Source organism: Vibrio gigantis, from assembly GCF_024347515.1.
Lineage (GTDB): Bacteria > Pseudomonadota > Gammaproteobacteria > Enterobacterales > Vibrionaceae > Vibrio > Vibrio gigantis.
The window spans coordinates 865,069-922,739 of record NZ_AP025493.1 but is presented as its reverse complement, the minus strand read 5'-3'; the positions used below and the strand labels follow the sequence as shown (position 1 = coordinate 922,739).

The 57,671-nt window shown below is 44.4% G+C and carries 52 protein-coding genes (2 of these 52 only partly in view); 32 read left to right on the top strand and 20 right to left on the bottom strand.

Annotation, left to right across the window (positions count from 1 at the left end; all coding sequences use genetic code 11):
• Positions 1–1,162, bottom strand: the 5' portion of a protein-coding gene (locus OCV56_RS20215; protein ID WP_086712471.1) for a sulfatase-like hydrolase/transferase. It extends 251 nt beyond the left edge of the window; 1,162 of the gene's 1,413 nt are visible here — the first part of the coding sequence; the start codon lies at positions 1,160–1,162; its stop codon lies beyond the left edge, outside the window.
• 70 nt (positions 1,163–1,232) lie between these two features.
• On the opposite strand from OCV56_RS20215, the gene OCV56_RS20210 reads away from it, so the two are divergent.
• Entirely contained in the window at positions 1,233–2,087 is an 855-nt protein-coding gene (locus OCV56_RS20210) for a glycerophosphodiester phosphodiesterase family protein (protein ID WP_086712472.1), read from the top strand.
• A gap of 84 nt (positions 2,088–2,171) precedes the next feature.
• Here OCV56_RS20210 and OCV56_RS20205 read toward each other — a convergent pair whose 3' ends face one another.
• From OCV56_RS20205 to OCV56_RS20190, 4 genes are all read right to left on the bottom strand, one after another.
• Positions 2,172–3,494 carry a CoA-disulfide reductase gene (locus tag OCV56_RS20205; protein WP_086712473.1) on the bottom strand — a complete coding sequence of 441 codons (1,323 nt, stop codon included), beginning with the start codon at positions 3,492–3,494 and terminating at the stop codon, positions 2,172–2,174.
• Positions 3,495–3,570: 76 nt separating this feature from the next.
• Positions 3,571–4,977, bottom strand: coding sequence for a cation:dicarboxylate symporter family transporter (locus OCV56_RS20200; protein ID WP_086712474.1), 1,407 nt, complete (start codon positions 4,975–4,977; stop codon positions 3,571–3,573).
• Positions 4,978–5,014: 37 nt separating this feature from the next.
• Positions 5,015–5,398: a RidA family protein gene (locus OCV56_RS20195; protein WP_086712475.1), complete on the bottom strand. Its 384-nt coding sequence runs from the start codon at positions 5,396–5,398 to the stop codon at positions 5,015–5,017.
• 24 nt (positions 5,399–5,422) lie between these two features.
• Complete coding sequence (locus OCV56_RS20190; protein WP_017111553.1) at positions 5,423–6,088, bottom strand: helix-turn-helix transcriptional regulator; 666 nt, start codon at positions 6,086–6,088, stop codon at positions 5,423–5,425.
• 597 nt (positions 6,089–6,685) lie between these two features.
• On the opposite strand from OCV56_RS20190, the gene phnC reads away from it, so the two are divergent.
• From phnC to OCV56_RS20120, 14 genes are all read left to right on the top strand, one after another.
• On the top strand, positions 6,686–7,498 hold the full coding sequence (gene phnC / locus OCV56_RS20185; protein ID WP_086712476.1) for a phosphonate ABC transporter ATP-binding protein: 813 nt from the start codon (positions 6,686–6,688) through the stop codon (positions 7,496–7,498).
• Between the two features lie 16 nt (positions 7,499–7,514).
• Positions 7,515–8,516, top strand: a complete 1,002-nt coding sequence (gene phnD, locus OCV56_RS20180) for a phosphonate ABC transporter substrate-binding protein (RefSeq protein ID WP_086712477.1) — start codon at positions 7,515–7,517, stop codon at positions 8,514–8,516.
• A 50-nt stretch (positions 8,517–8,566) separates the two neighbouring features.
• The gene (phnE, locus tag OCV56_RS20175) at positions 8,567–9,355 is read left to right on the top strand and encodes a phosphonate ABC transporter, permease protein PhnE (protein ID WP_086712478.1); all 789 of its coding nucleotides are present in this window, start codon (positions 8,567–8,569) and stop codon (positions 9,353–9,355) included.
• A 68-nt stretch (positions 9,356–9,423) separates the two neighbouring features.
• A complete protein-coding gene (phnF, locus tag OCV56_RS20170) occupies positions 9,424–10,119 on the top strand; it encodes a phosphonate metabolism transcriptional regulator PhnF (protein WP_086712479.1) in 696 nt (231 codons plus the stop codon).
• The gene (gene phnG, locus OCV56_RS20165) at positions 10,120–10,566 is read left to right on the top strand and encodes a phosphonate C-P lyase system protein PhnG (RefSeq protein WP_086712480.1); all 447 of its coding nucleotides are present in this window, start codon (positions 10,120–10,122) and stop codon (positions 10,564–10,566) included.
• Between the two features lie 143 nt (positions 10,567–10,709).
• Entirely contained in the window at positions 10,710–11,330 is a 621-nt protein-coding gene (phnH, locus tag OCV56_RS20160) for a phosphonate C-P lyase system protein PhnH (RefSeq protein WP_086712481.1), read from the top strand.
• Positions 11,315–12,436, top strand: a complete 1,122-nt coding sequence (locus tag OCV56_RS20155; RefSeq protein WP_086712482.1) for a carbon-phosphorus lyase complex subunit PhnI — start codon at positions 11,315–11,317, stop codon at positions 12,434–12,436. The genes phnH and OCV56_RS20155 overlap by 16 nt, the downstream gene beginning before the upstream one ends.
• Positions 12,433–13,353, top strand: a complete 921-nt coding sequence (locus OCV56_RS20150; RefSeq protein WP_086712483.1) for an alpha-D-ribose 1-methylphosphonate 5-phosphate C-P-lyase PhnJ — start codon at positions 12,433–12,435, stop codon at positions 13,351–13,353. Before OCV56_RS20155 ends, OCV56_RS20150 begins: the two co-directional genes overlap by 4 nt.
• On the top strand, positions 13,350–14,177 hold the full coding sequence (gene phnK / locus OCV56_RS20145; protein WP_167373151.1) for a phosphonate C-P lyase system protein PhnK: 828 nt from the start codon (positions 13,350–13,352) through the stop codon (positions 14,175–14,177). The genes OCV56_RS20150 and phnK overlap by 4 nt, the downstream gene beginning before the upstream one ends.
• 10 nt (positions 14,178–14,187) lie before the next feature.
• On the top strand, positions 14,188–14,913 hold the full coding sequence (gene phnL, locus OCV56_RS20140; protein WP_086712484.1) for a phosphonate C-P lyase system protein PhnL: 726 nt from the start codon (positions 14,188–14,190) through the stop codon (positions 14,911–14,913).
• A 15-nt stretch (positions 14,914–14,928) separates the two neighbouring features.
• On the top strand, positions 14,929–16,062 hold the full coding sequence (gene phnM / locus OCV56_RS20135; RefSeq protein ID WP_086712485.1) for an alpha-D-ribose 1-methylphosphonate 5-triphosphate diphosphatase: 1,134 nt from the start codon (positions 14,929–14,931) through the stop codon (positions 16,060–16,062).
• A 3-nt stretch (positions 16,063–16,065) separates the two neighbouring features.
• A complete protein-coding gene (phnN, locus tag OCV56_RS20130; protein WP_086712486.1) occupies positions 16,066–16,713 on the top strand; it encodes a ribose 1,5-bisphosphokinase in 648 nt (215 codons plus the stop codon).
• Positions 16,710–17,477 (top strand): phosphonate metabolism protein PhnP, encoded by a 768-nt coding sequence (phnP, locus tag OCV56_RS20125; RefSeq protein WP_086712487.1) that lies wholly within the window; start codon positions 16,710–16,712, stop codon positions 17,475–17,477. The genes phnN and phnP overlap by 4 nt, the downstream gene beginning before the upstream one ends.
• Positions 17,474–18,115, top strand: coding sequence for an LbetaH domain-containing protein (locus OCV56_RS20120; protein ID WP_086712488.1), 642 nt, complete (start codon positions 17,474–17,476; stop codon positions 18,113–18,115). Before phnP ends, OCV56_RS20120 begins: the two co-directional genes overlap by 4 nt.
• Before the next feature lie 111 nt (positions 18,116–18,226).
• Here the strand turns inward: OCV56_RS20120 and OCV56_RS20115 are convergent, their stop codons facing one another.
• Positions 18,227–19,114, bottom strand: a complete 888-nt coding sequence (locus OCV56_RS20115) for a LysR family transcriptional regulator (RefSeq protein WP_086712489.1) — start codon at positions 19,112–19,114, stop codon at positions 18,227–18,229.
• Positions 19,115–19,181: 67 nt separating this feature from the next.
• A complete protein-coding gene (locus OCV56_RS20110; RefSeq protein WP_086712490.1) occupies positions 19,182–20,624 on the bottom strand; it encodes a sugar porter family MFS transporter in 1,443 nt (480 codons plus the stop codon).
• 559 nt (positions 20,625–21,183) lie between these two features.
• Between OCV56_RS20110 and iolE the strand changes: the two genes are divergently transcribed.
• From iolE to OCV56_RS20075, 7 genes are all read left to right on the top strand, one after another.
• Positions 21,184–22,077 (top strand): myo-inosose-2 dehydratase, encoded by an 894-nt coding sequence (gene iolE, locus OCV56_RS20105; RefSeq protein ID WP_086712491.1) that lies wholly within the window; start codon positions 21,184–21,186, stop codon positions 22,075–22,077.
• Positions 22,078–22,192: 115 nt separating this feature from the next.
• A complete protein-coding gene (gene iolD, locus OCV56_RS20100) occupies positions 22,193–24,064 on the top strand; it encodes a 3D-(3,5/4)-trihydroxycyclohexane-1,2-dione acylhydrolase (decyclizing) (protein ID WP_086712492.1) in 1,872 nt (623 codons plus the stop codon).
• Positions 24,065–24,140: 76 nt separating this feature from the next.
• Entirely contained in the window at positions 24,141–25,316 is a 1,176-nt protein-coding gene (locus tag OCV56_RS20095; protein ID WP_086712493.1) for a Gfo/Idh/MocA family protein, read from the top strand.
• A gap of 13 nt (positions 25,317–25,329) precedes the next feature.
• Positions 25,330–26,316, top strand: a complete 987-nt coding sequence (iolC, locus tag OCV56_RS20090) for a 5-dehydro-2-deoxygluconokinase (RefSeq protein WP_086712494.1) — start codon at positions 25,330–25,332, stop codon at positions 26,314–26,316.
• A gap of 180 nt (positions 26,317–26,496) precedes the next feature.
• On the top strand, positions 26,497–27,369 hold the full coding sequence (locus OCV56_RS20085; protein ID WP_086712495.1) for a 5-deoxy-glucuronate isomerase: 873 nt from the start codon (positions 26,497–26,499) through the stop codon (positions 27,367–27,369).
• Between the two features lie 11 nt (positions 27,370–27,380).
• A complete protein-coding gene (locus tag OCV56_RS20080) occupies positions 27,381–28,208 on the top strand; it encodes a class II fructose-bisphosphate aldolase (RefSeq protein WP_061019696.1) in 828 nt (275 codons plus the stop codon).
• 75 nt (positions 28,209–28,283) lie between these two features.
• Positions 28,284–29,129 (top strand): MurR/RpiR family transcriptional regulator, encoded by an 846-nt coding sequence (locus tag OCV56_RS20075; RefSeq protein WP_086712496.1) that lies wholly within the window; start codon positions 28,284–28,286, stop codon positions 29,127–29,129.
• A 152-nt stretch (positions 29,130–29,281) separates the two neighbouring features.
• Here the strand turns inward: OCV56_RS20075 and OCV56_RS20070 are convergent, their stop codons facing one another.
• On the bottom strand, positions 29,282–30,109 hold the full coding sequence (locus tag OCV56_RS20070; RefSeq protein ID WP_086712497.1) for a sugar phosphate isomerase/epimerase family protein: 828 nt from the start codon (positions 30,107–30,109) through the stop codon (positions 29,282–29,284).
• Positions 30,110–30,477: 368 nt separating this feature from the next.
• On the opposite strand from OCV56_RS20070, the gene iolG reads away from it, so the two are divergent.
• Complete coding sequence (iolG, locus tag OCV56_RS20065) at positions 30,478–31,464, top strand: inositol 2-dehydrogenase (RefSeq protein ID WP_086712498.1); 987 nt, start codon at positions 30,478–30,480, stop codon at positions 31,462–31,464.
• Between the two features lie 65 nt (positions 31,465–31,529).
• Here the strand turns inward: iolG and OCV56_RS20060 are convergent, their stop codons facing one another.
• The 4 genes from OCV56_RS20060 to OCV56_RS20045 all read right to left on the bottom strand — a co-directional run bounded on the left by OCV56_RS20060 (position 31,530) and on the right by OCV56_RS20045 (position 36,352).
• A complete protein-coding gene (locus OCV56_RS20060) occupies positions 31,530–32,363 on the bottom strand; it encodes a MurR/RpiR family transcriptional regulator (RefSeq protein ID WP_086712499.1) in 834 nt (277 codons plus the stop codon).
• Positions 32,364–32,708: 345 nt separating this feature from the next.
• Positions 32,709–33,725, bottom strand: coding sequence for an ABC transporter permease (locus OCV56_RS20055; protein WP_061038539.1), 1,017 nt, complete (start codon positions 33,723–33,725; stop codon positions 32,709–32,711).
• A gap of 38 nt (positions 33,726–33,763) precedes the next feature.
• Positions 33,764–35,257, bottom strand: a complete 1,494-nt coding sequence (locus OCV56_RS20050) for a sugar ABC transporter ATP-binding protein (RefSeq protein ID WP_086712500.1) — start codon at positions 35,255–35,257, stop codon at positions 33,764–33,766.
• A gap of 81 nt (positions 35,258–35,338) precedes the next feature.
• Complete coding sequence (locus tag OCV56_RS20045) at positions 35,339–36,352, bottom strand: sugar ABC transporter substrate-binding protein (protein ID WP_061019689.1); 1,014 nt, start codon at positions 36,350–36,352, stop codon at positions 35,339–35,341.
• A 657-nt stretch (positions 36,353–37,009) separates the two neighbouring features.
• Here OCV56_RS20045 and OCV56_RS20040 point away from each other — a divergent pair.
• Both OCV56_RS20040 and OCV56_RS20035 read left to right on the top strand, forming a co-directional pair.
• Complete coding sequence (locus OCV56_RS20040; RefSeq protein WP_086712501.1) at positions 37,010–38,989, top strand: bifunctional 5-dehydro-2-deoxygluconokinase/5-dehydro-2-deoxyphosphogluconate aldolase; 1,980 nt, start codon at positions 37,010–37,012, stop codon at positions 38,987–38,989.
• 11 nt (positions 38,990–39,000) lie between these two features.
• Complete coding sequence (locus OCV56_RS20035) at positions 39,001–40,509, top strand: CoA-acylating methylmalonate-semialdehyde dehydrogenase (RefSeq protein WP_086712502.1); 1,509 nt, start codon at positions 39,001–39,003, stop codon at positions 40,507–40,509.
• A gap of 259 nt (positions 40,510–40,768) precedes the next feature.
• Here the strand turns inward: OCV56_RS20035 and OCV56_RS20030 are convergent, their stop codons facing one another.
• From OCV56_RS20030 to OCV56_RS20020, 3 genes are all read right to left on the bottom strand, one after another.
• On the bottom strand, positions 40,769–41,491 hold the full coding sequence (locus OCV56_RS20030) for a 3-oxoacid CoA-transferase subunit B (RefSeq protein WP_373960680.1): 723 nt from the start codon (positions 41,489–41,491) through the stop codon (positions 40,769–40,771).
• An 8-nt stretch (positions 41,492–41,499) separates the two neighbouring features.
• Positions 41,500–42,156, bottom strand: a complete 657-nt coding sequence (locus OCV56_RS20025) for a CoA transferase subunit A (protein WP_086712503.1) — start codon at positions 42,154–42,156, stop codon at positions 41,500–41,502.
• 135 nt (positions 42,157–42,291) lie between these two features.
• Positions 42,292–43,500 (bottom strand): acetyl-CoA C-acetyltransferase, encoded by a 1,209-nt coding sequence (locus OCV56_RS20020; RefSeq protein ID WP_086712504.1) that lies wholly within the window; start codon positions 43,498–43,500, stop codon positions 42,292–42,294.
• A gap of 250 nt (positions 43,501–43,750) precedes the next feature.
• Between OCV56_RS20020 and OCV56_RS20015 the strand changes: the two genes are divergently transcribed.
• Positions 43,751–44,641, top strand: coding sequence for a TIM barrel protein (locus OCV56_RS20015; RefSeq protein ID WP_086712505.1), 891 nt, complete (start codon positions 43,751–43,753; stop codon positions 44,639–44,641).
• 52 nt (positions 44,642–44,693) lie between these two features.
• On the top strand, positions 44,694–45,443 hold the full coding sequence (locus OCV56_RS20010) for a sulfite exporter TauE/SafE family protein (protein WP_086712756.1): 750 nt from the start codon (positions 44,694–44,696) through the stop codon (positions 45,441–45,443).
• Between the two features lie 88 nt (positions 45,444–45,531).
• Here the strand turns inward: OCV56_RS20010 and OCV56_RS20005 are convergent, their stop codons facing one another.
• Entirely contained in the window at positions 45,532–46,866 is a 1,335-nt protein-coding gene (locus OCV56_RS20005; protein WP_086712506.1) for an MATE family efflux transporter, read from the bottom strand.
• A 319-nt stretch (positions 46,867–47,185) separates the two neighbouring features.
• Between OCV56_RS20005 and OCV56_RS20000 the strand changes: the two genes are divergently transcribed.
• Entirely contained in the window at positions 47,186–48,301 is a 1,116-nt protein-coding gene (locus tag OCV56_RS20000) for a hypothetical protein (protein WP_086712507.1), read from the top strand.
• A gap of 59 nt (positions 48,302–48,360) precedes the next feature.
• Here the strand turns inward: OCV56_RS20000 and ppsA are convergent, their stop codons facing one another.
• A complete protein-coding gene (gene ppsA / locus OCV56_RS19995; RefSeq protein ID WP_086712508.1) occupies positions 48,361–50,733 on the bottom strand; it encodes a phosphoenolpyruvate synthase in 2,373 nt (790 codons plus the stop codon).
• A gap of 178 nt (positions 50,734–50,911) precedes the next feature.
• Here ppsA and ppsR point away from each other — a divergent pair, with 178 nt between their 5' ends.
• Positions 50,912–51,745: a posphoenolpyruvate synthetase regulatory kinase/phosphorylase PpsR gene (gene ppsR, locus OCV56_RS19990; protein WP_086712509.1), complete on the top strand. Its 834-nt coding sequence runs from the start codon at positions 50,912–50,914 to the stop codon at positions 51,743–51,745.
• A gap of 267 nt (positions 51,746–52,012) precedes the next feature.
• Positions 52,013–53,977, top strand: a complete 1,965-nt coding sequence (locus OCV56_RS19985) for a CHASE3 domain-containing protein (RefSeq protein WP_086712510.1) — start codon at positions 52,013–52,015, stop codon at positions 53,975–53,977.
• Between the two features lie 199 nt (positions 53,978–54,176).
• Here the strand turns inward: OCV56_RS19985 and grxB are convergent, their stop codons facing one another.
• The 3 genes from grxB to OCV56_RS19970 form a co-directional block, all read right to left on the bottom strand.
• On the bottom strand, positions 54,177–54,809 hold the full coding sequence (gene grxB, locus OCV56_RS19980; protein ID WP_086712511.1) for a glutaredoxin 2: 633 nt from the start codon (positions 54,807–54,809) through the stop codon (positions 54,177–54,179).
• Between the two features lie 346 nt (positions 54,810–55,155).
• Entirely contained in the window at positions 55,156–55,317 is a 162-nt protein-coding gene (locus tag OCV56_RS19975) for a hypothetical protein (protein WP_009846296.1), read from the bottom strand.
• A 163-nt stretch (positions 55,318–55,480) separates the two neighbouring features.
• Positions 55,481–56,461 (bottom strand): Gfo/Idh/MocA family protein, encoded by a 981-nt coding sequence (locus OCV56_RS19970; protein ID WP_086712512.1) that lies wholly within the window; start codon positions 56,459–56,461, stop codon positions 55,481–55,483.
• Positions 56,462–56,670: 209 nt separating this feature from the next.
• Here OCV56_RS19970 and OCV56_RS19965 point away from each other — a divergent pair, with 209 nt between their 5' ends.
• Both OCV56_RS19965 and OCV56_RS19960 read left to right on the top strand, forming a co-directional pair.
• Positions 56,671–57,153: a GNAT family N-acetyltransferase gene (locus tag OCV56_RS19965; RefSeq protein ID WP_086712513.1), complete on the top strand. Its 483-nt coding sequence runs from the start codon at positions 56,671–56,673 to the stop codon at positions 57,151–57,153.
• A gap of 2 nt (positions 57,154–57,155) precedes the next feature.
• Positions 57,156–57,671: the 5' portion of a L,D-transpeptidase family protein gene (locus OCV56_RS19960; protein WP_086712514.1), read on the top strand. Its footprint extends 258 nt past the window's final position; the window shows 516 of its 774 coding nt (coding positions 1–516); the start codon lies at positions 57,156–57,158; its stop codon lies beyond the right edge, outside the window.

The window sequence follows — 57,671 nt, the reverse complement described above, 5'->3', positions numbered from 1 at the left end:
GAATTAAGTAGGGAGGGGCGTCTACAGAAGTTAGGCCATGGTCAGAAAAGTAGATGATTTTATATGTCTTGTCATACATTGTTAGTAGCTCTCTAATTTTCTCTATAAAAGTTACGCCATAAATCACGGATTTTTTGTAGCATTCTAGATACTCATTATCGGAAGGTTTTAGTGAAACCTCTTCCTCAAATCTCTGGCAAAAATCATAGTGTGAGCCCATTGTATGAATGAAAATGACTTTCGGCTTATCAGTTTCTTCACGAATTGCTTTGATAACTTCTGGTAGGAGAATATTGTCGGGTTTAGCTTTCTCGTAAGATGTGTTTTCGTAGTGTTGGTAATGTGCTCTACTTGCGATTGTTGATACTTGCGTTTCGTACTGCCCAATTTTAGCTTGATTTGATATCCAATAAGTTTTCATTCCAGCATCATTAGCTAGGTCTATAACATTTAGGTTTTTGTCATGTTTATTTGCGCCTATGCTTTTTGATAATATTCTCGGTACTGAAAAATATGTGACAACGGATGGTGAAATAACTCCGTTATATATTTCCGCACTATCTATATCACCTACGTTTTTGTTATATGATGGAAAGTGATTTTTAATAACAGACTCACCAATATTTACAATATAAATGTCCTTATGTGTCTCATCAGTATAAACATCTTTCCATTTTGATAAAATCACAGACTTCCCCCCATCTATAAGAGAAAGTTCATAATACAAAGATATAGGTTTAATAAATGTAATTAGCCCCAAAAATCTAAACCACACTTCATGATGAATTGTCTTTAAGTAGCTTTCGTTAAGATAAGTTGTTTTTTCACTATCATGCAAGCTATACATTTTTGCAACTAATATGCTAGAGAAAAGAGTCATCATAATAATCGAAAATGACCTCCTTACTTTCCCTAATGCCATATTAAAAGATAAAAAAACCATTAAAAAAAATAGGACTATCTTGGTGTATATGGTTATGCTTATATTTTTTATATATTCTAGCGCTTCGCCTCGGTTGGACTCTAAAATAGAACCTAATACACCTACGTCTAAGCTGAGAGAATTTATTCGTAAGGCAAAATCAAAAGTCATTATTACTGTCAGTAAAAGAAATACTAATCTATTACCGACAAATGCTATTATAGTTGCTATAAATAACATGTTTAAACTCAATATTGATAAGGTAAGCCACACTTCATCATCAGTTCCAGTTCTCAACAGGTAAAATGTCATGATAGTTAAAGGAATCAGAGTCTTAATATCAATATTTTGTCTAGTTCTCATATGTTTTTGGATAGCTTATGTTATTGGTCCTTCGATGAGTGTAGTCATTGATGTATGGAGAGGCAACGTAAAGGCATATCCAAATAAGCACAATAATATCTCCAATATTATCGTTAATTCAGGCAGTTTGATTGCACATGCCGGCGGGGGAATCGATGGTTTAAAATATACAAACTCCTTAGAGGCTGTAGAGAAGTCGATAGAAAATGGTTTTAAGATGATAGAGCTAGATCTTCTTGTATCGTCGGATGGAAAGATCGTCGCTGTTCATGATTGGAACTCTTTCCATTCGATGACAAATTCTAATAAAAATGGTCCTATTGCTTCAGAAGAGTTTGAGTTAAAAATAATTAACGATAATTATCACACTTTAAATATTTTAGAGGCGATTGAAATTTTAAGTGAGAATGAGGTTGTATTAGTCACGGACAAAATAGAAAACCTTGTACTATTATCAAAAAGTATAATTGTTAAAGACAAATCTATTGTCGAAGTTTTTAGTTTGAAAAAATATAATGAAGCAATAAAGTTAGGGTTCAATAACGTTGCATTAAATATTGATTTAAATACGCCATTTATTATTGATTGGATTGAATTGAATAAAATAAGAGCTGTAACTTATCGAGGTGATAACCTCAGTTCGCTTGGGAATGAATATAAAAATGCTATTACACTGAGTAATATGGGGATCTCAGCGATGATATATTCAAGTAATGATTTAGATTTGGACACTATCAAAGCGTATGGGATCGTTAATTTCGCGATCTATGTCGATTTTGTTTTACCGTCAGATCGTTTATAAAACTGTAACTTACACAAAAGCAGAGCGGTTATGCTCTGCTTTTGTGTTTAACTGAATGCTCTATGTGATTTTTCTAGAGGTGGTTTACTTCGCCACGTTACCAGCTACGTTTAAAGCATCCCAAGTCCGTGCGAATGGTGGCGCATAGCAGAAGTCCATATAGCCTAACTGCTGAGTGGTCATTTTCGCCGTGATGGCGACAGCTAGTGCATTGATACGACCAACCGCTCCTTTCTTACCGACGATCTCACCACCTAGAAGAACGTTGGTTTCTGGGTGATAAACCAGTTTAACCTTGATGTCCTCTTGACCAGGGTAGTAATCCGTCTGGTTCTTGTCTGAAATTGTTGATACTTTCACATCTAAGTTATGTTCTTTCGCCAGAAGTTCATTCACGCCAGTACATGCCAGCTCGTAATCGAGAACTTTCAAGCAAGATGAACCTAAGAAGCCTGACATGTAAGTATCTTTACCTGCTAGCTTATCAGCCATCATGCGCGCTTGTTTGTTAGCTGTGGTTGCAAGTGGTACATATACTGGCTTGCCTAAGGCCATGTGATGAACAACTGCACAGTCACCTACAGCATGAATGTAAGCGTCTTCAGTTGCGCCATATTCATTCACTATCAATGCACCATTTGCAGCTTTTGGTAGTTCGAATACTTCTGCGTTTGGTTTGAAGCCGAGTGATAGGATCACGACATCCGCTTCTACATCACCGTTATCGGTTTCTACGATGTAACCGCCTTGCTCTGCGTCACGAATTGCAGACACGCTGCACCCTGTTTTAAGGTCTGCACCTGATTCTCTAATTGCCCCTTCAACTACTTCAATGATCTCTGGACTGAACTGGCGGCTCATTATGTGCTGTTCACGTTCTATGATGGTTACGTGCTTGTCGAGGCCATGTGCTGCGTCGAACACTTCTAGACCTATAAAACCAGCGCCAATTACGCACACTCGTTGTTTGTCACTGTCTTTCAAAGCTTCTTTTACTGCTAAGCCATCTTCCATGCTTGTCAGTGTATATACGTGTTCTGAGTTGTATTCACCGAACGAAGGAACGATTGGACGCGCGCCTGTAGCAATCACCAACATATCGTAATCGATGATGCTCTCTTCGCCTTTATGACGGACTTTAATCTGCTTTTCAATGCGGTCTAGTGCGACCATCTCTGTTTCAACACGAACGTCTAATCCAGATTTAATCGCTTGTTCTGGCGTACGAGAAATCATGCGTTCTGTGTCGTCAAACATGCCGCCCGCAAAGTAGGGTAAACCACATGCTCCAAAAGAGATGTAACTACGCTTATCTAGAACAATGACTTCGTCTGATGGCTGATTACGTTTGTATTTAGCTGCGAAACTCATACCAGCGGCGCTACCGCCTATAACAACAACTTTCATATTTATTACCTAAATAACCTGAACTCAGGAAAAACAGAAGAGCACCCATGGGAGTGCTCTTAATTAAACGTGGGGATTATACTGCTGCTTCTTTTGAAACTGTTGCAGCTACATCAGCATCGTATTGTTCTGTGTTCAGTGAGCCGTTTTTCTTAGCTGTTAGAACACCAGACAACATAGAGCCTGAGATGTTTAGCGCGGTACGCGCCATGTCAATCAGAGCTTCGATAGACACTAGAATTGCTACTACTGTGATATCTAGACCCATGATTGTTAGTACAGCTACCGCTGCGAATGTTGCACCACCACCAACACCAGCGATACCGAATGAAGCAATCGCGATAACAGCAATCAGTTGTAGGATGAAGCCTAGGTCAACTGGCATACCCATTACTTGAGCCGCCATGATAGCTAGCATTGCTGGGTAGATGCCCGCACAACCGTTCTGACCGATACTGGTACCGAATGTTGCTGACATGTTTGCTGTTTCTTCGTCTACACCTAGGCGTTGAGTTTGTGTTTCAACGTTTAGTGGGATTGCCGCCATGCTTGAGCGAGAACCAAAGCCGAATACTAATACAGGCCAGATTTTCTTCATGAACTTGGCTGGAGAAAGGCCGAACATCGATACCATCACGAAGTGGATGCCGAACATCACGCCGATTGCCACGTAGCTCGCTAGCAAGAAGCGGCCCATTTCAGCGAGTGCGAATAGGTCGTTGGTCATCATGAAGGTTGTCATCAGAGCGAATACACCATAAGGCGTTAGCTTCAAGATTTCACGCACCATTGACAGTACAACTTCCTTTGCAGAGTTGATGAAATCAACGAAGTTTTGCACTTTTTCAGGCTTACGGTTTTTCACTTGCAGGATACAGTAACCAAGGAACATACCGAACAATACTGTCGATAGTGTAGAGGTACGCTGAGAGCCTGTTAGCATGTCAAAGATGTTGGTTGGGATGATAGACAGAGCCATACCAGACAGACCGCTACTCGCCATTGCATCTTGTGTTGCTACCAATGAATCGCCGCGTGCTTCAATTGCACTGTTGGTGCCAATGGTGCTTACTAGCGCGTTTGCATCGATACCAAATAGGTAAATACTTGCGATACCAACTGCCGCTGAGATTGCACAAGTGAAAAGTAGAATACCGATGATTTTTGGTGCGATACGAGATAACGCGCCGCCACCTTCAACGTTCATGATAGAAGAGATCATCGCCACGAATACGAGTGGGATAACGATCATTTGTAGAAGTTTGATGTAGCCTTTACCGAACACTGAAATCAGTTCAGCAAAGCCGGAAGTTGCGACGTTACCAACACCGAAAACAAGTTGAATTGCGCCACCGAACAGCAAGCCAGCAGCAAGCGCACTCAGTACGCGGAAATTAAAACTTTTCTTTTGCTTTTTGAAGTTCGACAGCAGTGCGTAGAACCCAAAGAACAGTATGCTTAATCCAATAAATGAAACGCTCATGAGAATCTCCTATGATACCCATTAATACCTAAATCGGTTATTTTTTATATGCGATGGCTTCAACTTCAACCAGTGCGTCTTTTGGTAGTCGTGCTGCTTCAACACAAGAGCGAGCAGGTGCGTTCTCTGTACCAAACACCTCTGTGTACACTTCGTTAAAGGCAACGAAGTTTTCCATGTCAGATAAAAAGCAGGTTGTCTTAAGCACTGTGTCCAGTCCCGCGTTACTCGCTTCTAATACAGCTTTTAAGTTTTCTAGCGACTGACGAGCCTGTTCTTTAATACCGCCTTCAACAAACAGCATGGTTTCTGGAACGAGAGGTAATTGACCTGATGTATAAACCATGTCGCCGTAAGACGTACCTTGTGAGTAAGGCCCAATAGCTGCTGGTGCTTGTTCAGTGGCAATGATCTGTTTCACGATGTAACTCCTAAATTATTGGTTTTATTCTGATTTAAATTCACGGATAAACTTGTAAACCGCCTGACGGCTAATCCCAAGTTGTTCTGATACTTGTGTCGTCGTCTCTTTTAGCTCAAATACGCCGTTATCAAATAAACAACGAATGATGGCTTTGTTACGACTTTTGCAGGAAATCGTTTCGTCTTGTTCCACTTCTTTTATTGCAGCGGTCAGCGCTTGTTGAATCACGTCGTTTGCACTTTTGCTGAAAGTCTCACTGACTAGTGTTTGAGACACATTGCACGTTGGCATCAACGTTTTAACGATTTCAGGGAATGGGAAGGATAAGTTCATGTTGATACACAGCATGCCAATCGGCTTTTGCTGTGGTCCGGCTAGCACACAGGTCGTTGATTTAAGTAGGGAACCGTCTGCTGCATTGGTGAAATAACTCTTTGGAGAAACTTCGCCGGTTTTCTCGAATTTACTCCACATACGTAAACCTAAGTCTGTGATAGGAGAGCCGATTTCACGACCGGTATGATGACCGTTGACGATTTTTACGACCGAGTTTTCTAAGCTTTCAAATGAATGAATGACTACTTCACAATAGGGGCCAATCAAATCAGCGAGCGTGTCTGCTAAGCGGAAGTAATTGCTTAAACATTCTCTATCTTCATCGGTGAATCTAACTTGTTTTACATTCATAGTTTCGGTTTACATTTTTGAACTTGATGACTGAAATCTACTCCTTTGGTGGTATTTGAACAAGATGCAGTAAACTTCTGTAAACCGTTAAAAAGCGTCTAAAACGTCCACAAATAACGGGAATTTAACTGAAATTAAGAGTGAAATTTGAACAGGATCACCAAACCATCCTCAATATGGTTTAATTTCGTAAACTCCATCAAAGTTTAAATATTTAAAATCAAAGATTGCATTTTTGAACACTTTAATGATCTAGAACAAATTTATGATCGAGGTGAAACGAGCATTCCATAATGGGGGGCTTTTTTTATATGCGAGCTTATTAGTTATTGGACGTGCTTATTTATCGAGGTGAGAGTTAAAAGGTGTTGCCGTGGCTATTGAGCTTTTTATTGTCAAATTACTGTGAATTACCTCTATATATAAGTTGATATTCCCCATCAAATCTCTCCTTCTTTTTGTACTTAAAACAGCGAGTTAAGTTTGTCTAGACAAGTTGGTTAACCGCTTGAAATATTTCATTTCTGCAAATAAACCGACACGTAACTTTAATAATTAGACGTCAAAGTGGCCTTAAATCAAACAGGGACACTGACGATGAATAACATCATTGAAGTTAAGAAGGTCAACAAGACATTCGGCTCAAATCAAGCGTTGAATGGAATCAATCTGACTATTACCAGCCGTAAGATGACGGCACTACTTGGGCCATCTGGCTCCGGAAAATCAACACTGCTTCGACATTTAAGTGGCTTGATCATTGGTGATAAGAACGCGGACTCTCAAATCAACGTGCTTGGTCAAACTGTGCAGGCGAATGGCAAGGCAGACAGTAATGTTCGCAACTGCCGTGCACAAGCGGGTTACATCTTCCAACAATTCAATCTCGTTAACCGCTTATCAGTGATGACCAACGTACTGATTGGCGCATTGAGCTCTACTCCTAAGTGGAGAACGCTAACGGGTATGTTTACGGTTGAGCAGCAGCAACAAGCACTTGAAGCACTGCGTCGAGTAGGCATGGAAGACTTCGCGGGCCAACGTGTTGGCAACCTATCTGGTGGTCAGCAGCAACGTGTAGCGATTGCTAGAGCTTTGATGCAGAAAGCCAAAATCATATTTGCGGATGAGCCTATTGCTTCACTCGATCCTGAGTCTGCTCGTGTTGTGATGGAGCTACTCACTGATATCAATCAGAAAGAGGGTATTCCAGTCATCGTCACACTTCATCAAGTCGACCATGCACTTAAATATTGCGAAAACATTGTGGCTTTAAAAGATGGCCAAGTGTTTTACGAAGGAAAAAGTGCAGAGCTGACCAAGCCACAATTGGAAAGTTTATACCGTTCGAAAAAATCAGTCGACATGCAAAATATTCAACCATCTGACGTGCTTGCTGCGTCGTTCTAAATATCAGGGAAGTAAGATGTTTTATTCAATGAAGTCGGGAATTAAGAAGGCGATAACGCTAGCAACTGCACTTATGGCAACGCTGACCGCAAGCCATGCAATTGCAAAAGAAGAGATTAACTTCGGCATTATCGCGACTGACGCTCAGCAAAACTTACGTCAGCGTTGGGAGCCTCTCTTAGATGATCTTGGTGAGGCGTTAGGGGTATCAGTGAAGGCCTATTTTGCCCCTGATTACGCGGGAATCATTCAAGCGCAACGTTTTGGCAAGGTTGATTTTGCCTATTACGGCAACAAAGCAGCAATGGAAGCGGTGGACCGTGCTGATGCCGAGATATTTGCGCGTTACATCGATGAAGATGGCCTTCAAGGCTACTACAGCTTGCTTATCGTCAATGCGGAAAATGACAACATCAACACACTGCAAGACGTTCTCGATCAGCATGAAACGCTCAAGCTTGGTAATGGTGACCCAAATTCTACATCTGGTTTTTTAGTCCCTAACTTTGAGGCGTTCGCAAACAACGGAATTTCTGCAAATGACTTTGACCGTACTGTTATTGCAAGTCACGGCTCGAATGTGATGGCGGTTGCGAATAATCAAGTGGACGTCGCAACTAACCACACTATGAACCTTATCCGTATTGAAGAGAGCAACCCTGAGTTGTTCAAAAAACTAAAGGTGGTTTGGCAGTCAGAGCTTATTCCTTCAGACGTGGTGACGTATCGCAAGAATCTCGATGCAGATATGAAGAAGAAAGCACGTGATTTCTTTGTCAACTACGGCAAGAACGGTAATAAACAGCAACTTGAGAACCTACACCAATTGGCGTGGTCTGGATTTGCGGCAACTGATAACAATCAATTACTTCCCATTCGTCAAATGGAAGCGTTTAAGAAGCTAGTTGAAGCGGAGAACAACAGCAACCTAAACGAGAAAGACAGAACAGATCGCATGGCGCAATACCAATCGGAAATCGACCAGCTGCAAACAGAAATTGATGCGCTGAAAGGTTAATCCCAACTATTGCGCCGCTGTGGGCGGCGCAACAACAGAGTAAGAGAACAATGACTGCAATAACTCAACGTTACGAGCCTTCATCGAAGCTGTCGATTAAAAACGGCGTAATTGCTGTGATAACGCTACTGGTCCTTAGCTGGGCGTGGCAAGGCGCAGAAATGGCACCAATGATGTTCTTTGAACACCCGGAGAACATGGTTCAGCTTGGTAAAGACTTTTTTCCAGCTGACTTCAGTGAAAGCAATGTGTACTTCAGCGAAATGCTGGTGACGATTCAAGTGGGGATCTGGGGAACCGTGTTATCGATTCTGTTAGCGATTCCATTTGGCATTCTGAGTGCTGAAAACCTGATGCCGAGCTGGGTGACATTTCCAATTCGCCGACTGATGGATTGTCTACGCGCTATCAACGAAATGGTGTTTGCGATGCTGTTTGTAGTGGTCGTTGGGCTGGGACCGTTTGCTGGTGTGATGGCACTGTTTATTCACACTACAGGTGTGCTTGCCAAACTGTTTGCTGAGGCCATTGAAGCGATTGAACCCGGCCCGATGGAAGGCGTGAAAGCGACAGGCGCAAACTCATTTGAGGTAATTCTATACGGTGTAATTCCACAAGTTATGCCACTTTGGATTTCATATTCGCTGTACCGCTTAGAGTCGAATATTCGCTCGGCAACGGTTGTGGGTATGGTTGGTGCGGGCGGTATTGGTGTGCTGCTTTGGCAATCTATCTCAGGTTTCCAGTTGCAACAAACTGCCGCGATTATGGCGATTGTTATTGTAACGGTCAGTGTTATCGACTTCGTTTCTCAAATCATTCGTAAGAAGTTTATCTAGGCATCTTAGATGTCTATTTAAGCAAACTTGTCTAGATAAGTAATTGAATTATAGAGAAGGAACACTTTATGCCAGTTTATTTAGATATTGCTTCGCAGCTTGAACAAGAGGTGAAAGATCGTTTTGTTCCCGGTGATTACCTGCCTCCGGAGTCCAAACTGGCTGAGCGCTTTGCCGTGAATCGTCACACGCTTCGCCGCGCTGTCGATGAGTTGGTATCCACGGGATTGATTCAACGTCATCAAGGCAAAGGCAACATGGTGATTCGTGAGCCAAGTGAGTATCGACTTCATTCTGGAGCACACTTCACCAAGAACCTGATTGAACAAGGTGCGATGCCACGATGTGAAGTGCTTCAGTCTCGCCTTATCAATGTATCCCCCAAAATTGCGGGTTACTTGAAGATTGAAGAGGGGAGCAAGGTTATTCACATCCGTACTCTGCGAAAAACCGGAGAGACACCGAGAACCATTATCGACCACTACCTGCCGAATCTGGCGTGGTGGCCGATTCTCAAGAACTTCACCAACGGTTCTTTGCACCAGTTTATTCAGCGTGGTTTGGATACTGATTTAGAGCGAAAAGAGACTCGTGTGGGGGCGAAAATCCCAACCAATGAAGAGTGTCGTTTACTGCAAATCAGCACCAGCACACCGCTACTCAAAATTAAAACCACCAACGTAATCAAAGGCACGCAAGTGATAGCGGAATTTTCAAGTTCCAACACCCGTGCCGACGCAACCGAAATTGTAATGGAGCACTAAATGACAGCTTTGAAAGAGCGACAAAAGTGGATGTCAGTACTCGCGCAGAGTCAGTTTTCAGAACTAAAAACGCGCTGGGAAGCATTAGGGATAGAAGCGGAATACGCCATGGTTCGTCAGCCAGAGATTGGTTTAGCACAAGTGCGAGCTCGTATGGGCTCAACAGGCCGTCAGTTCAACATGGGTGATGTCACCATTACTCGCGCCGTAATCAAGCTAACAAGTGGAGAACTTGGTTACAGCTATCTACAGGGGCGAAGTAAGCCTCATGCAGAACTAGCAGCAGTTGTCGATGCCTTGATACAAAACGGGCAACGAGCCGAGGTGCTCAAGGCGCAACTTATTGAGCCTCTGGCCGCAATGAAGCACGAACGAGACAGTCAACGTCGCCAAGAAGTGGCTTCAAGCAAAGTGGACTTTTTTACCATGGTTCGCGGAGAAGACTAGGTCCGTGGAGAAGACTGGCTTAGTAAAGAAAAGCTTCGCGGTGAAGCTTATTTTGTAAAGAAGAACAGCTTCGTAGGCAAGCCGAATAACCACATGTCATTCAAGAACAAGATTAACGAACTAAACAGGTTAGAACGAATTCAATGAGTATGATTTCTCCTGCATTTCAAGATGCAGTTCATGACAGCCAGCAGTGTTTTCGATTACTGCTGAAGGCGATGTCGGAACCCGGCACCGTAGTAACGCTAAACCGTTGTGAAGGCTTTGGTTCAATGATGAGTGCAGCTGCCCAAACACTACTTTCAATGGCCGACAATGCGACGCCAATTTGGCTATCCGCGACATTACAGGCCGACCACGCCGTCACTGAAAACATTAAGTTTCACGTTGGCTCACCAATTGTAGAACAGCCTCAACAAGCCGGTTTTGCGGTGATATCAGAGCAAGATTTACTGGATATTGATTGGTCAGAACTGACATTTAATCTCGGCAACGAAGAGTATCCAGAGACTTCAACAACGGTTGTTATTGAAGTGGATAGCTTAACGCTTGGTACTGAGCTGTCACTGAGTGGCCCGGGCATTCAAAGTGAGCAAATCGCTTCATTCACCGGATTACCTGAAGGTTTTATTGCTTATCTTAAAGAACGTCAATCATTGGTGAAGTTCCCATTAGGTGTTGATTTTATCTTTGTCGCAGAGCAGCAAGTGCTGTGCCTGCCTCGTACAACCAAAGTGGAGGCGACATCATGTACGTTGCTGTAAAGGGTGGGGAAAAGGCCATTAGCTTGGCGCACCAACTGCAAGCCAAGAAGCGTCGTGGTAATCCAGAGCTTCCAGAGCTGACTGTAGAGCAGATTCAAGAGCAGTTGTCGGGTTCGGTGGACCGAGTGATGACGGAAGGCGGTATTTATGACAAACAACTTGCGGCATTGGCAATCAAACAAGCGGCTGGCGATTTAGTCGAAGCGATTTTCTTGTTACGCGCTTACCGCACTACGTTGCCTCGCTTGATTACAGCGCAACCTGTTGACACGAGTGCTATGCGAATCGAGCGTCGTATTTCGGCAACTTATAAAGATTTACCGGGTGGACAGATTTTAGGCCCAACCTACGATTACACGCATCGCCTGTTGGATTTCAGCCTACTTGCTGAAGGCGAAGCACCGCAGATCCCAACTCAAGATGTGGTTGACTCTGAACCTTGCCCACAGGTATTAGGCATTCTTGAAAACCTCGACATGATGTTGACCGAAGAAGATGACCAGCAAGTACCAGAAGACATCACCATGAATCCGGTGAACTACCCGTGTAACCGTAGTGCACGATTACAAAACTTGGTGCGCGGCGATGAAGGTTTCTTATTGGCATTGAGCTATTCAACCCAACGTGGCTATGGTCGTAACCACCCATTCGCAGGCGAGATTCGTACCGGATTTTCAACGCTATCGATTGAACCTGAAGAGCTTGGATTCAGCATCGACATTGGTGAAATTGAATTGACCGAGTGTCAGATGATCAATGGCTTTGTTGGTAATAAACAACAGAAAGCTAAGTTGACCCGCGGCTATGGCTTAACGTTTGGTGCGACTGAGCGTAAAGCGATGTCGATGGCGTTGGTTGACCGTTCTTTGCAAGCCGCAGAATACGATGAGCCAGTCGATGGCCCTGCTCAAGATGAAGAGTTTGTGCTTTCTCACTCAGACAATGTTGAAGCGGCTGGCTTTGTGTCTCACCTAAAACTTCCTCACTACGTCGATTTCCAAGCGGAACTAGAGCTGCTTAGAAAAATGCATAAAGAGCACGATGAATTGATGGCTCAGCCAGGTAATGACGAACAAGGTAATGGCGAACACGGAGGTCAGTCATGAACACAGCAACACTTAATGCACCGATACTTAACTCTTCAACGACGTTAAATACCGAAGATAAAGCATCTCAAAGCCCGGTCGGGGCTACGGGTTACAACTATGGCTACCTTGACGAGCAAACCAAGCGAATGATTCGCCGTGCGTTGCTTAAAGCGGTGTCTATTCCGGGTTACCAAGTGCCTTTTGGTGGTCGTGAAATGCCAATGCCTTACGGATGGGGAACCGGTGGCGTGCAGATCACCGCTGCGATTATCGGCCAACCAGATACGCTAAAAGTGATCGACCAAGGTGCAGATGACACCACCAATGCCGTGTCGATTCGAGAGTTCTTCAAGTCCATCGCCTGTGCAAAAACGACTGAAAAAACCACGGAAGCAAGCATTATTCAGACTCGTCACCGTATCCCAGAAGTCGATCTTCAAGAAGATCAGATCTTGGTGTATCAGGTGCCGATCCCTGAGCCGTTGCGCTTTATTGAGCCACGTGAAACTGAAACTCGCAAAATGCATGCGCTGCAAGAGTACGGAATCATGCATGTAAAATTGTATGAAGACATCGCACGTTTTGGCCATATCTCAACGGCTTACGCTTACCCGGTGCGAGTCAATGACCGCTACATCATGGATCCATCGCCGATTCCTAAATTCGACAATCCGAAAATGGACAACATGGCAGCATTGCAACTGTTTGGTGCGGGGCGCGAAAAGCGCATCTACGCGGTTCCTCCTTACACCAAAGTTCAGAGTTTAGATTTTGAAGACCATCCGTTTGAGATTCAGAAGTGGGACGAGCCGTGTGCAATTTGTGGTTCAAAAGATACCTTCCTTGATGAGGTCGTTATGGATGACCAAGGCTCACATATGTTCGTTTGTTCCGATACGGATTACTGCCGCGAACAACAGGAGAACAACGCATGAATGCTTTGATTAAGATGCAACAACAACCGAACCCGTCGGAGCAGCCATTGTTGTCTGTCTCTAACCTGACCAAACTCTACGCACCGGGCAAGGGCTTTCAAAACGTGTCGTTCGACCTCTACCCGGGTGAAGTGTTGGGTATTGTCGGTGAGTCTGGCTCAGGTAAAAGTACCTTGTTGAAGTCACTTTCTGGTCGCCAGACACCAGATAGTGGTGAAGTGATTTACTTGCGTGGTGATGCGGATAAGCAAATCTCACAACTGGAGGATTTGTACCAAATGGCGGAAAGCCAGCGTCGTCACTTGCTTCGTACCGAGTGGGGCGTGGTGCATCAACACCCAATGGATGGCTTGCGTGGTCGAGTGTCGGCGGGCGGCAACATTGGTGAGCGCCTGATGGCAGTGGGTGAACGTAACTATGGCGAGATTCGTGAAAAATCAGCGAGATGGCTCAGTGATGTTGAGATCCCAACGGATCGAATGGACGACATGCCGACGACTTTTTCTGGAGGTATGCAGCAAAGATTACAGATCGCCCGCAATTTGGTGACTCACCCTAAGTTGATCTTTATGGATGAGCCAACAGGTGGATTGGATGTGTCTGTTCAAGCCAAGTTGCTTGATCTTCTTCGTCGCCTAGTGACAGAGCTTGAATTAGCTGTGGTGATCGTAACTCACGATCTTGCTGTGGCTCGCTTGCTTGCACATCGACTCATGGTAATGCGCCGCAGTGAAGTCGTAGAAAGTGGCCTTACTGATCAAGTGCTTGACGATCCTCAACACCCATATACCCAACTGCTGGTTTCTTCTGTATTGCAGAATTAAGGACGATGACATGAATACCAAACTAACCGTAAACAACGTCAGCAAAACCTTTGTGCTGCATAATCAAAATGGCGTTGAACTGCCTGTACTTACTGGTGCGAACTTTTCTGTAAACAGCGGCGAGTGTGTGGTTCTGCATGGACACTCAGGCTCAGGTAAATCAACGTTACTGCGTGCGCTATATGCCAACTACTTGGTGGATTCTGGCTCAATTAATATTGTGCATCAGGGCAGCACGCTAGATCTTGCGAAGGCTACGCCACGAGAAATCATCAATGTACGTAAACACACCATAGGTTGGGTGAGTCAGTTCTTACGTGTGATTCCACGTATCAGTGCATTGGAAGTAGTGATGCAACCTATGTTGGAAATGGGCGGCTGCCCGCAAGAAGCAGAAGAGAGAGCTAAGTTACTGCTGACTCGCTTAAACGTACCTGAGCATTTGTGGCACTTAGCGCCTGCAACCTTTTCTGGTGGTGAACAGCAACGTGTGAACATCGCACGTGGTTTTATTGTGGATTACCCAATCCTACTGCTTGATGAGCCAACGGCTTCGCTTGATGCGACTAACAGTGCGGTGGTTGTGAGTTTGATTGAAGAAGCCAAAGCAGGCGGCGCTGCAATCATCGGCATCTTCCATGACGAAGCAACACGAGATTTGGTCGCTGACCGATTGTATGACGTGAAGCTACAAAAAGACATTTCACCAAAACAACTCACCACAGCGTGTGCGTAAAGGGAGCTGACGCAAATGATTATTACCAACGTAAATCTGGTGCTTGAAAATGAAGTGGTGCGCGGTTCGGTTGAACTGCGAGACGGCGTGATTGCCAATATGTCTGACTCGACCAGTCAACTTCCAGGTGCCTTTGATGGTGAAAATGGCTTCTTGATGCCGGGTTTAATTGAGCTGCATACCGATAACCTAGAGAAGTATTTCACGCCAAGGCCAAAGGTGAACTGGCCACCACTTTCTGCAATGAGTGCACACGACACGCAGCTGATTGGATCGGGCATCACCACGGTGCTTGATGCAGTTGCTTTGGGTGACTACCGAGATGGCAATCGCCAAGAGAACCTTGACCAGTTTATTAATACTGTGGCCGAGAGTCAGAAGCGTGGTCTAACCCGAGCCGAGCACCGCATCCACTTGCGTTGCGAAGTGCCGCACTCAACCACGGTTGGTTTGTTTGAGCGTTACGTGAACATGCCAGAAGTGCAGTTAGTCTCCGTAATGGATCACGCTCCAGGTCAGCGTCAGTTTGTGAACCTAGATAAGTACCGCACTTACTATCAAGGTAAGTACAACATGACGGATGCTGAAATGGCGGTGTACGAAAAAGACCAAGTTGCTCAGTCACAGCGTTGGTCGAAACAGAATCGCGATGAGATCACCCGTCAGTGCCGTGATTTGAACATTCCAACCGCAAGCCATGACGATGCAACCAGCGCGCATGTGGCCGAATCTAAAGAGTTGGGCATGGTGATTGCTGAATTCCCAACCACGGTTGAAGCAGCGCAGCGCTCTCACGAATTGGGCTTAAAGGTGATGATGGGGGCGCCGAACGTGATTCGCGGTGGTTCACACTCGGGGAACGTTGCAGCACATGAGTTGGCGTCTTTGGGCGTGTTGGATATCTTGTCTTCGGATTACTATCCCGTGAGCTTGTTAGATGCGGTATTTACGCTCGTTAACGATGAGCGCAACAACCTCGATGTAGCGCAAGCGGTGCAATTGGCGACATTGAACCCAGCACAAGCTCTTGGCTTAACTGACCGTGGTGTCATAGCGGAAGGTAAGCGTGCTGATTTGGTGCTCGCGCATCGTTTGGATGATCACCAACTGGTATCTCGTGTGTGGCGTGAAGGCAAGAAGGTATTCTAATCCATGTCTAAAGGTTACTCATTTGATGTGAATGGGGTGGTCAACGCCGCCCCAAAAGCTGACAAACCGGGTCAGCTTTATTATGTAATCGGTCCTTCTGGTGCTGGTAAAGATTCGATTATCTCGGCGCTGCGTGAGCAGTTCGTTAAAGACTTGGTGGTTGCCCATCGCTACATTACACGTGCGGCTGATGCTGGTGGCGAAAACCATGTAGAGCTCAGTGACGATGAATTCTTTATTCGCTATTCGCGCAATATGTTTGCGATGAGTTGGCAGGCACACGGTATGAGCTACGGCATCGGTCAAGAAGTTCACCAATGGATGGATGCGGGTTTGAGCGTTGTGGTTAATGGCTCGCGTGCGTATTTAGATGCAGCCAGAGACTTGTTTGGCGAGCGGTTAGTCCCTGTTGTAGTGAGCGTAAAGCCAGAGGTGTTAGAAGCACGCTTAAGAGCGCGCGGACGTGAAAGTGAAGCTGAGATTGCCCTTAGATTGCAACGTGCGGCGGACTATTGTGTGGACTCAGAGTCCACTCTAAATAACACGCTGTGTATTGATAACAGTGGCACGCTTGAACAGAGCATTGCGCAGTTTGCTCGTTTAAAAGAACAAGCTGAAATACTCGCAGAACCAGCAGGCGGTGTTGCATGAAGTTGACCATGTTAGGCACTGCCAACAGCGCGATGGTGCCAGTTTACGGGTGTGATTGTTCGGTGTGTGTTTCTGCCCTTGAAAACCCCAGCTTAAGACGAGAAAAGTCATCAGCGTTCCTTGAACATAATGGCAAGTTTCTACTGTTAGATGCCAATGCGCCTGACCTGATGCGCCGGTTTCCTGCAGGATCGATTGACCAGATCTTATTGACTCATTACCACATGGATCATGTTCAGAGTTTGTTTGATCTCCGATGGGGTGCAGGCGATCAGATCTCGGTGATTTCTCCCGATGATCCGCTGGGTTGTGATGATCTCTATAAACATCCCGGTATTTTGGATTTTTCCATGCGAGCACAAGCGTTTAAGTCGTTTGATTGGCAGGGAATAACCGTAACGCCATTGCCACTCAATCACTCTAAACTTTGCCTTGGTTATTGCTTTGAATTTGACGGGAAGCGGTTGGCTTATTTAACCGATACGGTAGGGCTGCCAAAGCAAACCGAGCGTTGGCTGATAGAGTTCCCTGTTGATTGGTTAATTACGGATTGTAACTCCCCACCAATTGAAGATCCTCAAGTTCGAGCCAACTCAAACCACAACGATTTCCACCATATATTAGATATTGATGAAACTTGTCGTCCGAAGAACCTTGGTTTGATTCATGTCAGCCACCACATGCTTGGCTGGGCAGCACAACACCCACACGCCTTTTCGCAGCGATTGCGCATTCTCAACGATGGCGAGGAGATAACCCTATGAGCCAACCTCTTTCCCCAACCTTAAACAGCGAACCGAGCGTCGCTGAAAGCAGCAAGCTGCACAACGTTGAGCTCGGACGTTGGACTGAAATCGCTGACCGTTGCGTGCTAAATAACGTGTTGGTCGGAGACTACAGTTATATCCAAAACGACTATAATCTGATGTTTACTGAAATTGGTAAGTTCACATCCATCGCTGCCGCGGTTCGCTTGAACCCGAGTAATCACCCGTGGTGGCGTCCAACGCTGCATCACTTCACTTATCGGCCTGGAAAGTATCAGCTAGGTGAAGATCCTACGTCACTGGATGATGAGGTGTTCTCGTGGCGTGAAGAAGACAAAGTACAGGTTGGGCATGATGTTTGGGTTGGTCATGGAGTGATTGTGCTGCCGGGTATCACGATTGGTAATGGTTCGATAGTCGGTGCGGGAAGTGTGGTTACGAAAGACGTGCCGCCATACTCAATTGTGGTTGGTAACCCTGCCAAGGTATTGCGTCCTCGCTTTGATGACCCTAGCTATGCTGAGCGACTAGAAAGCCTTGATTGGTGGCATTGGGATGATGAAAAGCTCGCTGAAGCATTGCCATTGTTTCAAAAAGATTGTGGAGAGTTTTTGAGTCACTTTGAACAATCTTAAACTCGATACCTCTTAAAGCTATAATCTAAAAAAGCAGCCTAAGTGGCTGCTTTTTTGCGTATGAGCCAGCGTAGACATTTTGTTTAGTTGAAGTAAACAGTTCTTTGATCATCAGTGTTTGGCCAATAAGAAATCTTTAAAATGAATAGCAACTGCGGACGCGGTTGTTGCTGGTTGATAGTACATATTTAAACTCCAAATACTGGTGTCATAGTATTCAAAAATAGGCACTAGCGATTTTTCATCGATATGTTTTTCTACTAAAAATCGTGGTAGATAAGCGATACCAGTACCGTTCAGTGCAGCTTGCAGCAATAGGTCACTATCATTCACTTCCAATGACTTGGGGATTTTAATAATCTGGCACTCATTACCCTGAGTAAACACCCAGTCATTGCTTCCGGTGAGTGTCGTTGCAAACAAACATAAATGAGTTTTTAATTCAGAAGGGTTTTGTGGGGTACTGTTTTTAGCAAGATACTCTGGAGAAGCGACGACGATAAATGGGCTCTGCATTATTTCACGACGAACTAGGAGTAAGTCTTTTTCTCGATAGCCTTGATAGGATGCGTTCGCACTGATCGTAATATCACTGTCGGCGGCATGATCAAGTGCCCATGGTGTAATGTTGAGATTAAAAGTGACATCGGGGTTAGTGCTGAGATATTCGCTGATGTGACTCATTAAAAAATGATTGGCATAAACTGGGGTGCAAATTACATCAATATGACCTTTATCGTGTTTTTGATAATCTTGCATGGTACGCATGATGATTTCAGATTGGTCAACGAGTACTGAAAACTCATCAAATAAAGTTTGACCCGCAGGGGTGGGTTTTAACAAGCGGTTGTTACGTCGATAAAGTGGCATTCCAAATTTTTGTTCAAGTTCCTGAAGCCAACGGCTACCTGCTGATACTGATATGTTGAGCTTCCGCGCAGCGGCAGAAATTGACCCTGTGCGTACAACGTAAATAAAAAATGCCATTTTATCTAACATCAAAATCTCCTAGATCGAGCAAACGAAAAGGCAGGCAATGTTTAAAAATGCCTGCCTTTAATACTATTTACACCATTGCTTCTGTTGTTTTACTTGGAACTTTTTTACCTAATTTTTTAGCCATTACTTTTTCCATGTCTTCAAGGGCTACGCCTTTCGTCTCTGGAACGTACTTAACAACGACTACCATACAAATCAGGGACAACGCAGCGAATACCCAAAAGGCGAAAGCGCCGTTAAAGTTTTCTTTTAGATATGGGTTTTCGTTAAGCATTGGGAAGCTTTGAGTCACAATAAATCCTGTAAACCATTGTGCACCCACGGCGATAGCCATTGCCCTTGAACGAATACTGTTTGGGAAGATTTCTGAGATCATCGTCCAACATGCACAGCCCCAGGATGTGGCATAAGCGACTACATACAAACACAGTGCAAACAGTGCAGCGTAACCTTCCGTTCCGGTATAGAGCACATATCCAACGATAGTCATGCCGAGTGCACAGCCCAAAGTTCCGTATTTCATGAGCGGTAGGCGACCAACTTTGTCGATTAAGTACATACCTAATCCGTTACCAAGAATGAACACCACACCTACAAATGTTGTTTGGAACAACGCGTTCTCGGTACCACCCGCAATAGGTTTTAGAATTTCTGGTGTGTAATACATAATGACGTTGATACCAGTAAGTTGCTGAGCTGCCGCAACAAATGTACCGATGACAAGAATGGAGAAAAGAAGGGGAGATCGTAAGCTTATTTTGCTATTTTTTGATGCATTTGTAGGAACTAAAGATTTTTGGATCTCAAGAATTACTCTGTCTGCATGTTCCGGGTTGGAAATTCGAGAGAGTGTTTCTTTTGCCTTATCAATTTGTCCTTTAAGTACTAGCCAGCGCGGGGATTCTGGAATCATGATTAATAGACAGCCGAACAGTGTCGCTGGCAAAACTTCAGAAGCTAGCATCCAACGCCACCCCACATCAACCAACCAAGCTTCAGACATCCCTTTTGCAATTAGATAGTTAACGTAGAACACCCCAGTTTGACCTATAACAGCGGATTGCTGGAACATACTGACCGCTCGACCGCGAAAATCTTTTGGGGCAACCTCTGACATGTACATTGGGGAAACTACACAAGCGATACCAACTGCCACACCACCGACGATTCTGAGTAACACATAGATGGTAAATGTAGGTGCGATAGCGGAACCGATGGCGGATATGATAAACAACACAGCAGATAAGAAGAGTGCACTTCGACGACCATATTTTAGGGCAACAGTTCCTGCAGATACAGCACCGATAATACTTCCCAATACTACACTGGATACTGCCCAGCCAGTTTGAGCGGGCGTTAAACCAAAATGCTCTCTTATTGGCCCAATTGCCCCTGATATTACCGCGGTATCATAACCGAGCAAGATTCCCCCAAGTGCAGCGATACAACAAATTCTAACTATGTAAGCGATATTATGTTTGTGAGACTGTGTCCCATTATTAGGTGACATTACATACTCCTTTGTATTGTCCATACACTCTCTTAACCATCAAATAAGCTAGTGCTGGGCGATTATTCGATACTCGGTGAATGTAGGGTTAGAGTATCGAATTAATAACTCGCCAATGAATTTAGTAATAATAATAAATATTAGTGATAAATATTTTTCATTTTGGCGGTGTTGAGAATCATAGTGTTTCAATTCAACTACGGCTAGTAAATACACGTTCAATTACTCTATTCTGTTAACTCGATCAACTTGTGGAAAATAATTATCAACTGTAAAAATTAGCGTAAGTCATTGTTTTTAATTGTTAATTTTTAAGTGTGATCTGTGCCTTAGTTGTTCTCTACCCCCCGTGGGCCCTGGTTTTTTTTCATAAAGTGTTAGATGTGTTTTTAATTTAAATTTAATGAAAAATATTTTTCATTTTATTTTTTTTGAATTATAGTTGCTCTCAGTGAAGCAAACTGGTGCGGTTAAAAATCAATAACAATCGCTTTCGCGATGAATTGGCAAAAACGAGCTGCATTACATTTATCTTATAAAACATTTTTGGAGTACGAACATGAGCAAAGTTCAATACGGAATTAGCCCTTTAACTTGGACAAACGATGATATGCCAGAGCTTGGTGGCGAAATCCCGTTGGAGACATGTTTGAGTGAAATGTCGGAATCTGGCTTTACTGGTACAGAGCTAGGTACAAAATATCCAAGAGAGCCAGAAGTTCTTATCCCACTACTTAAAAACCACAATCTTGTGCTTGCGTCTGGTTGGTTCAGTGGCAATTTGATGACGTTGACAGCAGAAGAAGAAATTGCAGAGATGCAAGGTCACATTCTTTTGCTTAAAGCGGCAGGCTGCAAAGCGATGGTTTATGGCGAAGTGAGTAACACCGTTCACGGAGATATCAATAAGCCTTTGTCATCTCGCGTTATTTTAACGGATGACGAGTGGAAAACGTACGCTGAAAAATTGACAACGGTCGCTGACTACCTATTTAACAAGCACGATATCAAACTGTCTTTCCATCACCATGTAGGCACGATTGTTGAGACAGAAGAAGACATCAACCGTTTGATGGAGCTGACTGGAGGTTCTGTGTATCTCACTCTGGATACTGGTCACATCACGTACGGTGGTGGTAATCCAGTCAATATTATTGAGCGTTGGGGTCACCGTATTGGTCACATGCACTTTAAAGATCTTCGTATTGAAGTAATGAATGCGGCGCGTGACGCAGACAAGTCTTTCCTAAATGCAGTATTAGATGGCGTATTTACCGTTCCTGGTACGGGCGATGTGAATTATGACGACGTATTCGCAGCACTTAAAGCTCGTAACTACGAAGGCTGGTTATTAGTTGAAGCTGAGCAAGATCCTGCCAAAGCACACCCACTAACGTTTGCAAAAACCGCGTACGAGAACATCACAGGCTACGCGAATAAATACGGCTTGTAATGAAAATGGCTTATTGAAGGGGAGTTCCAACAATAAGCCAAAAAATCGACATATATGGAATACGTCGTTGGCATAACCTTGTGCCAATGACGTGTAAGAAATATCGAGGAAGAAGATGAAAACTGTACGCCTAACTGTTGCTGAAGCCCTAGCTAAATATCTTGCAGCACAGAAAATTGTAGTCGATGGAAAAGAAGAGCAACTGTTTGGTGCTGCCTTTGCCATTTTTGGTCACGGCAATGTGACATGTTTTGGTCAGCAGCTTAAGAATATCGAAGAACAAATCCCGACATGGCGTGGTCAAAACGAGCAATCTATGGCGACGGCTGCCATTGCTTATGCAAAAGCCAATAAGCGCCAACGTATTGGTATCGCAACCAGCTCAATTGGACCTGGTGCAACGAACATGGTCACAGCAGCGGGTATTGCCCATACTAACCGTCTGCCTTTATTACTTATTTCTGGTGATGCTTACGTTAGCCGCTTACCAGATCCAGTGCTTCAGCAACCAGAAAACTTTGAAGATCCATCGGTTACCTCTAACGATGCTTTCAAACCTCTTACTCGTTATTGGGATCGTGTGTTGTCTCCTTCACAGCTGATGCATACGCTACCTCAAGCGCTCGATACTATGCTTGACCCAGCAACCTGTGGTCCGGTTTTCCTTGGCTTGCCTCAAGATGTCCAAGGCATGGCTTATGATTTCCCAGAAGTCTTTTTTGCTGAAAAATGTCACCGAATTCGTCGCCCTGAACCAGAAATGATTGTGCTCGAAGAAGCGAAAGCTATTTTAACTCAAGCGAAAAAACCATTGATTATTTCTGGTGGTGGGGTGCATTACTCACTGGCCACTGATGAACTTGCTGCATTTGCCGCTAAGCACAATATTCCGGTGGTAGAAACTATTGCTGGTCGCGCCACTATGCTGCAAGACAACCCGTTGAACGCAGGACCTATTGGTGTGACAGGCTCAAATTCTGCCAACCATATGGCAAATGAAGCCGACGTAGTGGTTGCTATTGGTACGCGTTTACAAGATTTCACTACAGGTTCTTGGAGCGTATTTAAAAACCCAGACATGCAACTTATTAGCATCAATGTGGCTAAGTTTGATGCGATTAAACACCGTTCACACCCAGTGTTGGGTGATGCACAAACCAGTATGAACAAGCTTTCAAGCTTGCTTGCGGACTGGCGTTCAAGTGACGAGTGGTCTGCTAAAGCCAAAGCGGAAGCGGATGAGTGGAAAGCGTTGGTTCACCGTCGCACTCACCCGCAAGACGGTGAATTACTGGCGGGTACGTCCTCCTATGCTGAAGTGATTGGCAAGCTGAATCACAGTATGGAAGAGGGTGATACCGTTCTGACTGCTGCTGGTGGTTTACCGGCTGAGCTCTCGATGAACTGGCAAAATTACCAAATTGGTAAATTTGATATCGACTTCGGTTATTCCTGCATGGGTTATGAAATTGCGGGTGGTTGGGGCGCTAAAATTGCCAACCCTGATAATGATGTCGTGGTTCTTGTTGGTGATGGTTCATACCTAATTCAAAACTCAGACATTTACTCGTCTGTCCTAACTGGACACAAAATGATTGTTGTTGTTTGTGACAACGGTGGTTTTGCTGTCATCAATAAATTGCAAAACAACACGGGCAACGAGTCATTTAATAACTTGCTAGAAGATTGTCGTCGACCTGACGGTGAGTTGGCTCGCGTTGATTTTTCCAAGCACGCCGAAGCGCAAGGTGCGATCAGCGAGAAGTTAACCTCAATTACTGAATTTGACGCGGCGTTTACAAGAGCAAAAGAAGCGGACCGCACATACGTCATTGTGGTTGATATTGACCCGGTTTCTCCAGCCGCTTGGTCTAAGTGTGACTGCTGGTGGGAAGTTGGGCTTCCTGAAGTGACTCGCAATGAAGAGACTGCCAAAAAAGTTGCCGACTGGGAAGAAGGTCGCGCAAGTCAGCGCCGCGGTGTCTAAAAAATATTACAAAATTACAATAACTTAACCACGATACATCTGTATTAGCGGATGTATCAGGTAACGGAGCAAAATTATGTTTAATGAAGAACGTCGCTTTGAACAACCTCTACGCTGGGCAATGATTGGTGGAGGACGTGGTAGTCAGATTGGTTATTCCCATCGTAATGCTGCGCAGCGTGATGGTTTGTTTAAATTGGTGGCTGGAGCATTTGATCTTGACGCCGATCGCTGCCGTGACTTTGGTACCAACCTAGGCTTAGCTGGCGATCGTTGTTACGCCAACTACAAAGAAATGTTTGCAGCGGAAGCGCAGCGTGAAGATGGCATTCAAGCGGTATCTATCGCAACGCCAAATTCAACACACTACGAAATTTGTAAAGCCGCACTGGAAGCCAATCTTCATGTGGTATGTGAAAAGCCAATCACTTTTACGTCAGAAGAAGCAGAAGAGCTAAAAGTCATCGCGACTCAAAATAACCGTGTCATCGGTGTGATGTACGGCTACAGCGGTTTCCCTATGGTTCAGCAAGCTCGCGAAATGGTACAGCGTGGTGATTTGGGTGATATTCGCGTCATCAATATGCAGTTTGCTCATGGTTTTCATAATGAAGAATATGAGCTCAACGATCCAGGTCTGAAATGGCGTGTTAGCCCAGAAGTTTCGGGCCCAACTTATGTGTTAGGTGATATTGGCACACACGCATTTTACTTGTGTGAAGTAATGACAGGCTTAGAAGTCGATCGTTTGTCTTGCATGCGTCAAAGCTTCATTAAGTCGCGCACGCCGTTAGAAGATAACGCGCATGTCATGATGGAATTTAAAGGCGGAGCTGTCGGCACTCTTTGGGCATCGGCGGTTAATGCGGGCTCTATGCACCAACAAAAAATCAGAATCGTCGGCTCAAAAGCCTCCATTGAATGGTGGGATGAGCAGCCAAACCAGCTTCGTTTAGAAGTACAAGGTGAACCATCTCGTATTCTAGAGCGTGGTATGGGGTACTTGCACCAAGATGCGCCTGGCGTCGCTGTAAATCGAGTTGGCGGTGGCCATGCTGAAGGTTACTTCGAATCTTGGGCGAACTTGTATCACCGTTTTGCACTTGCGTTTGACGCGGCGGAGCGTGATGACCAGCAAGCGCTGTCTGATATTTGGTTCCCTGGTATTGATGCGGGCATTGAAGGTGTTCGTCTATGTGAGAAGTGCGTAGAGTCTGCGGACCAAAATGCAGCTTGGGTAGAATACAACTAATAGGGGAAACATTATGACTAAGATTGCACTCCCTCAGGATCGCAAACTCGACGCCATCGTGTTAGGCCGCGCTGGGGTTGACCTTTACGCGCGTGAATTTAATACCGACATGGCCGACATTAGCGGTTTCAACAAATTTGTAGGTGGCTCTGCTGCAAATATTGCGGTCGCAATTAGCCGCTTGGGTGGTAAAACAGGGTTTATTGGTTGCGTTGCTAATGATGCGTTTGGCGGTTATGTCAAAGGCTACATGGAAGAGCAGGGCATCAACCTTGACGGCATGATGACTGATGACTCAGGTTCTCGTACCTCAGTTGCGTTTACTGAAATGAAGCCTAGTGACTGTACGGTTCTGATCTATCGTAACAATGCATCTGATCTCACTATCAAGCCTGAACAAGTGAGTGCGGACTATATTGCCAGCTCAAAAACACTGGTTGTAACGGGCACCGCGCTATCAGAAAGCCCAAGCAGAGAAGCAACACTTGTCGCGATGGAGCATGCTCGTAGAAGTGGCACTGTGGTTATTCTTGATGTGGATTATCGTCCTTATTCATGGCGCACTGATGTGGATGCGTCGATTTATTACGGCATTGCTGCAGGTCTATCTGACATCGTGATTGGTAATCGTGAAGAGTTCGACATGATGGAAACCGTCCTTGCTCCAGGTAACAAAGATGATGACCAAACCGCGCAGCGTTTTCTACGTGAAAGCACGCAAGTAGTTGTGATCAAAGCCGGTGAGCTGGGCTCTAAAGTGTATTGCAAAGATGGCTATAAATTTGAGCAAGGCATTTTTAGAGTGAAAGCAAACAAACCGTTTGGCTCTGGTGATTCATTTGCAGGTGGACTGATTTGGACCTTGGTTAACGGCGGTGAATTAGAGGATGGTGTTCGTCATGGAACCGCAGCAGCCGCCATTAACGTGAGCGGTACTAGTTGTACGGAAGCTATGCCAACAAAAGAACAGTTGCTCGACTTTGTAGAGAGTAGAGCATAACGCTTTGGGCTTGAACCTTCATTGATTCAGAGGGTGTAAGCCAGCCGGGGCGGTATTTTTATAGTAATAAGACACTATGGATTGCAACCATCTCGCCCCGGCATTTTTGTCCGCAATGAATGAAACAATAAAAATTATGTTGAGTGGCGAAGACGACTCAACGACAGAGGAGAAAGAAGTATGGGTAAGCATATACCCCCGTTCAACAACCAAAATCAGCCGATTGTCGATGTGAATGATGACGTCACACCACTTTGTTATTTCAACCAGGTTCATTTAAGCCAAAGTGAGCAACACACCCACATCGTTGAAGGGTATGAGTCGGTAGTTGTACTTGCTGGTGGTACGTGTTGTATCACAGTAAGTAACGGTGTCGTTGAGCCTCAAGTCTTTGACAATATAGGTAAGCGTCGGACTGTATGGGACGGTGAACCTGAGTCTGTTTATGTACCGCTTGGCTATACAGCGACCATCGATTGTGTAAGTGATAACGCAGATGTGATGATTGCAGGTGGTAAATTTGACGCATCGTTAGAACCGTTCTGCGTTCGTGCTGATGAAGTTGAAATGGTTCAATACGGTTCGGATGATACAAAAACACACCGTAAGATCAAACATGTTCTTGGGCAAAGTAACGCAGACAAACGTGGCCGTTTGCTTGTCAGTGAGCTATTTACGGTTGGTGCTGGTGGTTGGTCTGGTTTTCCTCCGCATAAGCATGATGAAGACCGCATTAAAGAAGATGGCAGCAAAGAGACATTGTACGAAGAGGTATATCAATTCCGTTTCAATCCTGACTTTGGTTTCGGTGCACAGTTTTTATACGAGCATGAAGACGATTTTGGCCCTGTTTATCATGTTCGCACGGGTTCAGTGATTGCGATTGATAAGGGTTACCACCCGAGTGTAGCTGCGCCGGGTTATGAAATGTATTACTTCACTATCATCGTAGGGAAAACGTCTAAGTCTTTGATTCAGCACTTTGACCCTCACCATGAATATCAGGTTGAAACCATTCCAGGCATCAAGGATATGATCGCCAAGTTTAAGTAGAGGGAAACGCTATGTTGGTTAATTTAAACGATTTACTACCTGATGCTGCGGCATCAAATTATTCAGTTCCCTGTTTTAATGTCTTTGGCTTTGAAGATGCTCGTGCAGTCGTAGAGGCTGCGGAAGAAGTGAACAAACCGGTTATCTTAGCGTGTAACAAAGATGTTGTTGATTTTTATGGGGTAGAAACTGCAGCTGCGATGTTCTTAGGTCTAGCGACTAAAAGCACAGTACCAGTTTGTCTACATCTCGATCATACCTATGAAGAAGACATTGTATATCGAGCATTAAAGGCGGGCTTTAGCTCGGTGATGTTCGATGGCTCACAGCTGAGTCTAGAAGAGAACATCGCTAGAACTCGTAAAGTTGCAGATGTTGCTCATGCATTGGGCGCTTCGGTAGAGGGCGAGATTGGTTCTGTTCCATACGATGAAGGTCGTGACCATATCAAAACGATAGATACTAGCCCTGCTGATGCAGCTAGGTTTGCTCGCGAAAGTGGTGCTGATTGCGTCGCGATTTCTGTCGGGAATGTTCACCGTCTAACCGAACCAACATGCACGATTGATTTTGGCTTACTTGATCGTATTGCAGCCGAAGTGACGATACCATTGGTGATACATGGGGCTAGTGGTATTCGAGACGAGGATATGGCGAGACTTAAGCAAAGCCGTGTCTCTAAGTTCAACATCGGCACCTGCTTACGTCAAGCCTTAGGTAACAACCTACGTGGCTATATGAATGATGAACCAGAGAAGTTTGATAGAATTTACTTCATGCAAAAAGCAATGCCGTATGTAAAAGATGAAGCGATTCGAAACTTCGAACTTTTATCTTAGAATTAATACCCTAAGTGTTAAAGCTTGGGGTATTATTGATTTATAAACCAATATTTAACGGGAAAGAAGTTAGGTATGGAAGTTGAAACTAACGAGATTGTACATGTGCCAAGTGATTTAGACTCTCTGAAAGAGTTAATCGTCAAACGCTATGACAATTTGAGTCAACGCTTACAGCAAGTCGCGGACTATGTGTTAGCCCAGCCTATGCTAGTTGCCGTTGAGACTATGGCGACCATTGCGGAACAAGCAAATGTCCCATTGTCGACATTAAGTCGATTTTCAAATGCGATGGGCTTTAGTGGGTTTAGCCAAATGCAGGCTCTGTTTAGAGACCAATATCTAAATAGGCCTCGGGATTATAAAGACCGAGTGCGCAAAGCAAGAGACCAAGAAACATATCAACCAGAATCGCCAACCGCTATTTTTAATGATTACGGTGTCGCTAACGTTGAAGCGATAGAAAAATTACAAGTGTCAGTTTCACCACAGAAACTTGAAAGAGCCGTGAGTTTGATGGATCAAGCTGAAACTATATATATACAAGGGATGCGCCGAGCTTATCCGGTTGCTTTTTACCTTTGGTATGCTTTGATGAAGTCAGATAACAATGTTGTTTTGCTTGATGACCATGGAGGGATGCTGACTCCTATGATCCGTAATATGAACGAGAAAGACGTATTGCTGACCGTTACTTTTGCTCCTTATGCAATGGAAACCAGTAATGTCATCGAGTGTGCCCATGACCGAGGTGTTCCTATCATCGCGATCGCAGATAACCAGATGATGGCGCATGGTAGTAAGATGGACGTGTGTTTTGAAGTGGAAGAAGGGGAAGTGATGGGCTTTCGCTCACTGAGTTCTTCGATGTACCTTGCCCAAACATTAGCCGTTAGTTTGATGTGCCGTGAGATTAAATAGCGTTGATCTCAGAACGTTCTAGATAACACTAAAAAGCCGATAATTATCGGCTTTTTTAATGCTTGCGAAAACCCTAAATAAAGCCACTGCCGAGCATAGAAAAGCTACCATATTGGTAGCTTTTTTGGCTCAAGGCTGTTGGAGTATTCTGGCTATGAGAACAAACGCTTCATGCCTGAAAGCATGCTTGTGGCTGTCTCGTAGTGATCGCCTTCCCAAAGTTGGTCATTGAGAAACTCACCAGAATAGAACCCGTCATACCCCGTACTTTGAATAGCTGACGTCCACTCTTGTAGTGGGATTTCTCCTTGGCCTAGCAAGCAATTTCGAAGCTCTTTCTCATCGACCCAAGGCGCACCAACTTCAGGGCGGTGTCCATCGGAAAGGTGAACATTGTAGATGAGCGATTTATCAATCTTAGCCATATCTTCCGGTGTTGCCCCGCGGCATGCCCAAAAGTGCCAAGTGTCGAGCACAAAGCCAAAGTTATCTCGGTTAACTGCTTCATGTAATTGATAATATTGTTCCAAGGTAGCAATGGGGGTCCATGCTGCGCCTTCGTATTGAAAGCGGATTCCATGCTCTTTTCCGATATCGGTTATATTGCGAATGTTTTGCGCAGTAATGCGAATGTTATCTTCAACTGATAGGCCTGTCAGGGCCTCAAAAGCGTTCAATTGAATGGTTGGCGCACCAATGTCTTTAGCAAATTGACACAGAGTCTCTGTATCTCTAAATAACTGGTTTTGTGCTTCTTTGGTCGTACTTTCTACACTACCGATAATATCGATTGCAGAAGGTGAAATATTGGCGTTGTTTAGCCTTGTTTTTAGGTCTTGGCTCGTTAAACCAGCATTGATGTAGCGCCACAACTTTTCCGTATGGATTTCTAACCCGTCATAGCCTGTTTCTTTGGCCAAGCGAATATCGCTAACAATATTATTGTGTAGTGAACACATCCCGTGTAGTGCATAGCGCATAAAGTAGTCCTTTTTGAGTCGCCTAAGAGCTTGTGCTTCTGGCGTAATTAATCGCGTTATTAACATTATTCTCTTTGTGATAAATTTTTTCCATTGTTTTGCCTTTTATCTGTGATATTAACTAAGTAATAACAAAGTAGACCATTTATTGTTCGGTATTGCGTAGATTTACGGATTGGTCTCATGTAGATTGAGTGATAATATTTTTTCATTTATCACTTTAACTGTTAGTTATTTGTTCCCGAGTAACGGGTGCTGTTAATAAAAATGGAATATAAATTAGAAATCAGAGGGTCACGATGGTGTGACTGTATTTAGCTATTGCTGTTTAGTTATCTAAGCAGCCACTCTACGTCATGAGGGAAAGTATGTTTAACATCGCTTTATTTGGTGCGGGACGCATTGGCAAGGTTCACGCGGTTAATATTAATAACCACCCGAGAACAACCTTGTATTCTATTGTAGATCCATATGTGGAGGGCGCTAACCAACTAGCAAGCCAGTACAATGCAAAAATCCAAACAATTGAAGAGGCTATGGCTGACCCCAATATTCATGGAGTGTGTATCGGTTCTGCAACCGACACTCACGCTGATTTTATTGAGCTAGCGGCAAAGAATGGTAAGACGATCTTATGTGAAAAACCGATCGACTTAGAATTGAGCCGTGTTCGTGATTGTTTGGGCGTAATTGAACAATATCCGGTGCCAATGTTGGTTGGTTTTAATCGCCGCTTTGATCCTCAGTTTCGAAAGCTAAAAACTCAGTTAGGTGCAGGTGTGATCGGTAAAGCAGAATCGTTGCTGATCACGTCTCGTGATCCTTCGCCACCACCGGCACATTACGCTAAAGCTTCTGGTGGTATGTTTCGCGATATGAGCATCCATGATCTTGATATGGCGCGCTTTATTCTTGGAGAGGATCCAATCTCAATTACGGCACACGGTAGTTGTATGGTTGATAAAGCTATTGGTGAAGCTGGAGATATTGATACTGCTGTTATTGTTATGAACTTTCCATCGGGTGCGATTGCCACTATTTCAAACAGTCGTCGTTCTGGTTATGGCTATGATCAGCGCCTTGAGTTACATGGCGAGAAAGGCTTACTGCAAGCGGGCAACATGAAAGAGGATCTGGTTCAGCACTGGGGGGATAGTGGTTGTGTTAGTGCGAAACCGCAACACTTCTTCTTAGAGCGTTACGAACAAGCATACATCAATGAATGGGATCATTTCGTTGAGATTCTAGCGGGGGAAGCAGCGCCACTTTGCAGTGGTAAAGATGGAGAGTTTGCTCTCGTGCTTGCTGAGGCAGCTCTAGAGTCCATGCACACAGGTGCAACAGTCAAACTCTAGCCTGTGGGCTAGTCGCTTTATTCATTCGCCTGGTTTTCACTGGCTTAGCAAGGCAGAACTTAGAATTAATCGAGGGTTCTGCCTTTTTTAAATGCGAGTGATACTGCCAAAGATTGTGCAAGACATAGTGAAGCCGATTGTGAACGAAATGCATCGACGCTGGCTTCTTTTACTGTAAAACACACGTCGCTGAATGCCGACAGTGGGCTGACTTGGGTGTCGGTAATCACGATTTGTTTAGCTCCCGCTTCAGACGCTATTTCACACAGTTTGATCGTTTCTTCTGCATATGGGTTAAAGCTAATTGAGACAACTACATCGTTAGGCCCAACCATACTGACCTGCTCTTCAAACATTCCACCTAAACCATCGATAAGGAATGCTCTACATTCGATATGACGTAGTGCATATGTGAGGTATGACGCCACGCTAAAAGAGCGTCTTAGTCCAATTAGATAGATGTTATCAGCACTGGCCAGAACATCTACGGCTTGCTTTAGCTTCTCGGGAGAAGTGAGCTTGGCAAGCTGCATCATTGCATGTGAGTTGGCTTGAGCAAATTCATATAAAAGATCTTCAGGATCTTCTTGTAGACAGCCATCATTAAGCTCCTTAACTAAACGCGTACGTTGAGTGTAGCTGGTAGTTTCTTCTACAAGGTTTTGACGGAATATTTGTTTCAACTCGTTAAAACCACTAAATCCAAAAGCATTTGCAAAGCGTATTAGTGTCGACGGTGGAACATCGGCAGCCTTGGCAATGACGGCAACGGTGTCGAAGGCAATGCTGTTTGAATTTTCGAGTACGTACTGCGCGACTTGTTGTAGTCGTTTGCTCAACGTACTGTGCTGTAGGCGAATTTGGTTCTCTAGTTCGTTGAGATTCGTAGCTGCATGCATAAACAACACCCTAAGTTTAACGGCGAAGATGACCTGATGTTTTCTATATATCAGAGTAGATAGATGATGTGAAGTCGAGTTAGCTTAAATGAAATATTTATTTCATTTGGCATGACAGTTAAGAAAGAGGTAAAACAATCATTCTCTAAACAAAAAAATGCCACGAGAGTGATGAGCTTACGTGGCATGGAAAACCTCATTTGAGGACCCTACATTCAACTTTTTGTATGAGCGATTTATTAATGGTTAATACCATTGCTTAGCGCTTCTTGCGTATCACATCAGTATTCTTAATCACGATGTTAAAGTCAGCGTAAAGTGCATAGCGGCTACTCATTTACATATTTATTTGCTTTTCTTTTGGCGCTTCATATCAAAAATAACGGCTACGACAATCACTAAGCCTTTTACTACTTGTTGCCAATAGGCTGATACATTGAGTAGGTCGAGCCCGTTTTGTAGCACGCCCATAATCATGGTGCCTACGATAGTTCCTTGGATTGTTCCTATTCCGCCGGCATGTGATACCCCGCCGACAGTGGCAGCAGCGATAGCATCAAGCTCATACATGTTACCTAGGCCGGGTTGGCCCGAATTGATTCGAGCCGTCAAGATAAGAGCAGCAATACCAGCCAAAAGACCAGCGTAGACGTAGACAAGAATTTTGTATTTGGTTACGTTGATGCCTGATACGTAAGCTGCAGTTTCGTTGCCTCCTATTGCATAAGCATATTTACCAAATCTGGTGTAGTTGAGTAGCACATAGGTGAACAATGCCATAACGAGGAATATCACCACGGGCACGGGGATCCCCGCTATGTTTCCTTGTCCGATCCATTGGTATGAATCGATTAAGCTACTGATAGGGCGACCGTCTGAATAGAGCAATGCAGCCCCGCGAGCTATGATCATCATCCCTAATGTTGCAATGAACGGGGGGATACCTGTATAGGCGATTAACGCACCGTTAATCAGACCACAGAGAGCTCCCACACCTAGTGCAACCAAAATAGGGACAATAACAGGTAACTCAGGCAGGTTGGGGTACATTCTCATCCCCCAATCGAGGGTTTGAGCCGTGCTGGCTGAGACTACAGCTGCAACCGCAAGTACTGAGCCGGATGAAAGGTCAATACCGCGAGTGATGATGATGATTGTTACACCTAAGGCGAGTAGGCCGATACTGGCCATTTGAGTCATGACATTAAGTAAATTGGCAACGGTGAGAAACACCGGAGACAAAATGCTCATGACAATACACATGCCGACAAAGACGACGTAGATCGCGTACTTGGATAAAAAACGTGTTTTTTTGCCAGTTTCGGGCTGTTCTGAAGTGGCTTGAAGAAGTTTAGCTATCATAACTACTTTCCTTGATATGTTGGACTAGCTTATTGTTTTTAGTTGAACGCCAATGACATGACTTGTTGTTGTGAGGCTTCGTGACCGTCGAGCTCACCTTTAAATTGCCCATCGTGCATGACGAGAATGCGGTCGCTCATTCCAATCACCTCTGGTAACTCAGATGAGATCATGACCAAGCTTTTACCCATTCCGGTGAGCAGGCGCATCAATTTATAGATTTCAGATTTGGCGCCAACATCAATGCCTCTAGTTGGCTCGTCGAGAAAGAGAATGTCTGGTTTCGTTAACATCCAACGCGCGAGCAATACTTTTTGTTGGTTGCCACCACTTAAATTATCAATGGCTTCAGACATGCCAGGCGTTTTTACTTTGAGAGTCGAACATTGCGTTGAGCAGTCTTTTTGCATTTTTCTTACATCAAGTAGGTTAACGACTTTATTGCGATAAGCATCAAGGTGGGCGATGGAGGTGTTAGCGAAAATATCCAGCATCAAGTAAAGCCCGGAGTGACGTCGGTCTTCTGTTAGGAAGGCCATTTTGTGATTGATAGCATCGGTTGGCGTTTTGATTTCTACTTGATCGCCGTTGATCCAAATTTCACCGACATCTTTTTGTCTTACGCCAAACAGAGTTTCAATTAATTCGGTGCGCCCTGAGCCAACAAGGCCTGCGATGCCAAGAATTTCACCTTCATGCAGCTTGAAGCTGATGTCACTGAATTGCCCCTCAACAGTTAGATTTCGGACGTCTAATCTGACTTTTCCCGGTTTGGCGGTGATCGGTGGATAAACATCGCCTAAATTGCGTCCTACCATCATGTGAACGAGTTCGTCATTATTAGTCGATGAAGCTTCTCTCTCGCCAATAAAATTTCCATCTCGAAAGATTGTAATGTCATCACAGATACGGAATATTTCGTCCATTTTATGGCTGATATATACGACCGCCACTCCCTGAGATTTAAGTAGTTCTATGATCTCAAATAGGTGGTCAACTTCTTTACCTGTAAGGGCTGAAGTTGGTTCATCCATGATGATCACTTTCGAGTGATACGAAATGGCCTTTGAAATCTCGATCATCTGCATTGTGGCTACCGTGAGCTCACTCATAGGCGTTCGAGGGTCGAGTTTCAGGTCCAATTTTTCTAACAGCTTGGTAGTGTCGCTGTACATTTTTCCGTGATCGATAAGGTTGAATGGTCCTTTGGTCGGCTCTCTACCTAGCCAAATATTTTCTGCAATACTTCGGTGAAGTATTGGGGACAACTCTTGGTGGATCATCGATATTCCAGCTTCAAGGGCATCTTTAGCACCACTGAAGTTAACTGGCTGACCTTGATAATGGATGGTGCCGCTATCTCTTTGGTAAATACCAAAAAGAACTTTCATTAGGGTGGACTTACCTGCGCCGTTTTCGCCCATTAAGGCCATGACACGACCTTCTTTTAATGTGAGTTGCACATTATCAAGGGCTTTCACTCCGGGAAATGACTTTGATATTCCACGCATTTCTAGTAAGGCTTGACTCATATTTACTGCTCCGATTGAAATGATCTATGCATCGAACCTTGTTAGTGGGTTGGCACATAGATCATATGAGTGAAGAGGGCGTTAGCCTTGCTTAGCTTTGAATTCTTCTAGGTTGTCTTTGGTAACAAGCTCTGCAGGGATCCAAGTAATTTTCTCGCGTGGCTGATTTTTGATACCACTGATTGCGGCATCAATTGCGCCCCGAGCTTGGCCGCCACCATCTTGGAATACTGTGGCGTCAAGAGCGCCATTTTCAATTGCCATTAAGCCATCAGGAGTTGCATCAACGCCGACCACAATCGTGTCATCGAGTTTTCCAGCAGCACGCAGAGCTTGAATTGCACCTAGAGCCATATCATCGTTATTGGCAATAATTACATCGAGTTTATCTCCCGAATTGATCCAGTTTTCCATTACTACCATTGCTTGTGATCGTTGCCATAGAGCGGTTTGTTTACGAGTGATGTTGAAATCAGGCTTATCTTGGAAGTAATCTTCGACGCCTTCTGTACGAAGAATTGCAGCTTCAATTGTCATCATGCCCATCAGAATTCCAATGTTTCCACCTTCACTTTTATCTGCGACGTACTTAGCTTGTTCTTTACCAAATTGCAGCTCTTCAGAGCCAACGTACGCAACACCTTCAGGTAAATAAGAAGGTCGACGGTTGAGGTAAACGAGCTCAATTCCGGCGTCTAGAATCTTGTCCGTCATAGGTTGGGTCGCGTCAGTATTAACTGGCACTAAAATGATGCCGTCGACTTGTTGGATAATGAAGTTTTGAACTTGGCCAAGCTGTTTCACTGTGTCTTCCTTGGCGTCCACAAAAATGAGCTCTACGTTATCTTGCTTTTCAGCATATGCCGTCATGGAGTCTTTCATGTTTACAAGAAATGTATCGTCGAAGTTGGGAATCGCGACACCTATTGTGACGACATCACTTTTTGTCTCTTCACCACCACAGGCAACGAGGCTGAGTAAACCTATTGCAATAAACCCTGTTTTTACTCGTCTTGCTGCTGAGCTTTGGAAGATAGTGGTTTTGTGAGCAAAACGACGTATGAACTTTGAAAATGTGTTGGTTATCGATGACATGTTATGTCTCCTTGTTGTTATCACTACTTCTGCCAATTACAAGATATTTTGTGATTGTCTCTCTGAGAGTGCTTTATTTCTCCTAGAGATTTGGCAACTTTCATTCCTTTAAGTAGACGTTTTAAACTTCTACTTTATTGAAAAATATTTTTCATTTTCATCGTGAGTAACTATATATTCAGAATTTTTTTTTAGCCATTAGATATAATGCGCAATTGTTATAATTGTTACATAGATCTTGTGGTTGTTAACTTTTGTAGTGAGGTTTCTTTTGTTTAAGTTGTTGATTTTTATTGAGTTGCTTTTGTTTCTCTTATTTTTGTTATGGCTAAGTCATTGATTTTAATTGTTAAAAAAATATAGTGATTGAAATTTTTCGAATGAAAAAGTGAGTGAAAAATATTTTCTAATTTTTCCTTTATTTCTGAGGTTAAAGTCTACTTTTGCGATTTAATGTAAACTCGATCACTTTAATGAACTATATGTTTCGCTTTTCTTTGATTTTGGAATTTTTATTTCATATAAAGGGGGAGTTCAGTCTACAGGTGAGATTTATTTCTATGGCTGAGTTTGAGTTTGCAGAGGTGACAGAGTTTCCTCTTTGTAAGCGATGAAGCTGAATATAAGCGAACCAATTTGTCTACAAGGAATGGGATTATGCAGATAGAAGATAAAACACTGGATTTGATTTGTTTGGGGAGAGTGGCGGTTGACCTCTATGGGCAACAAATTGGTTCGCGATTAGAATCTATGGGGTCATTTTCGAAATATTTAGGAGGGTCGTCGGGCAATGTTGCTTATGGAACAGCAAGGCTTGGATTAAAGTCGTCAATGCTTGCTCGTATTGGTGATGAGCATATGGGGAGGTTTGTTCGCGAGGAGTTGCAATCTGTAGGGGTTGATACTCGCCATCTCATCACCGACCGCGAACGCTTAACAGCTTTAGTATTGTTAGGCATAAAAGATGAAGAGACGTTTCCATTAATTTTCTATCGTGATAATTGTGCCGATATGGCGCTCAGTGTGGATGATATTTCAGAATCTTACATAGCTTCAGCACGCTGCTTAGCGGTTACAGGTACTCATCTTTCAAATCCGAAGACCCGAGGGGCGGTATTACTCGCCTTAAAATATGCTCGCAAGCACGGAGTTAAAACTGCGTTGGATATCGACTACCGGCCTGTTCTTTGGGGGCTAACTAGTCTTGGTGATGGCGAAACTCGCTATATCGATTCAGCTGAGGTTACGTATCAACTTCAGAAAGTGTTACCGCTTTTTGACCTTATTGTTGGTACTGAAGAGGAATTCCATATTGCTGGTGGCTCCACAAATACAGTTGCGGCTTTAAGGTCGGTTCGAACTGTTAGCCAGGCTGAACTCGTGTGCAAAAGAGGCGCGTTGGGTAGTTCTGTTTTTGCTAGCGATGTACCAGATTCACTGGATGAGGGTATCACTGTAGAAGGCGTTAAAGTGGATGTTCTTAATGTACTTGGTGCGGGGGATGCCTTTATGTCTGGCCTGTTACGAGGTTACCTCAATGATGAAAGCTGGGAGAAAGCTTGCGCTTATGCCAACGCGTGTGGTGCGTTAGTGGTTTCACGCCATGGCTGCGCGCCTGCTATGCCTACTAAAGAAGAGTTAGATAACTATTTAGCTCGTGCCCAAGACGTTCTGCGACCGGATCAAGACAGTCAACTAAACCATTTGCACCGAGTTACTACACGTCAAACTCAGTGGGATGAATTATGTGTTTTGGCATTCGATCACCGTAGCCAGTTTGAACAGATGGCGAAAGATGTTGGCGCAGGTCTTGACCGTATTTCGATACTGAAGCAGTTGATCTATAAGGCGTCACTAGATGTGAGCCAAGAAGAGAATCTGTCTAGACAGTTTGGCTTGCTTTGTGATGGTACTTTTGGTCAGCCAGTCCTTAATTCTGCAACCGGTACAGGTACTTGGATTGGTAGACCGGTAGAAGAACCTGGGTCTAGACCTTTGCAATTAGAGCATGGAGACATCGGCAGTCAGTTGAGAACTTGGCCACTTGAGCATGTCGTAAAGTGTTTGGTTTTTTGCCACCCGGACGATGACATTGCTTTACGTCTATCACAAGAAAAGACAGTTAAAGAAGTCTACGATGCGTGTTGCCAATCGGGACACGAATTGCTGCTAGAGGTTATTTTACCTAAGGAAATGACGTTGGGGGATGGGCAGTACCTTACGTTGATGAATCAGTTCTATTCTATTGGTGTTAAACCTGACTGGTGGAAATTACCGCCGCTTTCTGAATTATCCTGGAAACAAGTGGAGTTGTTGGTACAAGACAACGACCCACATTGTCGAGGCATATTGATTCTTGGGCTGGATGCACCATTAGATGAGGTGCAAGCTGGATTTAATGCTGCAGCAAACTGTTCGCTGGTAAAAGGCTTTGCGGTTGGGCGAACAATATTTGGATTGCCATCCAGTTTGTGGCTAGCGAATGACATAAATGATCAGGAGCTCATTGCTCAAATCAAGTCGAACTATTCGAGCTTGGTGAGAGCATGGCAACAGCGCAATTTATCTACATCTTGTCAGTCATCTTCACAGTCTCGTCTTAAATCACAAGGCGCACCTTCATTGATTTCCAACTAAAGGACCCAGTTATGAAAACCGTATTTAATTTTATTAATGGTGAAATAAGCGAATATCAAACGGAACGTGTTGCTCCGATCTTTGACCCAGCAACAGGTCAGCAAACAAAGCAAGTTGTATTAAGTAATGAAGAACAAACGGCACAAGCTATTGAGTCCGCTCAACAGGCTCATCTAGGTTGGGCTAAAACATCACCATTGAAACGTGCCCGTGTGATGTTTGCATTTAAAGCCTTAGTTGAGGCTAATCTTGACCGTTTAGCGCGCCTGATCTCTAGTGAGCATGGGAAGATCTATTCAGATGCCATTGGGGAGTTAGCTCGAGGGCTCGAAGTGGTTGAGTTTGCTTGTGGTATCCCACACCTACAAAAAGGTGAGCACTCATCTAATGTTGGCACTGGCATAGATAGTCATTCATTAATGCAGCCATTGGGCGTTTGCGTTGGCATCACACCATTTAATTTCCCTGCAATGGTTCCTATGTGGATGTTCCCTGTAGCACTGGCTACGGGTAATACATTTGTTTTGAAACCGTCTGAAAAAGATCCGTCGCTGGCCCTCGAGCTGGCGTTGTTACTTAAAGATGCAGGACTACCAAATGGCGTCTTCAATGTGGTGAATGGTGATAAACAAGCTGTGGATGTATTGCTTACCGATGAACGTGTACAAGCGGTAAGCTTTGTTGGTTCTACACCGATTGCCGAGTACATCTATACCACGGCTTCTGCTCATGGTAAGCGTTGCCAAGCGTTGGGTGGTGCAAAAAACCACTGCTTAGTGATGCCAGATGCTGACCTAGATATGACCTCTCAAGCCATCATGGGAGCCGCATATGGCGCGGCGGGAGAACGCTGTATGGCATTATCTGTGGTAGTGGTTGTCGGGGATCAAACGGCCGATCATTTAACCGATAAATTACAAACGCAGATACAGTCCATGCGAGTCGGTCCTGGGGTTGTGGAAGGACAGGAAAACGATATGGGCCCTGTTATTTCTGCGGCTCATCAACAAAAAATCTGTGACTATATCTCAGAGGGAGAGCTGCAAGGTGCTTCACTTCTGGTTGATGGACGCTTGCTTGAGGTGGATGGCCACAAAGAGGGGTATTTTGTAGGGCCGACTTTGTTTGACCACGTCTCTCCTGAAATGACAATTTACAAAGATGAAATCTTTGGTCCAGTGTTGGTGATTGTGAGGGTGCCCAATTACGCAACGGGTTTAGACTTAATTAACCGACACGAGTATGGCAATGGTACGGCAATTTTTACTCGAGATGGAGAGGCTGCGCGCCAGTTTCAAGAAGAGGTGTTGGCTGGGATGGTGGGTATCAATGTTCCTCTTCCTGTACCAATGGCATTTCATAGTTTTGGTGGGTGGAAACGTTCGATCTTTGGGCCTTTAAATATGCACGGTAATGATGGGGTTCGTTTTTATACAAGAATGAAAACCGTCACGAGTCGCTGGCCTGCCAGCGTGCGATTGGAAGAGCACACCAGCAGCTTTAATTTTCCGACGATGTAGTAGGAGTTATTATTTTAGATAGTTTCCCAACAAGCAGTAGCCATTTAGGTTACTGCTTTTTTCGCTAGAAGAGGAAAGTACGCAGTTACCGCATTAGATGGTACGTTTATTTAATCGAAGGGATCGGTGCATTTCAATAGACAATCTTGGTGCAGCCGTGAACACAATAAATGCCCATGCTGTTTCAGCATGGGCGAATATGACGTGGAGCAGCCATTACACATAAAGGCGTAGTAACATGATTTACTATTTAGAAAACCTAATGTTTTGGAAGTGGCATAATGTTGAGAGGGGTTGGGATGATCAAGGTCGCTTCTGTTGCTTGTTGCACTTCTTCTGGTGTGTAGCCTGGGGCTATTTCCGTTAATATCATTTGGGAGTCATGAATGGATATGACGCCCATCTCTGTGACGACCATGTCGACCTGATTAAGTGCGGTTAATGGCAGAGAGCAGGTTTTAAGAAGCTTGTGTTTACCTTTCGCCGTATGCTCCATTGAGACGATGACTTTTTTCGCACCTACGACTAGATCCATAGCACCTCCCATACCCGGAACCATTTTCCCTGGGATAATCCAGTTAGCAAGGTTACCTTGCTCATCGACTTGTAGTGCTCCGAGAACCGTTACGTCGACATGACCACCACGAATAATGGTGAAGGAGTCGGCACTGTTAAAATAACTAGCGCCTTTGGTTGCGGTAATCGGTTGTCCACCTGCATTGACTAAGTCTGCGTCCGTATTGCTGTCGTCAGCAATAGCATCAATACCGAGTAATCCATTTTCAGATTGCAGTATGAGTTCGACTTCCGAGTCAATTTCATTTGCAACCAAAGATGGCATGCCGATCCCCAAATTCACGACGTCGCCGTCATGCAGTTCTTGAGCCACTCTCCAAGCAATATTTCGGCGAATTACTGCCTTATCGGTAATCTTGCTTGCCAAAGGCGCATCGCCATAAACAGGTTGAGGTTTACAAATAATATCCGTCACTATTTTGCTTCCTTTTGATAGACGTGATCTACATATAGACCTGGGGTATGTACTGATTCTGGTTCGATATCGCCAACTGGAACAAGTGTTTCAGCTTCAACAATCACGAGGTCGGCAGCAGTCGCCATTAATGGATTGAAGTTTTGAGTGGTTTTTTTGTAAAACACATTTCCTTTGGTATCGACAACTGAACCGCGTATAAAAGCGAGGTCCGCACGCAGAGGTTTCTCTAGTAAATAATCTTTCCCATCAATATTGATAACTTGTTTACCCTCAGCCACCATCGTGCCAAGGCCTGTTGGGGTGAGAATACCGCCAAGTCCAGCGCCTCCTGCGCGAATACGCTCGGCTAATGTACCTTGTGGTACCAGTTCAACATCTAGCTCTTGATTGTTCATTTGGTTCCCCGTTTCTGGGTTGGTACCAATGTGAGAGGCATAGAGTTTTTTAATGAGTTTTGCTGCAATAAGTCGACCGGAACCGGTGGTTTGATTCCCGGTATCGGTCGAAATTAGTGTGATGTTTTGGATGTTGTGCTCGAGTAGTAGGTCGATAAGGCCCTCTGGTGCGCCATTTGCCATAAAGCCGCCAATCATGATAGTCATTCCATCATGTAATTTTCCCGCAATCTCGTTGGCAGTAATTTTTTTTCTCATAATTCGCCCCTATACAGAGTTGGCTCATTGCCTTGTCTAACTTAATTTTTTGGTATGACGGCTAATATAATTTTGACGCCGTCATTCTAGTCATTCTTTACTTGGTCGTGTTCTACTTTGTCGTATAGTACTTAGCTACGAGCAGCGTTTGATGATCACGGCAGTACCCATACCTCCACCGATACATAAAGATGCTAAGCCATAGTCTTGTTGTTTTCGCTCTAGTTGATAGGCCAAGCTGACAAGAATACGGATCCCGGACGCACCAAGAGGGTGACCTAAGGCAATAGCACCGCCGTTGTGGTTTGTGCGCTCTAGGATCCAGCTTTGATCAACGTTGTGATGCTCAGCGAGCTGCTTTGTAACGCCGATAGCTTGAGCAGCAAAGGCTTCATTAAGCTCGAAATACTCGATGTCTTGAAGTGAAAGATCAGACTTTTCCAGTACATTAGCGATAGCTGGAACGGGGCCCAACCCCATAACGTCCGGAGACAACCCAGCTTGAGCGTAGTTGACGATTTCTGCCATTGGCTTTAGCTGGTATCGCTCTACGGCTGATTTAGATGCTAGGATGACCGCGGCTGCACCATCATTAATCCCTGAGGCATTTCCCGCTGTAACAGTGCCGTCTTTTTTAAAAGCAGGACGTAAACGGGCAAGGCTTTCTGATGTGCTATCAGTTTTTGGGTATTCATCAAGTTCCACGGTATGTTGTTTGCGACGCACCGATACTTCTATTGGTTCAATTTCGCTCCTAAAACCGTGGCTCTCCAGTGCACTTGCTGCGTTTAACTGACTTTTGAGTGCAAACGCATCTTGTTCTTCTCGCGAAATAGACAAGGATTCTGCAATGTTTTCTGCTGTGATACCCATGTGATATTGATTAAACGCATCGGTTAAACCATCGGTAATGATGCTGTCTTCTAACGCAATATTTCCCATACGAACGCCACTTCTAACTTTGTGCGTTTGTAGAAATGGGGCTTGAGACATGCTCTCCATTCCGCAGGCAACAACGATCTCAGCATCACCCGCTTTGATATGACTTGCCGCATCCATGACTGTTTTCATCCCACTTCCACAGATCATATTGAGTGTGTATGCGGGGACCGTTTCTGGAATACCGGCTTGAATTGAGGCTTGGCGTCCCGGTCCCATTCCAATACCAGCACTGAGCACATTACCGACTATCACTTCATCAATAAGCGTCGGGTCGATATGACATTGACTGATTGCACCTTTAATTGCAGCTGCGCCTAGTGTGGGTGCAGAAACTGAAGATAGTGCGCCGTTGAAGCTGCCAATTGGTGTACGTTTCGCTGCAACAATGTAGATAGGTTCCATCGTAATATCCTGTATCAAGGTAAAGCTGAGTTAACAATTCAATGAGGTGCTGAGAGTTCGTAAATACACAAAACGCAGCGTGCGGTTATTTTTTGTTGGTAGATTCATTCTAAAGGCACTTAGAAAGAGGTGTTATAGCTGTTGGTAGAAACGCGGTTTGCATAAATGCAACATGAGGCTGCAAGTAATTGGCGTATATTACTTGAGCGTTATTGCAGCGTATTAACGCTAAACCGAATGGAGAATGGTCATGAATAGCTTAATTGCGTGCGCACCTTGCTGTTGGGGCGTTGAGTCTGCCACTAACGTCCATAATCCATCATGGAATACCGTCATCGTGGAAAGTAAAACTGCTGGATATCAAGGAATAGAGCTTGGCCCGTTTGGCTATATGCCTCTAGAGGGGGAGTTGGTTAGTACGGAGACTAGAGATAATGGTTTAGTGATCTGTGCAGGTACACTTTTTGAGCCACTTTCCTCTTTAGAGCATAAAGAGGACATATTGGACAGAGCACATGATTTGTGCTCGATGCTTCAACGCATTGGCAGTGAAAAACTGGTCGTGATTGATTGTGTAAATGATGTGCGTAGTGCATACGCTGGGTTGAGTGACGAAGCTCCGAGGTTAAGCGACGAACTTTGGGACATAATGATGCAAACTATTCGTGAGATTGCTGTTATTGCGAGGCATTATGATATTCGTCCTGTCGTTCATCCTCATGCGGGTGGCTACATAGAGTACCGTGATGAAATTGACCGAATGTTGGCCGATTTGACGAGTGAAGAGATCGGGCTCTGTTTGGACACTGGTCATCTGTATTATGCCGGTATGGATCCAGCGAAAAGCCTAATTGAGTACGCATCTCGATTAGAGTATGTTCATTTCAAGGATATCAATGAGGCCGTGTTTTCCGATGTTATCGAAAGTAAGGTAGGTTTTTGGACTGCTTGCGAACAAGGAGTGATGTGTCCTATCGGTGAAGGTGTGATCAATTATGCTGAAGTTCAGTTGGCTATTAATCAAATCGGTTATTCAGACTGGATCACTATTGAACAAGAACGTGATCCCCAAAATTCTGCTGGAACTTTAGCTGATATTAAACGCAGTCGATTGTTTTTAAAGCAAAAAGGGTTTGGTTAATGGTAAGGAAGGGCAAAGCTAAAGTAGCCTTCGTCAACAAATGGTAGAGCTCATGCCTATTGTAACCGAACTTTGGTTTTACGTGACTGCGATTCCCGCCGTGTTGATTTATGGAATTGGAAAGGGGGGGTTAGGCGGTGCGTTAGGTATTATCGCTGTTCCCCTCATGGCTATGACCATTGCACCTTCTCAAGCTGCCGCCATCTTATTGCCAATATTGTGTGTAATGGATGGGTTTGCGGTAAAACATCATTATCGTAATGCTGATTATTCAGTCATTAAGAATATGCTTCCGGGGGCAGTTTTTGGCGTTATCTTGGCAGGGTTGTTTCTGAGTATCACACCTGAGGCTGGATTGAAGTTACTCATTGGTCTTCTTTCCCTGCTGTTTTGCGGTCAGTATTTACTCTTGGGTGTAGATGAGAAAAAAGCTGGTGGAAAAATAAGTGCATGGTTTTGGAGTACGTTGAGTGGTTTTTCTAGCACTGCGATTCACGCGGGCGGTGGACCAGCCAGTATTTACATGTTGCCATTGAAGCTAGATAAAGTTGTTTTGGTAGCGACCATGGCCGTATTGTTTGGCTTAGTCAACTTAGCCAAGCTTGTTCCTTATGCTGCATTAGGTGAATTTGACACGACCAATATGATGACGGCATTGATTCTGATGCCTTTAGCTCCTGTTGGGGTTAAGCTAGGAGTGTGGTTGTTGCATCGCGTCAATCAAATATGGGTGTATCGATTGTGCTATCTGTTTCTCTTCATCTCGGGAGTGAAATTGACCATTGATGGTTTAAATCTTTGAGCGTTTATCGTGTTCTATAGACCCCGAGTAATGTAAAAAAGCAGCCTTTAAATCGGCTGCTTTTTTGATTGATGAGTTCCTAATCTGCCTATTTGGCAAGCTTAGCTTCAACTTGGCCTAAAGCGCGTTGGTACATGAACCATGCACACGTTCCGGCAAACACATTACCTACCATGGCCCCCCAGAACAGGCCTTCAATTCCGGCAAGATGAGAGCCAATCCATAAACAAGGTAAGAAGAAAGCGAACAGACGCAATGCTGAAATCGTTAATGCGGTATAAGACTTACCTAGGGCGTTCGAAACCGACACCATTAACATACAGATACCCAAAGGCCCTAAGCTGATTGGCACGATCAGTAGGTGGTAATTAAGAATCGTTGATACTTCGTTGTCACTGCTCATGAGGTTCGCCAACCCGCCAGAAAATAACCAAGTCACCAGTGCGATGACCAGTTGGAAACCTAACACGAAGGTCACGGCAATCTTCACAAGACTACGTATGTTGCCAAGGTTCTTTTCACCCAACATGCGACCAATCATAGGTGGCATCGACATCGTCAGTGCTAATACAGCCACAATAGAGAAAAATTCAAAGCGAGAACCCAACGCCCAAGCTGCCACGGCTGCAGTGCCATAACCCGCAAGCAGCTTAGTCGCTAACATGGAAGAGACTGGCGGCAGCAGTTGGCTTATCATCGCAGGGCCCATGATGTTACCGATTGATCGAACACTCTTGCCTATATCAAGGTCGTTCCAATCGAATGTCATCCAATGCTTCTTGGTCACTTTTGGAGCCACGATAAAGATGCCTGCGCCGAACGCCAAGATCGTCGCAATCGCTGCACCGTTGATGCCCATGTCGAGCGTAAAGATGAAGATTGGGTCCAATATCAAGTTGATGATACTGGTCGCTATCATCATTGAGCCGGGTAGCATGGTATTACCGTTGGCACGACACACACTGTAGAAGAAGTAGAGCAGAGCACCTGTCCAAGAGCTGACTAGCCAATAGATCCAGTAAGAATCAATGATCGGTAATACCGTCGGTGGCGCATCCAACAACTGTAAAATAGGCCCACGTAATAGATAGATGATGACGGAGAAAAGCGCGACACTCATGCTGCCCATCGCAACCACCAATCCACCTAGCTGCTTGGCGTAGCGTATTTCGTTAGCACCAATTGCACGAGCAATGACTGCTGTAGTCGCAATGCCTAACCCGACTTGAATACCGATGATGATCATCTGGATTGGCAGAGTGAAACCTTGAACAGCAAGCGGCAGTACGCCCAGTTGACCAATGAAGGCACTGTCTACAAGTTGGAAGCTCATTAGGGAAAGCACTCCGAACAGCATTGGCCATGTCATGGTATAGAGTTGTCGGCCAAGTGAAGGCGTGGGAGTTGCGGTAGTAGAATTCATATTAATCTTTTTGGTCTTGAAGGTAGACTCACAGCGGTAACGTCGAGCTGTGAAGAATTGTGTAAAGGATAACGTAAGGCCAGCACGATACCAATCATTGTTACCGGATCTCGGTAGATTCCTTAACCCTGCGGTTGATAGAATTGGCGCATTTTGTACTGTGACTTTATGGAAGTACCTCTCAAACCTTATTTATTTTATAGGGTTATCCTTCCTGGTTAATGTAATTATCAAATCCATAAACTAATATCGTTATAGGAAAATGGATAGTGCATCCGACAGTACAGAATGAACTGCATATTGGAGAGGGAACTAAGATATGCCGACCACAGAAGAAATTCAGATTAGCCAAGAGCAAGTTAGGAAGAATAAGGCTAAGGTGCTCGCCAAGATAAACCAGCAAGGCATCATGTCTCAGGGCTTTCGATTGGTTAACGTCAAAGACTACCAACAGAAACTACAAGCACTGAAGCAGAAGGTGGAAAACTTCGATTACCTGAATGCAGCGAATAAAAAGCAAGACCAGGTGATTCTCGACATTATGACGCAGAAAGAGAAGATCCATAACTATCTGGATGAAACATCAAGCCAGAAGTTAGCAAATGGGAACCTCGATTTTGGTTCTCGAAATCAGGTAGCTAATGCCACGCTCAAGAAGAAGCAGCTCTTCATGATGTTTATGGAGACCGTTGAAGCACAAGAGGCGCTGAGAGAGTTTGCTGTGAAAGTTGCTTCGGTCTGTAACGGGACACTCAAACAGCCTCCCGGTGCTTATTTAGGCGTAAAAGATTTCCATGGTGCGCTAGATAAGATCACCAATCGTAAACGTCATTACGACATTGGTGATCTGAAAGATGCAGCCCGTATGACCATCGTATTCGAAACGATGGAAGATATGATCATAGCCAAAGCGATGATCATCCTGACCAAAGAGTTTGTAGAGCTGAAACATCACCAGTCTGCGATGAAAGATCGCTACGGCACCAGCCAAGGCGACAACGCTAAGTTCAACTGTGGTGCAACTGACGCTGGCTACAAAGACATTAAGTTCTTCTTAAAAATGGCCAACGGACACATTGGTGAGCTGCAACTCAATACCAAGAACATGATGGTGGCTAAGAAGAACGGTCACATTATTTATGACATCCTTCGAGACGGAGGAAACCTTGATAAAGCATTTACCATTACCAATAGCGAAGTGCTTGCCAAGATAAGCCGTAACATGAGTGAAAAGTGGTTCACCTTTATGAATACTCGCGTGCCAAAAGCGAGAGATGATTTGCAGGCAGTTCAACAACTCGTTAACCGTCTAAGAGCGAACCTAGGAAGAGGGCAGAACTCACTTCAAGTCAGCATGGAAGAGATAACCATACTGTCTCGCGTCAGCCTCTATATCTACGAGCAGGGCGATAATGCGAGAGCTTTATTGGAGTAGGTGGAAATAAAAAAGCCAGTCGCAATGACTGGCTTTATTCGTATCTCGATTAGAGAAGGTTACTTGCTAGTAACGTTGCCTAGTTTCAACCATGTATCGATAACCGTATCTGGGTTTAGGGATACAGAGCTGATGCCTTGCTCCATTAACCATTCCGCTAGGTCATCATGGTCAGATGGACCTTGACCACAAATGCCCACGTACTTACCCGCTTTGGTTGCCGCGTCGATAGCCATTTTCAGCATCGCTTTCACAGCAGGATTACGCTCGTCGAATAAGTGCGCAACGTCACCTGAATCTCGGTCTAGGCCAAGTGTCAGCTGTGTCATGTCGTTCGAACCAATAGAGAAGCCATCGAAGTACTTCAAGAACTCTTCAGCCAGAATTGCATTCGATGGTAGCTCACACATCATGATGACTTTCAGGCCTTGGTCACCACGGCGAAGGTCGAACTTAGCCAGAATATCGATAACCGATGCCGCTTCGCTTGGAGTACGAACGAATGGGATCATGATTTCAACGTTCTTAAGCCCCATCTCGTTGCGAACGCGTTTGATCGCTTGAGTTTCTAGCTCGAAACAGTCTTCAAATACAGGTGAGATGTAACGAGATGCGCCACGGAAGCCCAGCATTGGGTTCTCTTCATGTGGTTCAAACGTTTTGCCGCCGACTAGGTTGCTGTACTCGTTCGACTTAAAGTCAGACATACGCACGATCACACGCTTAGGCCAGAATGCAGATGCGATAGTCGCGATGCCTTCTGTCAGTTTGCTTACGTAGAAGTCGATTGGATCTTTGTAGCCGCGAATACGTTCGCTGATTTCTGCTTTTAGCTCATCAGTTTGTGCATCGAAGTTCAATAGGGCTTTCGGGTGAATACCGATCATCTTGTTGATGATGAACTCTAATCGAGCAAGGCCAACACCTTCGTTTGGAATCTGTGCGAAGTCGAAGGCGCGATCTGGGTTACCCACGTTCATCATTACTTTGGTTGGCAGCATTGGTAGCTCATCAACCTCAGAACGCTTGATTTCAAAGTCGAGTTCACCTTGGTAAACGTAGCCAGTTTCACCTTCAGAACATGACACTGTCACGGTGTCACCATCGTTTAGGTTGCTTGTCGCTGTACCACAGCCAACGATTGCAGGAATACCGAGCTCACGAGCGATGATTGCTGCGTGACAAGTACGGCCGCCACGGTTAGTGACAATCGCAGAGGCTTTCTTCATTACAGGTTCCCAGTCTGGGTCTGTCATGTCGGTTACCAGCACATCGCCTTCTTGAACCAGTGACATTTGGTCCAGTGAGTCAACCAAACGAACAGGGCCAGAACCGATACGTTGACCGATAGCACGGCCTTCAACTAAGACATCAGCCTTGTTGTTTAGCTCGTAACGCTCGATAACGTTTTGGTCGCTTTGAGAACATACCGTCTCTGGGCGAGCTTGAACGATGTAAAGCTTGCCGTCGATACCATCTTTTGCCCACTCAATATCCATCGGACGTTGGTAGTGCTTCTCGATGATCATCGCTTGTTTTGCTAGTTCTTTGATCTCTTCATCGTTCAGCGAGAACTCGTTACGCTCTTGAGTATCGGTGTCGATAATATCAACTTGCTTGCCGATCTCTTGGTTGGTTGAGTAGATCATCTTGATCAACTTAGAACCAAACGTCTTCTTAACGATAGGGTAGTGACCCGCTTCTAGCATTGGCTTATGAACGTAGAACTCATCTGGGTTCACAGCGCCCTGTACAACCATTTCACCTAGACCCCAAGAAGAAGTGATGAACACGACTTGGTCGAAGCCAGACTCAGTATCAAGCGTAAACATCACACCAGAAGAGGCTTTGTCTGAGCGAACCATGCGTTGGATACCTGCAGACAATGAAATGCCGCGGTGATCAAAGCCTTGGTGTACGCGGTAAGAGATAGCGCGGTCGTTAAATAGCGACGCATAAACGTGCTTGGTTGCTTCTAGTACAGCGTCGATGCCTTTCACGTTAAGGAAGGTCTCTTGCTGGCCTGCGAAAGAAGCGTCTGGAAGGTCTTCTGCGGTTGCAGATGAACGCACAGCTACAGACAATTCTTCGTTGTCTTCAATCAGCTCGCGGTAGTTATCACGGATGTCTTGCTCTAGTGATTCTGGGAAGGGGGCATCTAGAACCCATTGTCGAATCGTTGCACCTGTCTTACGCAGTGCGTCAACGTCTTCAACATCAAGTTCATCAAGTAGTTGGTGAATGCGTTCATCAAGACCTTTGTAATCAAGAAAGTCGTTAAACGCATAAGAAGTGGTAGCAAAACCATTAGGTACAGAAACACCAGCATTGGACAGGTTAGAAACCATCTCGCCCAGTGAGGCGTTCTTACCGCCGACTTTGTCGACATCTTCCATGGATAGGCCATTGAACCATAGGGTATTATTTTGCATTTATTTCTCCAGAAACATAGCAAGCATTGTAGGGATTTAAAGGCAAACGATTACGTGTCAGTTTAAAAAAATGTAAATTATTTTTTAAAGCTGTGGGGGACGTAATAGTCAGCAGGGTTTCGTTATATATATTATGGTTCCCATCCTACTCAAAATAATTTTAAACATTAAATAAAAAATGCAAATTGATATTCAAAGTCGTGATGTATTCTATGTTTCTGATGGAACGGCCATAACATGTGAGACTTTAGGGCATGTTGTTCTAGGTCAATTCCCTTTCAAAGCCAATGAAAAAACCTTCCCGTTTGTGGAAAGTGAGGACAAACTTTCTGATTTATTAAAAGAGATTGAAATTTCGTATCGTGATACCGGGTTAGAACCGTTAGTGTTCTTTTCGATTGTGATACCTGACATCAAAGCGAAATTGCTTCAAGCGCCAGCGCACTGTTATGACGTGTTGGAAAGCATCGTGCAGAAAGTACAGGATGACATTCAGATGGCTCCGGTGCCTAAACTGCAACGCTCACGCAGTGTAAATAAGGACTCGGTGAAGTATTTCGACCGTATTGCTGCGATTGAGTACACACTTGCCCACGATGATGGCATCACGCTGAAAGGGTTGGAAGAAGCCGACATCATCTTGTTGGGTGTTTCTCGAAGCGGTAAGACGCCGACAAGCTTGTATATGGCGATGCAGTTTGGTCTACGTGTAGCGAACTACCCATTCATCCATGATGATTTAGCGCGCTTGAAGCTACTGCCTGAGTTTGAGATTTACCGACACAAGCTGTTCGGCTTAACCATTGATGCCGAAAGGCTGACTGAGATCCGTGAGAACCGTTTAGCGGGCAGTGAATACGCGAGTGATTCGCAATGTTTGTATGAGCTACAAACAGTAGAGGCGATGTTCCGCCGAGAAGCGATACCTTACATCAACACGTCTTCATTATCGGTTGAAGAAATTTCAACGCGAATCTTAGAGCGAACTGGCTTGAGACGCCGGCTGCTTTAGCGTGTTATCGACGATACCTAAATTGTGATTTCATTGCGCCTGTTACAAGGAGCAGTGAAGTCGCTTTTTCTGTTATTCATATCTGCTATATCCAACCTTCCCTCTCTCGTTGTTAGCTCTTTCCCCTAAAATACTTATGAAAAAATAGCTTATTTCTTTGCCTATTTACCGGATGTGTACCTATTGTTTAGAGAACGGTTAACTAAATAACCGATAATTATTACAAATACATACGTCAGTTCATCAACAGGTTAGGGAAAACAGTTTATGAATATATCAGAGCTTACTATTCGCAGTAGGTTACTTTTCGGTAATGTCATCACGGTCAGCATTTTAGTTACGCTGTGCGTCGTCGTGTGGAATTCGATTAAAACGTTGAATAGTACCGATGCAATGGTTACGCATACCTACCAGGTGATTGATCAATCCAATCGCTTAGTTAATTCGATGGTCGACCAAGAGACAGGCTTGCGAGGTTATGCGATCGGTGGCCAGGAAGAGTATCTAGAACCTTACCATGCAGGTAAGCAGGCTTTTGAAGATAGCTTATCGACAGTAAAAATGCTCACTAGTGACAATCCTGCTCAACAACAACGATTTGATGAAGTAAATCGAGCAGCTATGGAGTGGCAGAAGTATGCTCAAGAAGTTATTGTTTTACGTAAGAGTATCCATGATGGACAGGCTTACGTTAACCAACTCCAAGCATTGATCGCAAGTGATGTCGGTAAAGAGAAAATGGATAACCTGCGAGCTGAGATTGCTACAGGGCGCTACCTAAATGGCGAGGCTCTTATTAATCACATGGTAAACATGGAAACAGGTTTACGTGGCTTTATGCTAAATCGTGAAGAAGCTTTTTTAGAACCTTACCATCAAGGCAAATCGAAAGTTGATAAGCAGCTAGCGTCTATGGGGAATAGCCAACTATCGCGTGATATTCAATCATGGATTGACGATTATGCATCGAGCGCGATTACATTGGTGCGTGAATCCAACCGATTTAGTTCCATTGATGAACTTTACGTTAAGCTTGCCAAAAAGCAGGGCAAGCAATATATGGATGGCTTGCGTAATAAAGTGGCTGAAATCATTAACGTCGAGCAAGTACTCATGGTTGAAAGAAAAGAGGCAGCAAGCTTAGCCTCCGATTTAGCTCTGATGGTACTCGTTGTTGGTGGTGTATCTTCAGTCGTATTCTGTTTCGGTTTCGGTGCTTTGATCTCTCGAAATATCACCTCACAGATAAACTACGTTATCGGTGTCGCTAAGCAACTAGCGAAAGGGGATCTCACCGTAAATATTGAAAAAGGTGCGAAAAATGAAATTGGAGAGTTAACCAACGCGTTGAAAGCAACCGCAGAAAGCTTAAAAACAATCATTGGCAACATGATGGTTGCAAGTGAGCGATTGAGTAGTTCATCAACTCAGCTCACCAATATTACGGTGGCTACGAATAGCGGTGCAAATGAGCAAATGTTGATGACAGATCAAGTTGCTGTTGCGATGAACCAGATGTCTATATCCGTTCAAGAAGTCGCAAGAAATGCTGTTGATACTGCTCAATCAGCAAGTGAAGCGAGTGAGGAAGCGATGCAAGGTTTGACCGTAGTGCATGAGACAACGATGAGCATTAATTCTTTGGAGTCTGAGATCGAAAGCACGATGGATCGTCTTGAAGATCTTTCCCGTGAAGCCACCAATATTGGCGGTATTCTTGATGTGATATTAGATATTGCCGCTCAAACTAACTTGCTTGCATTAAATGCAGCTATTGAGGCTGCGAGAGCGGGAGAGCAAGGAAAAGGCTTTGCTGTTGTCGCTGATGAAGTGCGAAGTCTTGCTCAACGAACACAAGATTCGACCTCTGAGATACAAGGCTTAATTGAGCGCTTACAGCTTGGGACGAAAGATGTAGTGAACAGCATGCAGAAAAGCAGTGATATTGCCAAGAAGAGTGTAGAGAATGCTGAGAAATCAGGGCAAGCTTTTGATGTTATTACTCGTTCCATTAATAGTATCTCTGATATGAGTACGCAGAGTGCCAGTGCCTCAGAAGAGCAGAGTGTCACGGTAGAACAGATTAATCAGAATGTAGTGAATGTTAGCCGTATTACTAAAGAGAGCGTTGTGGGTGCTGAACAAACGGTAGAGTCGAGCCAAGAACTAGTGAACTTATCGGAACAACTTCAGAACATTGTTGGTCAATTTAAAGTGAAGAATGTCAGCTGAGAAAACCGTGAAGGAGCTAGAGTGTTTAAACCAGCACAAGAAGTGAAATATCCAGCATTTACTCAATGATATGAGGTGACTTCACTTCACTCACTTTCAGAAAGGAAAAAGCAGCCTTGATGCATGTTTGTATCGAGGCTGCCTTGTTTCTAGCGTGTACTTTAGTCTCTAAGCTACTATTTCATCTTAGCTGAGACGACTAACGCAGTAGGCTGATATCGAACACTTTGCTTTTGTTCTCCATCCAGCGGTTCAAGTCATTTGGCCACTCAATTGTCGCCTCTGCGTAGAAGCCACGAAGCATCGAGAAATACACTGCTTGGTCGATAAGAGGCAGTGATGACTCACCATTCTCTAGATCCAGTAAGAGCTCGGCATCTTTCAGTAATGGGTTAATCAGTTGAACGAACTGAGGTGTCTTTTCTAAGAGCTCTTGAAAGTTAAAACCTTCAGTCTCTTTACTGGCACGCCAAGCTTCTTTGGCTCCTGGAGAGCGATATTCAGCCAAGTCGAGGTTCCACCAGCGTGGGCGTCCAATTTGTTGAGTTAGCGGGAATGCGCGAGCTTGGAATACAGTGACTTGCTCTGATGGCACACGCTGCTCATCGCTTGATTTCAAATCCAAGAAGTACGCAATGATATCTAAGCTCTCAGCCATGATAGAACCGTCGTCTTTTTGTAACACTGGCACCATCTTTTTACCGATCAAATCGATAAGGGTTTGGGCATCATCATAATCCACTGAAACAAGTTCGATGTTTAAGCCTAGAGATTGAGCGATGTAGGCTACTCGTGCGCAGAAAGGGCAGTGGTCGTAAATATAAAGCTTCATAGCTTCCCTTAGTTCAGGTAATTACAAATATAAGATGATGCTAATGTACCAGAAAGTCTTGCGAATACTAAGCTTCAATAGATGCTAAGTCTCTATAAACGTTAAGCATCAATAAACCGTAGGCATTAACAAACAATAAGTACTTGATGCAAATAGTCTTTGATTCATTCTATTGTCTGTTGGGTCCAGTTTTACTGCAATGAGTAAACTAATGGGAGGCTGGTAAGGGATTGAAGGTATAAAAAAGGCCCTGGCTGTTCACTCTAATGCAGAAGAGTGAAATCAGCCAAGGCCTCAATTTTGTTACCTTTAGCAGAGTGACTACTAAAAGAGCGGAGCGGTTAGACTATGCTTTTTTAAGGTCTTTTGCAGGGTAAGTAAGCGTCATTATTGCGCCTTCTACTGTTGTAACGTGAACGTAGCCGCCACCAGCACTTAGGCCAATTACTACCATTTCACCTAGCTCAACACCTTTTGTTGCTACAACGCGATCATCAACTGAAAACACTTTACACACCTTCAATAAATTAAATTAATACGATAGATATCGAACGCGGATTTAAACAGATGGTACCCCAATCGACTAATCCGGTTGTTTGTCGTAAAGATTAAATTTAGTTATGCATAAATCGGTATTTATTAAAAATCAGCTGGTTACCCTAGCAGTGATGTTATTTATCGGCTGGATAAACGACACCGACTTGCTGACGCATCTCTGTAATTAACTTGGCAACAGTTAAAGCGCGTTGTTGGGTGTGAGCTTGAGTTTCTTTATCACCCTCAATGCAGCTTACAAAGGCTTGTGCTTCATAACTCATTGAGTTCTCGCTTTGTGCTTGAGTGAGGTTTTCAATGCTGCCGTCACGGTAGCGGATCTTAACATCAGTACATTCAGCGATGTGATCGATGATGATTGCTCCTTGCTCGCCTTGGATCTCGCTTGGCGCATAAGAGTCGCTGACTTTGGAGTGAGCAAGCGTCACGTCAAACTCAGGATACTGGAAGATCGCACAACCATGCGCATCCACACCGGAATCAAGTAGCTTTGCAGAAGCCTGTGCATTTTTGGGTTTGCCAAATAGCGCGACTGTTGCGGCAACACAGTAGAAGCCAATATCGACTAATGAGCCGTTAGAAAAAACAGGATTGAAGGTGTTTGGGTTCTCACCGTTTAGGTATTTTTGGTAGCGCGATGAATATTGGCAGTAATTGATGTGTGCCTTATGTACCTTGCCAATCTTTTCTAACCCAAGTTGAACTTGCTTAAAGTTCGGCAGGAATTGAGATTTATACGCCTCAAACAACACCACACCGTTTTTCTCAGCAACCTCAAACATTCGGGTTGCTTCATCAATATTCGGTGCGACAGGCTTCTCACAGATGACATGCTTGCCGTTTTCCATCATGAAGATAGATTGCTCGCAATGCAGCGAGTTTGGTGAAGCGATGTACACGGCTTCAACAGTTTTGTCATTTGCCAATGCGTCGAGTGAATCATAAGTTGTTTCAACGTCAAATTCTTGAGCGAACTGTACCGCGCTGTCTAGGTTTCGAGAGTAAACCGCAGCAAGTTGCATCGATTGAGATTCGTGAGCAGCTTGAACAAACTTTTGTGTAATCCAATTGGTTCCAATTACAGCAAACTTAATCATAGTGGTTTCCAGTTGTTAGCGTATTGATTCTGCAGAGATAGTAGCACTCAACGCCTAGCAATGTGCCCGAGATTTACGGAACAATTTCCCCAAATTTAGTGCCTAATATTAATAATCAGCTTTCACTGAGTGTCCGGGTTGATCAGTGTAACGGTGCACAACTAAGGCATTTTTGCTAAGGTGTTATTGAATTCAAACAAGGTGATGATATGCAAATCCGGACAGCCAAGGTAACTGATATTAACGCGATCTTAGCGCTCTCTGAACAGATCAATCGTCAACATCATCTTGGTGCACCTATGGTATTTGCGCCAGCGTCACAAGGTTTGGCCGACAGTGAAGAGTATTGGTTAGGCTTGATGCTTGATCCGGTTGGTGCTTTCTTGGTTGCGGTAGATGACAAGCAAGTTGTTGGCTTTTTAGCGGGTAAGGTAACGCAGAACAAAGGCGTCAGTTTTATTCAGTCGCACAAAGTGGCAAGGGTGAATACGATTGTGGTGAATGATCAGGTTCAGAGCAAGGGTGCTGGTCGAGCGTTAATGAAGTCATTTAATCAATGGGCACAAGCGAGAGGGGCGATAGAACTTAGGTTAGAGGTGATGGAGTTCAACCAAAAAGCGCAAGGTTTCTATGAATCGTTAGGAATGGAAACTCAGTCACGAACGATGTCCATGCGTTTTGAGGAAATCTAAAGGTGCGTCTGTTTTTGCCTTTATCACTGTGTTTACTGTTTATGGCTTCGAACACGAATGCAGAGCAGATCGTGGTCGAGAAAATAGTTTCTGACGCGACGGCTATCGAAACCATCGTATTCGAGTCGGCATCGGCTCATTCCCAACGTGTCTCAACGTCTTCTTCTAACTCAGCCTCTTCCTCGAGTTCAAACTCAGAGCATGTGATTATTGTGGATGATGCTCGTAAAAGTGGTGCTGATGAAAAGGTTGCTCAGCTTTCTCAAGGCTCATCGAAACGTCAACCTCAAAGCTCCTCTCAGCAGTTTTACAACGTACCGGATAACACCTCTAAGATAGAATCGCTGTCGCAAGTCGTCACCTTGGTCAGAGTCGACAAGTCGAAACGTAGAATGTATCTGCTTAGAGGTGAAGAGGTGGTTCAGGAATTTCGTATTGCGCTAGGTAAACAACCGAAAGGGCATAAACGCTTTGAAGGAGATAACCGAACGCCAGAAGGGGAATACCAGCTCGACTAT

Bases quoted from the DNA above. Each gene is read 5' to 3' on its own strand.
- phnC (WP_086712476.1), top strand. From the start codon at position 6,686: ATGAATAACATCATTGAAGTTAAGAAGGTCAACAAGACATTCGGCTCA.
- ppsR (WP_086712509.1), top strand. From the start codon at position 50,912: ATGCAAATTGATATTCAAAGTCGTGATGTATTCTATGTTTCTGATGGA.
- iolD (WP_086712492.1), top strand. From the start codon at position 22,193: ATGAAAACTGTACGCCTAACTGTTGCTGAAGCCCTAGCTAAATATCTT.
- OCV56_RS20040 (WP_086712501.1), top strand. From the start codon at position 37,010: ATGCAGATAGAAGATAAAACACTGGATTTGATTTGTTTGGGGAGAGTG.
- OCV56_RS20060 (WP_086712499.1), bottom strand. From the start codon at position 32,363: ATGCATGCAGCTACGAATCTCAACGAACTAGAGAACCAAATTCGCCTA.
- OCV56_RS19965 (WP_086712513.1), top strand. From the start codon at position 56,671: ATGCAAATCCGGACAGCCAAGGTAACTGATATTAACGCGATCTTAGCG.
- phnH (WP_086712481.1), top strand. From the start codon at position 10,710: ATGAGTATGATTTCTCCTGCATTTCAAGATGCAGTTCATGACAGCCAG.
- OCV56_RS20045 (WP_061019689.1), bottom strand. From the start codon at position 36,352: ATGTCATCGATAACCAACACATTTTCAAAGTTCATACGTCGTTTTGCT.
- phnD (WP_086712477.1), top strand. From the start codon at position 7,515: ATGTTTTATTCAATGAAGTCGGGAATTAAGAAGGCGATAACGCTAGCA.
- OCV56_RS20115 (WP_086712489.1), bottom strand. From the start codon at position 19,114: ATGTTAGATAAAATGGCATTTTTTATTTACGTTGTACGCACAGGGTCA.
- phnL (WP_086712484.1), top strand. From the start codon at position 14,188: ATGAATACCAAACTAACCGTAAACAACGTCAGCAAAACCTTTGTGCTG.
- OCV56_RS20095 (WP_086712493.1), top strand. From the start codon at position 24,141: ATGTTTAATGAAGAACGTCGCTTTGAACAACCTCTACGCTGGGCAATG.
- iolG (WP_086712498.1), top strand. From the start codon at position 30,478: ATGTTTAACATCGCTTTATTTGGTGCGGGACGCATTGGCAAGGTTCAC.
- OCV56_RS20000 (WP_086712507.1), top strand. From the start codon at position 47,186: ATGCCGACCACAGAAGAAATTCAGATTAGCCAAGAGCAAGTTAGGAAG.
- OCV56_RS20050 (WP_086712500.1), bottom strand. From the start codon at position 35,257: ATGAGTCAAGCCTTACTAGAAATGCGTGGAATATCAAAGTCATTTCCC.
- phnM (WP_086712485.1), top strand. From the start codon at position 14,929: ATGATTATTACCAACGTAAATCTGGTGCTTGAAAATGAAGTGGTGCGC.
- OCV56_RS20190 (WP_017111553.1), bottom strand. From the start codon at position 6,088: ATGAATGTAAAACAAGTTAGATTCACCGATGAAGATAGAGAATGTTTA.
- phnK (WP_167373151.1), top strand. From the start codon at position 13,350: ATGAATGCTTTGATTAAGATGCAACAACAACCGAACCCGTCGGAGCAG.
- iolE (WP_086712491.1), top strand. From the start codon at position 21,184: ATGAGCAAAGTTCAATACGGAATTAGCCCTTTAACTTGGACAAACGAT.
- OCV56_RS20210 (WP_086712472.1), top strand. From the start codon at position 1,233: ATGATAGTTAAAGGAATCAGAGTCTTAATATCAATATTTTGTCTAGTT.
- OCV56_RS20200 (WP_086712474.1), bottom strand. From the start codon at position 4,977: ATGAGCGTTTCATTTATTGGATTAAGCATACTGTTCTTTGGGTTCTAC.
- OCV56_RS20020 (WP_086712504.1), bottom strand. From the start codon at position 43,500: ATGGAACCTATCTACATTGTTGCAGCGAAACGTACACCAATTGGCAGC.
- phnP (WP_086712487.1), top strand. From the start codon at position 16,710: ATGAAGTTGACCATGTTAGGCACTGCCAACAGCGCGATGGTGCCAGTT.
- OCV56_RS20015 (WP_086712505.1), top strand. From the start codon at position 43,751: ATGAATAGCTTAATTGCGTGCGCACCTTGCTGTTGGGGCGTTGAGTCT.
- OCV56_RS20110 (WP_086712490.1), bottom strand. From the start codon at position 20,624: ATGTCACCTAATAATGGGACACAGTCTCACAAACATAATATCGCTTAC.
- OCV56_RS20120 (WP_086712488.1), top strand. From the start codon at position 17,474: ATGAGCCAACCTCTTTCCCCAACCTTAAACAGCGAACCGAGCGTCGCT.
- phnG (WP_086712480.1), top strand. From the start codon at position 10,120: ATGACAGCTTTGAAAGAGCGACAAAAGTGGATGTCAGTACTCGCGCAG.
- phnN (WP_086712486.1), top strand. From the start codon at position 16,066: ATGTCTAAAGGTTACTCATTTGATGTGAATGGGGTGGTCAACGCCGCC.
- iolC (WP_086712494.1), top strand. From the start codon at position 25,330: ATGACTAAGATTGCACTCCCTCAGGATCGCAAACTCGACGCCATCGTG.
- OCV56_RS20025 (WP_086712503.1), bottom strand. From the start codon at position 42,156: ATGAGAAAAAAAATTACTGCCAACGAGATTGCGGGAAAATTACATGAT.
- grxB (WP_086712511.1), bottom strand. From the start codon at position 54,809: ATGAAGCTTTATATTTACGACCACTGCCCTTTCTGCGCACGAGTAGCC.
- OCV56_RS20005 (WP_086712506.1), bottom strand. From the start codon at position 46,866: ATGAATTCTACTACCGCAACTCCCACGCCTTCACTTGGCCGACAACTC.
- OCV56_RS19970 (WP_086712512.1), bottom strand. From the start codon at position 56,461: ATGATTAAGTTTGCTGTAATTGGAACCAATTGGATTACACAAAAGTTT.
- phnE (WP_086712478.1), top strand. From the start codon at position 8,567: ATGACTGCAATAACTCAACGTTACGAGCCTTCATCGAAGCTGTCGATT.
- OCV56_RS20150 (WP_086712483.1), top strand. From the start codon at position 12,433: ATGAACACAGCAACACTTAATGCACCGATACTTAACTCTTCAACGACG.
- ppsA (WP_086712508.1), bottom strand. From the start codon at position 50,733: ATGCAAAATAATACCCTATGGTTCAATGGCCTATCCATGGAAGATGTC.
- OCV56_RS20070 (WP_086712497.1), bottom strand. From the start codon at position 30,109: ATGCGCTATGCACTACACGGGATGTGTTCACTACACAATAATATTGTT.
- OCV56_RS20085 (WP_086712495.1), top strand. From the start codon at position 26,497: ATGGGTAAGCATATACCCCCGTTCAACAACCAAAATCAGCCGATTGTC.
- phnF (WP_086712479.1), top strand. From the start codon at position 9,424: ATGCCAGTTTATTTAGATATTGCTTCGCAGCTTGAACAAGAGGTGAAA.
- OCV56_RS20075 (WP_086712496.1), top strand. From the start codon at position 28,284: ATGGAAGTTGAAACTAACGAGATTGTACATGTGCCAAGTGATTTAGAC.
- OCV56_RS20080 (WP_061019696.1), top strand. From the start codon at position 27,381: ATGTTGGTTAATTTAAACGATTTACTACCTGATGCTGCGGCATCAAAT.
- OCV56_RS20010 (WP_086712756.1), top strand. From the start codon at position 44,694: ATGCCTATTGTAACCGAACTTTGGTTTTACGTGACTGCGATTCCCGCC.
- OCV56_RS20155 (WP_086712482.1), top strand. From the start codon at position 11,315: ATGTACGTTGCTGTAAAGGGTGGGGAAAAGGCCATTAGCTTGGCGCAC.
- OCV56_RS20055 (WP_061038539.1), bottom strand. From the start codon at position 33,725: ATGATAGCTAAACTTCTTCAAGCCACTTCAGAACAGCCCGAAACTGGC.
- OCV56_RS19985 (WP_086712510.1), top strand. From the start codon at position 52,013: ATGAATATATCAGAGCTTACTATTCGCAGTAGGTTACTTTTCGGTAAT.
- OCV56_RS20205 (WP_086712473.1), bottom strand. From the start codon at position 3,494: ATGAAAGTTGTTGTTATAGGCGGTAGCGCCGCTGGTATGAGTTTCGCA.
- OCV56_RS20035 (WP_086712502.1), top strand. From the start codon at position 39,001: ATGAAAACCGTATTTAATTTTATTAATGGTGAAATAAGCGAATATCAA.